At 72.3% G+C, this 57,671-nt stretch carries 47 protein-coding genes and 1 pseudogene; 24 read left to right on the forward strand and 24 right to left on the reverse strand.

Features of this window, described 5'->3' with window-relative positions; all coding sequences use genetic code 11:
- Positions 1-68: 68 nt before the first annotated feature.
- Complete coding sequence (locus ACIGNX_RS01165) at positions 69-434, forward strand: response regulator transcription factor (RefSeq protein ID WP_396534972.1); 366 nt, start codon at positions 69-71, stop codon at positions 432-434.
- Positions 435-452: 18 nt separating this feature from the next.
- Here ACIGNX_RS01165 and ACIGNX_RS01170 read toward each other — a convergent pair whose 3' ends face one another.
- From ACIGNX_RS01170 to ACIGNX_RS01180, 3 genes are read right to left on the reverse strand one after another with little or no spacing between them, the layout of a single operon-like run.
- Positions 453-1,940 carry an ABC1 kinase family protein gene (locus ACIGNX_RS01170; RefSeq protein WP_396534973.1) on the reverse strand — a complete coding sequence of 496 codons (1,488 nt, stop codon included), beginning with the start codon at positions 1,938-1,940 and terminating at the stop codon, positions 453-455.
- The gene (locus tag ACIGNX_RS01175) at positions 1,933-2,301 is read right to left on the reverse strand and encodes a hypothetical protein (RefSeq protein WP_396534975.1); all 369 of its coding nucleotides are present in this window, start codon (positions 2,299-2,301) and stop codon (positions 1,933-1,935) included. The genes ACIGNX_RS01170 and ACIGNX_RS01175 overlap by 8 nt, the downstream gene beginning before the upstream one ends.
- 40 nt (positions 2,302-2,341) lie before the next feature.
- Positions 2,342-2,623, reverse strand: coding sequence for a hypothetical protein (locus ACIGNX_RS01180; protein WP_396534977.1), 282 nt, complete (start codon positions 2,621-2,623; stop codon positions 2,342-2,344).
- 475 nt (positions 2,624-3,098) lie between these two features.
- Between ACIGNX_RS01180 and ACIGNX_RS01185 the strand changes: the two genes are divergently transcribed.
- The 4 genes from ACIGNX_RS01185 to ACIGNX_RS01200 all read left to right on the forward strand — a co-directional run bounded on the left by ACIGNX_RS01185 (position 3,099) and on the right by ACIGNX_RS01200 (position 7,963).
- Positions 3,099-3,575 carry a LuxR C-terminal-related transcriptional regulator gene (locus tag ACIGNX_RS01185; protein WP_396534979.1) on the forward strand — a complete coding sequence of 159 codons (477 nt, stop codon included), beginning with the start codon at positions 3,099-3,101 and terminating at the stop codon, positions 3,573-3,575.
- 105 nt (positions 3,576-3,680) lie between these two features.
- A complete protein-coding gene (locus ACIGNX_RS01190) occupies positions 3,681-4,820 on the forward strand; it encodes an ACP S-malonyltransferase (RefSeq protein ID WP_396534981.1) in 1,140 nt (379 codons plus the stop codon).
- 295 nt (positions 4,821-5,115) lie between these two features.
- Positions 5,116-6,681, forward strand: coding sequence for a GMC oxidoreductase (locus ACIGNX_RS01195; RefSeq protein ID WP_396534983.1), 1,566 nt, complete (start codon positions 5,116-5,118; stop codon positions 6,679-6,681).
- Between the two features lie 217 nt (positions 6,682-6,898).
- Positions 6,899-7,963 (forward strand): SDR family oxidoreductase, encoded by a 1,065-nt coding sequence (locus ACIGNX_RS01200; RefSeq protein ID WP_396534985.1) that lies wholly within the window; start codon positions 6,899-6,901, stop codon positions 7,961-7,963.
- 50 nt (positions 7,964-8,013) lie between these two features.
- Here the strand turns inward: ACIGNX_RS01200 and ACIGNX_RS01205 are convergent, their stop codons facing one another.
- Both ACIGNX_RS01205 and ACIGNX_RS01210 read right to left on the reverse strand, forming a co-directional pair.
- Positions 8,014-10,560, reverse strand: a complete 2,547-nt coding sequence (locus tag ACIGNX_RS01205; protein WP_396534987.1) for a KR domain-containing protein — start codon at positions 10,558-10,560, stop codon at positions 8,014-8,016.
- Between the two features lie 34 nt (positions 10,561-10,594).
- Positions 10,595-12,787: a beta-ketoacyl synthase N-terminal-like domain-containing protein gene (locus tag ACIGNX_RS01210; protein WP_396534989.1), complete on the reverse strand. Its 2,193-nt coding sequence runs from the start codon at positions 12,785-12,787 to the stop codon at positions 10,595-10,597.
- 271 nt (positions 12,788-13,058) lie between these two features.
- Here ACIGNX_RS01210 and ACIGNX_RS01215 point away from each other — a divergent pair, with 271 nt between their 5' ends.
- From ACIGNX_RS01215 to ACIGNX_RS01255, 9 genes are all read left to right on the forward strand, one after another.
- Positions 13,059-13,388: an acyl carrier protein gene (locus ACIGNX_RS01215; protein WP_396534991.1), complete on the forward strand. Its 330-nt coding sequence runs from the start codon at positions 13,059-13,061 to the stop codon at positions 13,386-13,388.
- 37 nt (positions 13,389-13,425) lie between these two features.
- On the forward strand, positions 13,426-15,759 hold the full coding sequence (locus ACIGNX_RS01220) for a beta-ketoacyl synthase N-terminal-like domain-containing protein (protein ID WP_396534993.1): 2,334 nt from the start codon (positions 13,426-13,428) through the stop codon (positions 15,757-15,759).
- Positions 15,760-15,799: 40 nt separating this feature from the next.
- Entirely contained in the window at positions 15,800-17,671 is a 1,872-nt protein-coding gene (locus ACIGNX_RS01225) for an acyl-CoA dehydrogenase (protein WP_396534995.1), read from the forward strand.
- Positions 17,672-17,722: 51 nt separating this feature from the next.
- On the forward strand, positions 17,723-18,979 hold the full coding sequence (locus tag ACIGNX_RS01230; protein WP_396534997.1) for a thioester reductase domain-containing protein: 1,257 nt from the start codon (positions 17,723-17,725) through the stop codon (positions 18,977-18,979).
- A complete protein-coding gene (locus ACIGNX_RS01235) occupies positions 18,976-19,374 on the forward strand; it encodes an acyl carrier protein (protein ID WP_396534999.1) in 399 nt (132 codons plus the stop codon). The genes ACIGNX_RS01230 and ACIGNX_RS01235 overlap by 4 nt, the downstream gene beginning before the upstream one ends.
- Positions 19,375-19,837: 463 nt before the next feature.
- Positions 19,838-20,458: a hypothetical protein gene (locus tag ACIGNX_RS01240; RefSeq protein ID WP_396535001.1), complete on the forward strand. Its 621-nt coding sequence runs from the start codon at positions 19,838-19,840 to the stop codon at positions 20,456-20,458.
- 665 nt (positions 20,459-21,123) lie between these two features.
- The gene (locus ACIGNX_RS01245) at positions 21,124-22,398 is read left to right on the forward strand and encodes a wax ester/triacylglycerol synthase domain-containing protein (RefSeq protein WP_396535003.1); all 1,275 of its coding nucleotides are present in this window, start codon (positions 21,124-21,126) and stop codon (positions 22,396-22,398) included.
- Positions 22,399-22,869: 471 nt separating this feature from the next.
- Positions 22,870-23,382: a hypothetical protein gene (locus ACIGNX_RS01250; RefSeq protein ID WP_396535005.1), complete on the forward strand. Its 513-nt coding sequence runs from the start codon at positions 22,870-22,872 to the stop codon at positions 23,380-23,382.
- 507 nt (positions 23,383-23,889) lie between these two features.
- Entirely contained in the window at positions 23,890-24,153 is a 264-nt protein-coding gene (locus tag ACIGNX_RS01255) for a hypothetical protein (RefSeq protein ID WP_396535007.1), read from the forward strand.
- Between the two features lie 491 nt (positions 24,154-24,644).
- Here ACIGNX_RS01255 and ACIGNX_RS01260 read toward each other — a convergent pair whose 3' ends face one another.
- The 11 genes from ACIGNX_RS01260 to ACIGNX_RS01310 all read right to left on the reverse strand — a co-directional run bounded on the left by ACIGNX_RS01260 (position 24,645) and on the right by ACIGNX_RS01310 (position 40,505).
- Positions 24,645-26,123: a GMC oxidoreductase gene (locus tag ACIGNX_RS01260; protein WP_396535009.1), complete on the reverse strand. Its 1,479-nt coding sequence runs from the start codon at positions 26,121-26,123 to the stop codon at positions 24,645-24,647.
- Positions 26,124-26,354: 231 nt separating this feature from the next.
- Positions 26,355-26,615, reverse strand: coding sequence for a hypothetical protein (locus tag ACIGNX_RS01265; protein WP_396535011.1), 261 nt, complete (start codon positions 26,613-26,615; stop codon positions 26,355-26,357).
- Complete coding sequence (locus tag ACIGNX_RS01270; RefSeq protein WP_396535013.1) at positions 26,612-28,138, reverse strand: acyclic terpene utilization AtuA family protein; 1,527 nt, start codon at positions 28,136-28,138, stop codon at positions 26,612-26,614. Before ACIGNX_RS01270 ends, ACIGNX_RS01265 begins: the two co-directional genes overlap by 4 nt.
- Before the next feature lie 296 nt (positions 28,139-28,434).
- The gene (locus ACIGNX_RS01275) at positions 28,435-29,343 is read right to left on the reverse strand and encodes an alpha/beta fold hydrolase (RefSeq protein ID WP_396535015.1); all 909 of its coding nucleotides are present in this window, start codon (positions 29,341-29,343) and stop codon (positions 28,435-28,437) included.
- 79 nt (positions 29,344-29,422) lie between these two features.
- Entirely contained in the window at positions 29,423-30,013 is a 591-nt protein-coding gene (locus tag ACIGNX_RS01280; protein ID WP_396535017.1) for a maleylpyruvate isomerase family mycothiol-dependent enzyme, read from the reverse strand.
- A 51-nt stretch (positions 30,014-30,064) separates the two neighbouring features.
- Entirely contained in the window at positions 30,065-31,411 is a 1,347-nt protein-coding gene (locus tag ACIGNX_RS01285; protein ID WP_396535019.1) for a wax ester/triacylglycerol synthase domain-containing protein, read from the reverse strand.
- Between the two features lie 98 nt (positions 31,412-31,509).
- Positions 31,510-32,394 carry an SDR family NAD(P)-dependent oxidoreductase gene (locus ACIGNX_RS01290; protein ID WP_396535021.1) on the reverse strand — a complete coding sequence of 295 codons (885 nt, stop codon included), beginning with the start codon at positions 32,392-32,394 and terminating at the stop codon, positions 31,510-31,512.
- Positions 32,391-37,160 (reverse strand): SDR family oxidoreductase, encoded by a 4,770-nt coding sequence (locus ACIGNX_RS01295; protein WP_396535023.1) that lies wholly within the window; start codon positions 37,158-37,160, stop codon positions 32,391-32,393. Before ACIGNX_RS01295 ends, ACIGNX_RS01290 begins: the two co-directional genes overlap by 4 nt.
- On the reverse strand, positions 37,157-38,476 hold the full coding sequence (locus ACIGNX_RS01300) for an acyltransferase domain-containing protein (protein WP_396535025.1): 1,320 nt from the start codon (positions 38,474-38,476) through the stop codon (positions 37,157-37,159). Before ACIGNX_RS01300 ends, ACIGNX_RS01295 begins: the two co-directional genes overlap by 4 nt.
- A 36-nt stretch (positions 38,477-38,512) precedes the next feature.
- Complete coding sequence (locus ACIGNX_RS01305; RefSeq protein WP_396535027.1) at positions 38,513-38,947, reverse strand: carboxymuconolactone decarboxylase family protein; 435 nt, start codon at positions 38,945-38,947, stop codon at positions 38,513-38,515.
- Between the two features lie 1,021 nt (positions 38,948-39,968).
- Positions 39,969-40,505: a hypothetical protein gene (locus ACIGNX_RS01310; RefSeq protein ID WP_396535029.1), complete on the reverse strand. Its 537-nt coding sequence runs from the start codon at positions 40,503-40,505 to the stop codon at positions 39,969-39,971.
- Positions 40,506-41,431: 926 nt separating this feature from the next.
- On the opposite strand from ACIGNX_RS01310, the gene ACIGNX_RS01315 reads away from it, so the two are divergent.
- The 3 genes from ACIGNX_RS01315 (at position 41,432) to ACIGNX_RS01325 (ending at position 43,393) form a co-directional block, all read left to right on the forward strand.
- Positions 41,432-41,974 carry a hypothetical protein gene (locus ACIGNX_RS01315; RefSeq protein ID WP_396535031.1) on the forward strand — a complete coding sequence of 181 codons (543 nt, stop codon included), beginning with the start codon at positions 41,432-41,434 and terminating at the stop codon, positions 41,972-41,974.
- Between the two features lie 99 nt (positions 41,975-42,073).
- A complete protein-coding gene (gene hxlB, locus ACIGNX_RS01320; protein ID WP_396535033.1) occupies positions 42,074-42,637 on the forward strand; it encodes a 6-phospho-3-hexuloisomerase in 564 nt (187 codons plus the stop codon).
- A 15-nt stretch (positions 42,638-42,652) separates the two neighbouring features.
- Positions 42,653-43,393 carry a triose-phosphate isomerase gene (locus ACIGNX_RS01325; protein ID WP_396535035.1) on the forward strand — a complete coding sequence of 247 codons (741 nt, stop codon included), beginning with the start codon at positions 42,653-42,655 and terminating at the stop codon, positions 43,391-43,393.
- 417 nt (positions 43,394-43,810) lie between these two features.
- Here the strand turns inward: ACIGNX_RS01325 and ACIGNX_RS01330 are convergent, their stop codons facing one another.
- Positions 43,811-44,365, reverse strand: a complete 555-nt coding sequence (locus ACIGNX_RS01330; RefSeq protein WP_396535037.1) for a hypothetical protein — start codon at positions 44,363-44,365, stop codon at positions 43,811-43,813.
- Between the two features lie 489 nt (positions 44,366-44,854).
- Here ACIGNX_RS01330 and ACIGNX_RS01335 point away from each other — a divergent pair, with 489 nt between their 5' ends.
- On the forward strand, positions 44,855-45,409 hold the full coding sequence (locus ACIGNX_RS01335; protein ID WP_396535039.1) for a hypothetical protein: 555 nt from the start codon (positions 44,855-44,857) through the stop codon (positions 45,407-45,409).
- A 384-nt stretch (positions 45,410-45,793) separates the two neighbouring features.
- Here ACIGNX_RS01335 and ACIGNX_RS01340 read toward each other — a convergent pair.
- The 7 genes and pseudogenes from ACIGNX_RS01340 to ACIGNX_RS01370 form a co-directional block, all read right to left on the reverse strand.
- Positions 45,794-47,082 (reverse strand): annotated as a pseudogene (locus ACIGNX_RS01340) (IS256 family transposase).
- 74 nt (positions 47,083-47,156) lie between these two features.
- A complete protein-coding gene (locus ACIGNX_RS01345) occupies positions 47,157-47,672 on the reverse strand; it encodes a hypothetical protein (protein WP_396535041.1) in 516 nt (171 codons plus the stop codon).
- A 523-nt stretch (positions 47,673-48,195) separates the two neighbouring features.
- The gene (locus ACIGNX_RS01350; RefSeq protein WP_396535043.1) at positions 48,196-49,239 is read right to left on the reverse strand and encodes a serine hydrolase domain-containing protein; all 1,044 of its coding nucleotides are present in this window, start codon (positions 49,237-49,239) and stop codon (positions 48,196-48,198) included.
- Positions 49,226-50,149 carry a DUF6895 family protein gene (locus tag ACIGNX_RS01355; RefSeq protein ID WP_396535045.1) on the reverse strand — a complete coding sequence of 308 codons (924 nt, stop codon included), beginning with the start codon at positions 50,147-50,149 and terminating at the stop codon, positions 49,226-49,228. Before ACIGNX_RS01355 ends, ACIGNX_RS01350 begins: the two co-directional genes overlap by 14 nt.
- Positions 50,146-50,826, reverse strand: a complete 681-nt coding sequence (locus tag ACIGNX_RS01360; protein ID WP_396535047.1) for a hypothetical protein — start codon at positions 50,824-50,826, stop codon at positions 50,146-50,148. The genes ACIGNX_RS01355 and ACIGNX_RS01360 overlap by 4 nt, the downstream gene beginning before the upstream one ends.
- A gap of 41 nt (positions 50,827-50,867) precedes the next feature.
- Entirely contained in the window at positions 50,868-51,065 is a 198-nt protein-coding gene (locus ACIGNX_RS01365; protein ID WP_396535049.1) for a hypothetical protein, read from the reverse strand.
- A gap of 64 nt (positions 51,066-51,129) precedes the next feature.
- Positions 51,130-51,471, reverse strand: a complete 342-nt coding sequence (locus ACIGNX_RS01370; protein ID WP_396535051.1) for a peptidase inhibitor family I36 protein — start codon at positions 51,469-51,471, stop codon at positions 51,130-51,132.
- A gap of 667 nt (positions 51,472-52,138) precedes the next feature.
- On the opposite strand from ACIGNX_RS01370, the gene ACIGNX_RS01375 reads away from it, so the two are divergent.
- The 6 genes from ACIGNX_RS01375 to ACIGNX_RS01400 all read left to right on the forward strand — a co-directional run bounded on the left by ACIGNX_RS01375 (position 52,139) and on the right by ACIGNX_RS01400 (position 57,408).
- The gene (locus tag ACIGNX_RS01375; protein ID WP_396535053.1) at positions 52,139-52,870 is read left to right on the forward strand and encodes an AMP-binding protein; all 732 of its coding nucleotides are present in this window, start codon (positions 52,139-52,141) and stop codon (positions 52,868-52,870) included.
- A 33-nt stretch (positions 52,871-52,903) separates the two neighbouring features.
- On the forward strand, positions 52,904-53,524 hold the full coding sequence (locus tag ACIGNX_RS01380; RefSeq protein WP_396535055.1) for a HisA/HisF-related TIM barrel protein: 621 nt from the start codon (positions 52,904-52,906) through the stop codon (positions 53,522-53,524).
- 4 nt (positions 53,525-53,528) lie between these two features.
- Positions 53,529-54,494 carry a zinc-dependent alcohol dehydrogenase family protein gene (locus ACIGNX_RS01385; protein ID WP_396535057.1) on the forward strand — a complete coding sequence of 322 codons (966 nt, stop codon included), beginning with the start codon at positions 53,529-53,531 and terminating at the stop codon, positions 54,492-54,494.
- Positions 54,495-54,778: 284 nt separating this feature from the next.
- A complete protein-coding gene (locus ACIGNX_RS01390; RefSeq protein WP_396535059.1) occupies positions 54,779-55,360 on the forward strand; it encodes an AAA family ATPase in 582 nt (193 codons plus the stop codon).
- 318 nt (positions 55,361-55,678) lie between these two features.
- Entirely contained in the window at positions 55,679-56,191 is a 513-nt protein-coding gene (locus ACIGNX_RS01395) for an ArsR/SmtB family transcription factor (RefSeq protein WP_396535061.1), read from the forward strand.
- Positions 56,188-57,408: an MFS transporter gene (locus ACIGNX_RS01400; RefSeq protein WP_396535063.1), complete on the forward strand. Its 1,221-nt coding sequence runs from the start codon at positions 56,188-56,190 to the stop codon at positions 57,406-57,408. Before ACIGNX_RS01395 ends, ACIGNX_RS01400 begins: the two co-directional genes overlap by 4 nt.
- Positions 57,409-57,671 lie beyond the last annotated feature (263 nt).

A 57,671-nucleotide genomic window follows, 5' to 3' on the forward strand; every position in this document is an offset into this window, starting at 1 on the left:
CCGTGGGGCTCGGTTGCCGGGTTATTACTGGAAGCGATGGTTCTACTTCTGTTCGTCAGGTGGTGTGGGTGGTGGCGCTGTACCGGGGTGGATCCGATGACGATGCCGGCGAAGATCTGTCTGTCGAGGAGCTGATCGAGCTCATGCGCACTCAGCAGGAAATATCGCAGACGCTGTTGGAGCGAATCGCGGACGTGTTCAGCACGCGGTCCTCGGAGGGTGCGCACGAGGAGGGTGACTTCTCCCGGTGGAATTTCACCGAGCGAGAGGGGCACGTCGCGCGGCTGCTCGTGGGAGGGCTTTCCAACCGCAGGATCGCCCGCACCCTGGGCATCTCGGAGCGGACGGTGAAGAACCACCTGCACTCGATCTTCTGCAAGCTGGATGTCGGCGACCGCACCCAGGCGGTCATCAGGTTGATCCGGGACAGGTGACCGTCCCCGGTCCGGTCGTCACCGCGCCCGTCGCCACAGCCAGACGCCCGCGGTGCCCGCCAACGCCCCGCAGAGCAGCCTGCCCGGCGTCAGGCGCCTGAGGTCCGGGTTCCGGGAGTTCACCCCGAACGACAGGTCGCGGTTGAACACGTCCCGCAGGATGCCGCGCGCGTGGTCTTGGCTGCCGTTCGTGGCGAGCAGCAGTTCCACGACGCCGCGAGCCAGGTGGGACTCCGACAGCGACTCGCAGGCGAGGTCCACCACGATGTCGGCGAGTTCGTCGCGCAGCACCTCCGCGGCCGACAGCTCCGGTGCCAGGCAGCGGATCGAGCCTTCCGCGTTGGCGAAGGACTTTCCCAGCATCGGCACCACGGGGTTGATCCTGATGCCCCGCTTCGTCGAGTGGCGCAGCACCGTGGTCAGCGTCAGGCCGAAGTTCAGCTCCTCCAGCGACGCGATCGCGGCTCGGGGGACCAGGGCGGACACGTCGCCGGCGAACCCCGTCACGTCCGCCCAAGACATCGGCTTGCCCATCTCCACCCACGCCCGGGCGGCGCCCTCCCCGTCGTTCTGGGCGATGTTGATGAGGGTGAGGGCCAGCTTGAGGCTCAGCGGGCGGTCGATCCTGCCGATCATCCCCCAGTCGATCAGGTAGGCGCCGCGGCCGGGTTCGACGAAGACGTTGCCGGGGTGGGGATCGGCGTGGAAGTGGCGGCCGACGAAGTAGCTGCGGTACATGAACGCCAGCAGGTCGTGCGCCACGGCCAGGCGTTCGTCGTCGTCGTCGAACTCCCGGTGGTCGACGTCGCGGATCGACCGGCCCCCAGCCAGGTCCTGCACCAGCACCCGCGGGGTGGCCGTCACCACCCCGGGCACGGTGATCAGGTCGAACTCCTCGGCCTGCGCCCGGCCCAGCTCCATGTTCGCCGCCTCGGCCGTGAAGTCCAGCTCGTTCCCGACCGACTCGAAGATCAGGTCCAGCATCGCGTGCACGTCGACCACGGCGTTGAACGTGGGTCTGGCCGCGGTCACGACTCGGGCGGCGCGGCGCAGCACGGCCATGTCCGAGCGCACGACCGACCCGATGCCGGGGCGCTGGACCTTCACCGCGACCGGTCTGCCGTCGGTGAGCCGTGCCCGGTACACCTGGGCCAACGACGCCGATCCCAGGGGGTGGTCGGTGTCGATGTGGCGGAACCGGCGCTCCCACGCGTGACCCAGTTCCTCCTCCAGCACCGGTTCGAACTCGGCGAACGGCGCCGCGGGCACCCGGTCGTGCAGCTTGCCCAGCTCCTCGATGGTCGCCTCGGAGACGAAGTCCGGCCGGGTGGACAGCATCTGCCCGACCTTGACGTAGAGCGGACCGAGGTTCTCGAACGCCACCCGGATCGCCCGCGCCCGACGCTGTTGCCGCAGGCTCGGCTCGCCCCCGATCGAGTCGCCGGCTTCCCGGGCGACCAAGCGCGCCAGCGTGGCCGCCAGCAGGCGCGCCCTGCCCTCAGGCACGGCCCGCTGCCCCGCCGCGCCCGTCCGGGGAGCGCAACGGCACCACCACGCCGCCCCGGTCCGCGCTCCGCCGTGCACCCCTGGCCGGTCGCGGCAGGTCCACGCCCGGCAACAACGGCGGGGACAGCCGGGAGTGCCGCTCCGCCACCACGCCGCCGAGCACCTCGGCCAGCACCTCCACCGTGCACTCGTCGCCGTTGCGGCGGTGGGCGCGGAAGGGTCGGCCGGCTCTCAGGTCGTCCAGCAGGTCCCGGACGTCGACCACCAGGTTCGTCCTGGTGTCGACGAGGGTGCCGTCGAGGTCCCGGAGCAGGTCGCGCCGCCTCCGACCGCGGCCCCCCGAGGAGCGGGTCCCGGTCATCGCGTGCCCCCGGCCTCCGCGCCCGCCCGGTACCCGTCGTTCACCTGGTCTTCACCGGCTGGCCGTGCCCGGAGCCGCTCGTACCCAGGTTCCGCACCGCGGCGGACAGCTCCTCCAACCGGGCGCGCAGGTCCTCGATGTCCGCGGTCGTGTCCGGTTCGTCGTCCCGGCGCAGGGCGCGGCGGGTGGTCGAGCGCACGTCGTCCTCGACGTCGCGGCCCCGGGCCAGCACGTCGTCGACGTAGTCCTTGGTGTCGTCGAGGAGGTTGCCCAGGTAGTCGAACAACCCGATGCGCCTGCCCTTGCCCTTGTTCGTGGTCATGCCGGATCTCCTTGGTGGAGTGGTGTCCGAGCCGATTCGGCGATGTCCGGTCCCGGACCGCGCCGCCACCCCGGGTCGAGGTGCGCGCGGCGCGGTCCGGGCCCGCGGGGGACGAGCCGGGACGACGGCACGCCGCCGTGTCCAGTGTCGCCGCGGACCTCCCGCCCGCCAATGGGTCCGTGGCACTAGTACCGAGGTCGCAGGACCCAGGGGCCACCTTCAACACTCTCAACACGACCTGCCGCGACGGCCACCGCTCGGCCGCTCCCCGCGGGTAGCGTGGAACTCCGAGAGGATCACCGCGACCACGGGCCGACGAAGCGGAGCCCGGCGCGGTGCCGTGCCGTCCTCTTGGGACTGACAGGTCGGGCGTCGACCACCCGGACGGCGAAGGCGAGTGCGAACGACGGGTCCGAGCCGTGCCGCGACCGGGCACGTGGTGTTGCCGCACGGCGAACACGACGAGGAGACGACAGTGACGACAACCGGTGCCGACGTGCTCCCCTTGCCGATCGGGAACCCCGGCGGGGAGGGGGACGGCGACGCCGCGAACCTCGTCGAACACGCCTTCCGCTGCCTCCACGAGGCCGCGGAGTCGCTGGCGCTGGCGACCCGCCTCCTGTCCGACCCGGGCGCCGGGCCCGCCTCACCGCGGCCGGTGGCCGGACCACCCGGCGACGACCGCTTCGCCGGCTCGCGGTTGACCGGCCAGGAGCGGCGGGTGCTCACCCTGCTCGCCGCCGGCCTGTCCAACCGGCACATAGGACAGGCGCTCGACATCTCCGACAAGACCGCGAAGAACCACGTGCACACCATCCTGACCAAGCTCAACGCCGGCAGCAGGACCGAAGCCGCTTTCACCGCCCTGCGCGAGCGCCTCGTCGACCCCGAGGAGTGCCTCCGGGCCCGGACGTCGAGCGCGGGCTCGCCGCACCGCGCCACGCCGAACTGACGGTGCGCCCGTAGGGCCCGGCGGTCGCCGGCCTCGTGCCGGCCCTCGGACCTCGCCGCCGCACCCGTTCCCGCCCGCAGCGGTCCGATCCGGGAAGGGACCACGATGACGTCGCGCAACGCCTTCCTCTTCCCGGGCCAGGGCAGCCACCTGCCCGGGTTGTTCCGCGACCTGGCCGACGAACACCCGCTGATCGGAGCGACCCTGGGCGTCGTGGACGAGGTGGCGGCGGAGCTGGGGCGGGAACAGGTCTCGCCGATGCTCCTCGGCCCGGCCTCGGCGTCCCTGCGGGAGCTGGTGGAGCACGACCCGCCCTCCCTGCACCTGGCGGTCTTCGCCGCCTCGGCAGTCGCTTTCCGCCTGCTGACCGAGGACTGCGGCGTGCGGCCGGACGTCCTGTTGGGACACAGCCTCGGTGAGTTGGTGGCGCTGACCGCCGCCGGGGCGCTCACCCTGGACGACGGGGCACGCCTGGTGGGCAGGCGCGACGAGGCCTTGCGGGCGGCCACCGCCCCCGGGGGCGGCCTCGTGGCCCTGGGCTGCGGTGTGCGCCGGGCCGAGCACCTGCTGGGCGCGCTCGGCGAGCGGGACGTCTCCGTCGCGGCGGACAACGGCCCCGGCCAGGTCGTGCTGTCCGGGCCGGATGACGGGCTGCGGCGCCTGGGTGAGTCCGCGAAGGCGCTGGGGATCACGGCGACGCGGCTGCGCATCCCCTACCCGTTCCACAACCGGGTGCTGGCGGGCGCGGCGGACGACTTCGCCGAGCGGGCGGCCGACCTGCCCAAACGCGTGCCGAGCCTGCGCGTCTACTCGTCGTCGCTGGGCCGCTACGTCGAGGGCGCCACCGACGTCGAGCTGGTCGTGCGTGGGCACCTGGTCCGGTGCGTGCGGTTCGCCGACGCGGTGCGGGCGATCCACGCCGACGGTGCGCGGCGGTTCGTGGAGTCGGGCCCGAAGGGCGTCCTGGTGGACCTGGTGGGCGGGATCGTCCCGGGCGTGGCGACCGTCGCGCCCTTCCGCAGGCGCACGAGCCGACGCGCGCTGCTGTCCGATCTGGAGGAGCTGCCGGAACCGCGGGACGACGGCACCCCGGCTGCCGGTCCCCGGCCCGCTCCCGCCACCTCGACGCCGCCACGCACCACTCCGGCGCGGCGCCCGACGCCGCCCACGAGCGGACCGCGATGCTCTCCGGGCGAGTCCAGCCGCCCCGGCAGCGGCTCGGGCCCGAGGCTCTGGCCGCCGTGAACCGGCGGGAAGACACGGAGGAGCGCGCGGGCGTGGTGGCCGCCCACACCGGTCACGTGCGTGTCCCGCGCGGACACCGGTTCGCCACGACCTCGCCCCGCCGGCGGTGGAGCCCGACCACGGTGGTGACCGCCGGCCGGTTTCACCACGTTCAACAGTCCACCGACCGGGAGGGGTGTCGACCCGTCCGGCTCGCTGCTCAGATGGGTGGACGTCGGTGACCGGACCGTGCCCGGAGCGGGAGCCCCGGCTCGACGGGACAGCGGGGGTCGAGAGGGAGAGCGAGGCGCGGCGCGTGGTGGAACGCGATGCGGGCGGGCGGAGGTCGGGCGGGACGCCGTCACCGACCCGCGGGCGGGTGGACCGCGAGGAGCGGCACCGCGTGGTCGTCATCGGCTCCGGGGTGGGTGGCAGCGTCACCGCGTTCCGCCTCGCCCGGGCCGGTGTGGACAACCTGGTGCTGGAACGGGGTCGTCGGTGGCCGATCACGCCGGCGGGGGACACCTTCCCCCGGTGGCCCTCGCCGGACCGGCGCCTGCTCTGGCTGGGCCGTCCGTCGTCGGTGCCGCTGCTCTCCCGCCTGCCCTGGGCGGCGCCCGCCGCGGAGGCGGTCGCGGCCAGGCTGCTCCCGCGCTCCACCGGCTTGCTGGACGTCCTGCCGCACCGGCGCCTGACGGTGTTGTGCGGGGCCGGGGTCGGCGGTGGCACGTTGGTCTACGCCGGGCTGCTGCCGCAACCGCGAGCCGAGGCGTTCCACCGCGCGTTCCCCCCGGAACTCGACTACGGGGAACTCGACCGCGTCCACTACCCGCGCGCCCGCCGCCGGTTGGGTGGGGCCGAGTTCCCCGACGACCTGCTCACCCACCCCCGCTTCCGGTCCGCGGTCCTCTGGCGCACCGCCCTGGTCGAGGCCGGCCTGCCCGTGGAGAAGGCCGTCAGCGCCTTCGACTTCGACGTCGTGCGCGCCGAGCTCGGCGGCAGGGCGCGCGCGGCCGCCACGATCGGGCAGTACATGTTCACCGGGTGCGACAGCGGGGCGAAGATCAGCGTGGATCGCACGTACCTGGCCCGTGCCGAGGCGACCGGCAGGACCGAGGTGCGACCACTGCACGAGGTCACCGGGATCGGTCAAGGCCGTGACGGCCGCTACCGCGTCGCGGTCGATCACCTCGACGTGGGAGGTGCGGTGCTGGAGCGCGTCCGCATCACCTGCGACCGGCTCGTCCTGGCCGCCGGGGGCGTTCACACACCGCGACTCCTGCTCACCGCCAAGGCGACCGGCGCCCTGCCCCGCCTCAACGAGTTCGTCGGGGAGCAGTGGGGCACGAACGCCGACCAGGCGCAGCTGGTGAGGGTCGGGTCGATGCCCGGCGACGGCCCGCACGGCGGGCCGGCCGCCTTCCTCACCCGCGAGCACGGCGGCCTCGTCACGGTGGCGCACGCCGGTGTCGGCGGCCTCGGGAACCGCTGGATGCTCTGCTTCGGCATGGGCGTCCCGGATCGGTTCGGGCGCTGGACCTGGTCGGACGCCACCGCCGAACCCCGCCTCGAGTGGGGTCCGGACGGCGACGCGGGCACCCGGCGGGCCACGACCGGGCTCCTCCGCCGGGTCGTGGAGCACGTGCCCACCGGCGCCACCTTGCACGACCCGTTGGGCACCCACCCCCTGGTCCTGCACCCGCTCGGCGGCGCCGTCCTGGGCAAGGCGACCGACGCTCAAGGTCGCCTGCACGGTTACGAGGGCCTGTACTGCCTGGACGCGGCCCTGATGCCGGGGAACACCGCTGCGGTCAACCCCGCCCTCACCATCGCGGCCGTCGTGGAGCGCTGCCTCGACCGCGTCATCCACGACTTCGCCTGAATCGTGCTGCCGCGGTGAGGTCGCGTACCCACCCGTCGAGGGGTTCTCCGCGACCCCTTTGCCCGAGTCCGGCGGCACGCACACCCGACACGTCCCGGAGGACACAGATGACACCGCTCAACGCCTGCCCCCTCCCAGGACGGGGCAGTCACCCGCTCGGCTCGTTCCGCGACCTCGTCGACCCGGGCGCCGGGCGCGAGTCGACGGGGAACCCCGCATGAGCGGCCCCGGCGCAGGAGCGGGGACGTCGGACGAGTTCGCCGGCAAGGTCGTGCTGGTCACCGGCGGCGGCAAGGGGGTCGGCCGGGCGATCGTGCGGGAGTTCACCGCCCGCGGCGCGCACGTGGTGATCAACTACTTCCACTCCGCCCGGTCGGCGCGCGCGACGCAGCAGGAGGTCGAGGCGGCCGGCGGCTCGTGCGAGCTGATCAGGGGCAGCGTCGCCAAGCCCGACGACGTCACCGCGATGTTCGACGCAGTGCGGCAACGGGCGGGCAGGCTCGACGTGCTGGTCAACAACGCGGCACGCGGGGTCTTGGCGCCGGCGAACACCCTGACGGACGTGACGTGGCAGAAGGTCTTCGACGTCAACGTGCACGGTGCGCGCCGGTGCGCGTGGGCGGCTCTGCCCCTGCTGGCGGAGACCGGCGGGTCGGTGGTGAACGTGTCGTCCATCGGCGCCGGGATGGTCATCGCCAACTACACCGTGGTCGGGGTCAGCAAAGCGGCGCTGGAGGCGCTCAGCCGGTACCTGGCCGTCGAGTTCGCGCCCTACGGCGTCCGGGTGAACGTGGCGTCCTCGGGTTTCCTGGACAGCCCGACGGCCACCCGGTTCCCCGGTAGTGACACGTTGCGCGCCAACAACGTCGTCAGCACGCCGCTCGGACGGCTCGGCACCGAGCAGGAGTTGGCCGGCCTGGTGGCGGTGCTGGCCTCGCCGCGCACGGGCTGGGTCACCGGCCAGGTGGTCCTGGCCGACGGTGGCATCTCGCTCGGGAACGCCCTGTTCCGGCCGGACCCACCGCGGCCGGCGACCGCCCGGCCGCCGCGGCCCCCCGGCCCGGGGGAGAAGATCCCCGCCGCCGACCGCACGCCGTCACGCGGACCACGCACACCCGCACGTCGCCCGGACGCCCGGGGAACGACGAGCACCTCGTCGACGACCCCGCCGGGGGCGATGACCACGCCGCCGGGTCCTTCGGCGAACGGCACCGTCGCGGAAGGGGCACCGCCCGTGGACCCCGCCGGGCCCCGACCTCAAGACGTGACCGGCACACCCTGATCGGGGTCCGATCGGCGGTCCGGACGACCGGACCGCCGTGAGCCGCGGTTTCAGGCCTCGGGGACCCATGCCAGGCCACCCAGGCGCGGGTCCTCCACCGTCACCAGGGCTTCGGCGCCCGGACCGACCGCCAGGCACGTCGCGGCGGCCCTGTTCGAGGCGTTCACGCGGTACAGCGTGATCCCCGTGCCGTACCGCCGATCCAGCCCGAGGTCGTTCAGCCCGGTGTGCAGCGTGACCCGCGAATAGCCCAGCGGCACGCCCAGACCCAGCCGGTGCGGGTGTTCGGGGTCGTGGAGCACCACGCGGGTCAGCGCGTCGATCAGGAGGCTCGGTACCACGTACTCGGCGAGAGCCGCGCGTGCGGCGCGGTCCTCGGCGGTGCCCGGACCGGTGTCGTTGACGGGGCGCAGCCGGGCGGTGGTGACGCTGCCCCAGGGCAGCAGGCGCAGATCGCTCGTGCTGGCGTAGACCCCGCCGAGTTCCACGTACGGGGCAGCCCGGTAGTACGGGTCGAGCACGGGGCGTGCGCCGTCGAGGAACGGCAAGGGACGCCCGGGACCGGTGTGCCCGACCGACGTGCCGGAGGTGGTCAGCAGCACGTCGGCCTCGGCGTGCAGCCGCGGGCCGCCGGGCTGTCGGCCGCCCGGGCGGGTGTGGCGCGAGCGGATCGACGCGGTGACCCGCGCCGTGCCGTCGTGGGACGCCTTCAGCTCCACCTCGATCTCGCACTCCGCCGCCGGCCGCCCCGGTCGGCACCGCAGGAACGAGTGGTAGCGCACGTCCTCGAACGCGGTCACCGTGCCGCCGGGCACGAGCGCGAGCGCCGCCTCGGCCATCATCTCGAGTTCCTGCGCCCCGGCCATCGTCGGGACGCCGCGCACCCGGTGGCCGGCCAGGTAGGCGTCGCGCCCGTCGGGCTCCAGTCGCCTGGTCCAGACGGCTGAGCGCTCGTGCGGTTCGCGGGCCTCGGTCGCGCGACCGTCGAGGTAGAAGCCCGCGCCGGCGGCGGTCGACGTCAGGTCCAGTCCGTCGGTGATGAGTCCCGGCGTCACCCGGTCGTAGGTGGCTCGCTCGGCGGGGCCGAGCAGCGCGACCAGGGCGCGCCCGGGCCCCGGGCTGCCGAGTTCCGCGAAGAAGTGCCCCACCCCCTCGGAGTCGCTGATGCCGGTCAGCCAGCCGCTGCGCCGCATGTGGTTCCCCGCGAGGGGGCGGCTGCTGAAACCGGACTCCTTCCACCAGGTCCAGGCGATGGTGAACTCACGGTCCGGCGACCGGGTGCTCCGGTGGCGGGCGGCGGCCGCGAGGTAGTCGTTCGCGGACGCGTAGTCGACGTCGCCGGGCAGGCCCAGGCTGCCGACCACGGAACCGAAGTTGCACCAGGTGCGCACCCGGTCCCCGAAGGCCGCGCGCAGGTTCTGGTGCCCGCGCACCTTGACGTCGCGGACGTGCCGGAAGTCGGACTGCGCCTTGTGCTCCAGGGAGCGCGGTCGGCTGACGACGGCGGAGAACAGGAGCAGGTCCACCGCGGCGTGGTCGGCGAGCACGGCGGCCGCGGCCTCGCGGACCCGGGTGGGGTCCGTCGCGTCGCAGACCAGGTAGTGGCACCTGTCCGGACCCGTCAGCCGGGAGAGCTCGGCCAGGGAGCGCTTCGCCTCACGCGCGTGCACGAGTGCCTCGAACTGCCTGCCGAGGTCGGCGGGCGAGGCTTGGGGGTCCTCCTGCCGGCGCTTGCGCAGGAACTCCGGCCGCCGGGCGGTGAAGTGCTCGTCGTCGCCCTCGAAGACCTCGGCGGGAAGCGCGTCCAGGTCCGTGGAGCCCATGATGAAGAAGGTCGCGCCGGTGGTGCGGGCCAGTTCGTTCACGATCTGCGTCGTCAACCCGCGCGAGCCGCCGACGGCGACCACGACGCTGTTCTCGTCGAGAACGGGAGGTCGCCCGGCGGACCCGACGGGGGAGAACCGCTCCTCGCTGCGCCGGTTCCCGCGGTAGAGCGCGTGGGGGAAGCGCCGCCCGCACCGGTACTCCACCGCCAACTGGTCCAACGCGGTGGTCAGGTCCGCGGCGTCCGTGAGCACGCCGAAGACCTGCGCCCGGTCCGTCTCCCACGCCGCGCACTTCAGCAGTCCGGTGAACAGCCCCGTCACGGGACGGGCGGGGCTCCCCACACCCGCGCCGAAGGCGTCGAGCAGCACGACGCCGAGAGTGCCCTCCTCGCGCAACGCGCCGATCATCCGCTGCGCGGCGAGGAAAGCGACCTCGTGCAGCGCCACCAGCGCTTCCGGCAGGTCGTCGCCCCCTTCCCGCGCGTCACCGGCGGAGGCGACCACCCGGATGTGCCGCAGGCCGGGTGGGAGCAGCGCCGCGAAGGCGTCGCGGTCCCACACGGGACCCGACTCGGGAAGGGGCAGCACGAAGGAGTGCTCGTCGGTCAGGCGGGTGCGGAGCTCGCCGGCCAAGTCCCGGGTCGTGGTGAGGACGAGGGTGCGGGGCGGCAAGGGGGGCAACGCCGCCCGCACCGGTGCGGGAGGGACGGTGATCTCGCGGACGGCGTGTCGGCGCGTGACCGGCGGCGGTGTGGAGGGGATCGTCGTCACCTGGCAACCTCTCTGCGCGCGGTGCGGGTGCTCTTCAGGCGTGCGACAGGCTCCGCAGGAGTGCGATGGCGTCGTCCGCCGCGAGGTAGGACGGTTGGTCGCGGGGTGGCTCGGAGACCGGGTCGAGCTGATCGGGCAAGGCGGCCAGCGGGGTGAGACCGCGCGCGTCCGCGACGTCCTGCGTCGTCAGGACCAGGAGGAAGGCCGCCTCGCCGAGCTGCCGCCCGGCCAGGTCCTGGGCCCAGTCCGAGGCGTTCGCGCTCACGGCGAGGACGAGGGCGAAGTCGAGGACACCCGTCGTCAGGTAGGAGGACGCCAGGGAGAGCGCCCGCGGCAGGGCGCCGCGCGCCGAGTCGACGGTGAGGCTGAGCCCGCTGAGGTGGAACAGCGAGGTGAGGCGCGAGGCGATGACGTTCGTCATGTACCCCGGCAGGGCGCCCGCCGTGATCGGGTCGGTGTCGCCCCGCGCCTGGGCCAGCACGCGGTCGAGCAGGTCCGCGTCCGCGCCCTGCCCCCGGAACCGCAGTTCGCCCGCCAGGCGGGCGAGCCGCCCGTGGTGGACGCGTTGGGCGTAATCGACCATCGTCCGCGGCAGCCCGGTGTGCGCCACGAGGGCGCCGGTGCGTGATTCGGAGCCCTGCCAAGGGGTTCCGTGGTCTTCCCGCAGCCGCAGTCCGCAGGAGAGCGCGAGGAGGTGTGCCCGGTCCAGCGTGCGCAGCGTCCGCGGTGGGATGACGACGGCGTCACCGTTCGGCCGCACGTCGTCCTGGTCGAAGGTGCGAGCGGGTGCGGGAGCGCCGGATCGCAACCAGTCGCCCACCTCGCGCCGGCCGGCCAGGCCGGGCAGCCGGGCGGTCCAGTCGAGGAGCACCGCGCGGCCCGGCGGGACCGGTGCGGCGCCTCCCGCCGCGGCCCGGAGCGGCTCGTCGCTCACGAGCAGGTGCGCGCTGATCCCTCCGAACCCCGAGGCGGCGACGCTCACGTTGCGAGCCCGGTCCTCCCGCCGGGCCAGCGGGACCGGCACGGTGTTGACGTACAGGCGCCGGTCGACCACGCCCGCCAGCTTGGGCGGCACCCGGGTGAACCGGCGTTGCGCGGGGATCACCCCGTGCCGCAGCGCGAGGAGGGCGTGCACGATCGAGACGGCCCCCGACGCCCAGCCCGTGTGCCCGACGAGCGACTTGTTGGACGACAGCGGTACCGGCTCGGAGCCCGCCGTCGCCGCCACGGCCTCCAACTCGGCCGCGTCCCCGGCCCGCGTGGCCGTGCCGTGCCCGAGGAACCAGTCGACGGCGTCGGTGTCCGTGCCCGCCGCCTCCCGTGCCTGGCGGATGGCCCGCTCCTGGCTCTCGGGATCGGACGCGGCGACCGTGACCTGCCGGACCGTGGAGGCGGCGCCGAACCCGGTGATCACGCCCCAGACGGGATCACCGCAGCGTTCGGCGTCCGCCAGGCGCTTCAGCGTGACGACAGCGGCCCCGTCCGACAGCAGCGTGCCGTCCGCGGCCTGGTCGAACGCGCGCACGTCGCCCGTCCTGCTCAGGCCGCCGAGCTTGCTGAAGGCGACTTGGAGGAGCGGGCCGACGGTGAGCAGCCCTCCGCACAAGGCCAGGTCGCGAGTTCCCGCGCGCAGCGCGCGGACGCCGATGTCGACGCTGAACAGGGAGGAGGCGCAGGCGGCGTCGACGGTGGTGACGGAGCCGCCGACGAGGCCGGTCATGGCTTCCCCGCACACGCCGTCGGGCTGTCGGCCGGCGGCGTCGCGGCGGCAGCCGGGCCACGCGGCCGCGAGCAGTGCGCGGACCCGGCCCGCGTCGGGACCCGCTCGTCGGGCGAGCGCGGCCGTGACGGCGATCTCCTCCAACTCCCCGGAGCCGCACACCGACGCCCCCAGGAACAACTCGGTCCGGTCCGGCGCGGGCAGGCGCACGCCGTCGAGCGCTTGGCGAAGGGCCGAACGCAGCAGCAGCACACCCTTGTCCGCCTCTTCCGGCGAGCCCCACCCGGCTGGTGCGCGGGCGGAGCCGAACACGGTCGTGTACATCCGGTCGCCCTGCCCCAGGTCGCGCACGGCCGCGTCCGACCCGAAATCCTCGACGTCGAACCGATCACCGAGCGCACCGAACGCGGGCCGATCGTCGGTCAGCAGCCGCCAGAACCCCTCGATGCCGTCGGCGCCGGGAACGACCACCCCCACGCCGGTCACGGCCACTGGAACATCGGGCATTCCCCGTCCCCTCCTCCGCGGCCGCTCCCCGGGCACCGGCACTGGGTGCTGCTGCCGGTCATTTCAGCCGGGCGCTCCCCAGTATGGGTGCGCAGACCGCGCCTGATGAATAGGGATTACGGCCGGGACTGTTCGGTTCGGGTTCTTCCGCCCTGGTTCCTGCGATTCATTGCAGGCGGGGCGCCGGCGCACGGACAGTGGCTCGTACATCGCTGTGGCAGCCCCGTGGCGCCACTCGACGACGGCCGGTACCAGCGATCGGAGTCTCAACATGAGTGAGGAAAATGGCGCTCCCGGGGGAACGGGTGCGGAGCCCGCGGCGCCCGACCTCTCGGCGGGGATGCCGACGACCGAGCAAGTGGTCGCGGATCTGCGCGAGTTCTACGCCGCCACGCTGGAATACCCCGCGGAAATGGTCGCTCCCGATGCCGACATCGAGTCCGACCTGGGTGTGGACTCCATGCAGCAGTCCGAACTCCTCATCCGCGTGGTGGCGCGCTACGGCTTGGAGCCGGAGGAGGTCAACGCCGGCTTCTACCTGACGCTCACGGACGTCGCCGACTACCTGATCGGCCGGCTCAAGAGCGCCGAACACGCGTGAACCGCCCGTGATCGGCTCGACAGGGAGGACCGGAGCAGTGGCACTCGACGACGTCGCCGTCGTGGGCATGGGAGTCGTCGCGCCCGGGGTGGACGGCCCCCACGACCTCTGGGAGCTCCTGCTCGACGGCGCCCCCGTCTTCGGTCGGGACGAGGACCGCTGCCCCGCGGCGTCGTTCGGCGCCGAACACCTCGACCCACCCGCGGAGGACACCTCGGACCACCTCGTCGCGGGGTGGATCGGAGCACCGCCCGGGACCGCCCCCGGCCCCGCGCACGTCGAGGAATGGCTGCGGCGAGCCGCACGGCAGGCGCTGCGGGGACCCGTCCTCCCCGAGGGCGGGCGCTTCCTGACCGTCACGGGGTTCATCTGCGAGGGGGACCAGCGCCTCGACGAGGCCCTCGTGGTCGAACAGGCCCGAGACCTGCTCGCGGTGGCCGGCCTCCCGGGCGACACCGTCGCCGCCCGCTACCCGTACGCCGGGTCCCTGGACGAGCGCCTCCCGTACCGGTGCGCGCAACGGGCCTTGTCCGGACTGCTGCCCGGCACCGTCACCCACCTGGGCGTCGACACGGCGTGTTCCTCGGCGCTCTACGCGATCGAGCTGGGGGCGCGAGCCGTCCGGTCGGGGTCCTGCGACGTCGCCCTGTGCGGCGGCGTGTACGCGATCACCCCGCGCTACCAGGTGCTGTTCTCCGCGATGAAGGGGCTGAGTCCCACCGCCCGGTTGCGGGCACTGGGACCCGGGGCCGACGGCACGTTGTTCAGCGACGCCGCGGCGGTGGTGGCGCTCAAGCGCCACGACCTCGCGCTGGCCGACGGCGACCACGTGTTCGGCGTGCTCAGGGGAATCGGGCTCTCGTCCAACGGCAGGGGGAAGGCGGCGAACGCGTCCGATCCCCGCTGGCAGCGAGCAGCGGTCGAACGGGCGCTCGGCGCGGCCGGGTGCTCCATCTCCGACGTGGACTGGGCGGTCGCCCACGCCACCGGGACGGCGGCGGGGGACAGGGCCGAACTCGACGCGTTGGAGCGGTGCGTGGCGGAGTCGGCCCACCCGGAGGGGCCGGGGCTGCGGGTGACCGCGAACAAGCACCTGGTCGGTCACACCGGTCCGGCCGCCGGCGCCCTCTCGTTGCAGCACGCCCTCCTCGGGCTCGAGCACGACCTGATCCCGGGGTTGCGCGGTGACTCGCTCTACCCCGAACCGCCGGGCGGAACGGGGGAACGAGCGGTCGACCGACCGCCCTCCCGCAAGGGGCTCGTGATCCCCGCGGACCACCTCGCCTGGCCCGCCGAGCCCGGTCACCGGCGCACCGCGGCGGTCCTGGCCTTCGGGTTCGGCGGCACCAACGCCTGCCTGCTGGTGTCCGACCCCCCTCCGGCGCCCCGCGCCGACAAGACCACCCGCGCCACCGCCCGCGGCACGGCGTCGACCGGCGCCCCGGTCGCCGTCACCCGGTGGGCCACCGTGCTGCCCGACCAACCGGGCGCCGCGGTCGTCAACGCCTGGCTGGCCGGCCTCAGCCACCAGCCACCACCCGCCCGCTTCGGCCCGGACCGCCCCGTGCCGATCACCCTCGCCCTGCCCGGACCCGCCCGGCGCGCGGCCGACCTGAGCCAGGTGCTGACCGCCGCGTGCGCCGAGGCGCTCGTGGGGGACGTGCCACGCGACGTGCTCGACGAGACCGCCCTGGTGCTCGCGATGCCCGGGCCGACCCGGGCTTCGGTCGAGCACGCGCTGCGGTGCTACTCGCGCGACCTCGTCGTGAACGGCGCCCGAACGCCTTCGCCACCGACCGACGCGCTTCGCGCCCTCGTGGCGGACGTGCGGGAGCGGACGGCGCCCACCTCCGCGTTCTCCGTCACCGGGATGATGGCGAACGTCAGCGCCGGCCGGGCCTCGAACCACATCGACTCGCACGGCCCGAACGTCCGGGTGGAGTGCGGGCTGGACTCCGCGCTGGCCGCGCTGCACGTCGCACACGGCTACGTGGCCGACGGGGTGGCCCCGGCGGCCCTCGTCATCGGGATCCCCGCCGCGGCCGGGACCCCGGTGGCACGAGCGCTGGGAGCTCCGGTCGGCAGTGCCGACGGCGCCTTCGGCATCGCCCTGATGCGCCCCGACGTGGCCCGGGAGCAGGGGCGCGAGGTGCTCGCGCTCCTCGGGGCGCCGGAGGGGCCGGGCACCGCGTCACCCGACCCCGGCGACGAGCCGTTGCCCGCGCCGTACGTAATGGCGCAGGAGCGCTACCCGGGGTGCGCGGCGATCCTCACCCTGCTCCAGAGCCTGGTCCTGGGGACGAGCCGCTCCCTGACCCGGCTGGAGGACTCCCCGCTGCCCGCCCTGCACGTCCACACCCCCCGTCGATGAGCCGCGGGCGACCCCCGTCCCGTGTGGAAGGCGACGCAACATGACCCGGCACACCACCGCACCCGCCGCTCCCACGACCGACCACGGGCCTCCGGCGGCGGCCCCGCGCGACGCACTCGGCACCCTGTTCACCCCGGACGACCTCGCCGGGCTCCACGAACGCATGCGCGCGGCGTGCGAACACCCCCTGTTCCACTGGCACCCCGGGCTCACCGCCGCCCAGCGCGGCGAACTCGCCTACCGCCGCCTGCGGCACCTCGACGCCGCCGGACCCGGCGCCGAGACCCTGCTCGCACAGCCGTTGCAGCTCTTCGCCCTCCAGGAGTGGGCCGCGCTCACGGACGGGGCGGTGCTGTCGCTCGCCGCGATCCACTACAACCTGTGCCTGGGCACGATCCTCGACCACGGGGGCGCCGACCGAGAGGACCTGCGCCCCGTCGTGGACGAACTCGCCACCATGCGGACGTTCGGCGTCTTCCTCGCCACCGAGCTGGGTTACGGCAACAACGTCGTCGCGCTGGAGACCGAAGCCACGTACGACCCCGACAGCGGCACCTTCGACCTGCACACCCCGACGCCACGAGCCGTCAAGTACATGCCCAACACCGCCCTGCCGCTGCCCAAGACCGGAGTCGTGCTGGCCCGGCTCCGCTCGGGGGGACGGAGCCACGGCGTCTTCCCGTTCCTCGTGCGGATACGCGGCGAGGCCGGACGGCTGCTGCCGGGAATCCGGGTCTGGTCGCTCCCGGAGAAGCCGGGGCTGGACCTGGACAACGCCATCACCCGGTTCGACCACGTGCGGCTCCCCTTCGAGTCCCTGCTCACGGGACCGCACTCGGTCCTCGAACGCGACGGCACCTTCCGGTCGAGCACCAGTTCCCACGGCCGTTTCGCGGACGCCATCCACCGCGTGCTGCCCGGGAAGCTGGGGCTGGCCGGGGGCCACCTGGCCGCGGCCAGGGCCGCCCTCACCCTCGCCTTCCACTACAGCCACCAGCGCCTGACCTCCGGACGCGTCGGGGGCGTGCCGCTGTACGCCTACCGCAGCCACCGGTCCGCGTTGCTCACCGAACTCGTCCGCACGTACGCCGCGTCCCTGCTCCTGGACGAGGTGCGCCGCGACTTCGCCTCGTCGACGACGAGGAGCGACCTCGTGCTGGAACAGCGCGTCGCACTGACCAAGGCGATGGCGACCTGGTCGGCGGCCGGCACCATCGACGTCTGCCGCGAACGGTGCGGCGCCCAGGGGTTGTTCGCGGTGAACCGGATAGCGGAGTACCTCGGGACCGGCATGGTCGCCATCACCTCGGAGGGCGACAACGCGGTCGTCGCGAGCAAGGCGGCACAGCAACTGGTCATGGGGATCGGCGGCCCCGCGCCCGGGGAGGCGGTCGACGCCGCGGCCGACCGCGGGGACGGTGTCCTGGGCAGGTGCGGGAGCCTGCTGCTCGCCCGTGAGCAGCGCCTCACCCAGGACTGCCGCGCGGCCGTGGCCGACAACCCGGGCCGTTCGCCCTTCGAGGCGTGGAACGCGGTCGGTGACGCGTTGATCGCGATAGCGGACGCCCACTCGGTCCGCTGCGCACACGAGGCGGTGCGGCGGGCGGCCGTCCGGGTCGGGCAGCGCGAAGCGGCGGGGGCGCTGGAACGGGTCGCCGACCTGTACGCGCTGCTGGCCATCGACGAGCACTGCGGGTTCTACCTCACCGAGGGCCTCGTCTCCCTCGAAGAGGCCCGTGCGCTGCCCGGGCTCCTGGCCGAGGCGCAGGACGCGCTCACGCCGATCGCACAAGAACTGGTGGAAGCCTTCGGCATCCCACGAACCGTTCTGAACGCCCCGATCGGTGCGCCCAACTACGTGGCTGCCCACGACCCCTCGTTCGGCATCTCGGGGATCGAGCCATCCAAGTGACCACCCGCTCGCGTTCAGGACACTCGACCCCAGGAAGGTTGGGACCGCCGCATGTCGCTGGAACAGCACAGCACCGACGATCGCGGACGGGCGGACGTCGAGTCGACTGTCTCGCGGGACGCGACGCTGGCGGCGGACGTCGACGTCCGGGGCTTGGCGGACGACGTCCCCGAGAGGTCGCGGGCGGTCCTCCTGACCGGTGCGACCGGTTACCTGGGCGGTTTCCTGCTGGCAGATTTGCTGAGCGGCACCGACGCGCAGGTCCACTGCCTGGTCAGGGCCGATTCCCCGGGCGAGGCCCGCACCCGGCTCCGGGGCGTGCTGGCCAGGCGCGGCATCGGCGGGCACCGGGCGGAACGCGTTCGGGTGGTCCACGGCAGCCTCACCAAGCGCCGCCTGGGGTTGACCGACGACGCCCACCGCGAGCTGGCCCGCGGCATCGACGCGATCTACCACTGCGGTGCGTGGGTGAACCTGATCGCCGGCTACCCGACCCTGCGGGGCGGCAACGTGGGTGGCACCCTGGAGGTCCTGCGCCTCGCGACTCGCCTGCGCAAGAAGACCGTCCACCACGTCTCGACGGTGGGTGTTCTCATCCAGGCGTACGAGGACGGAGCCGGCCCTCTCCCGGAGGACCGCCCGTTGCCCCCGCCGGGCGGCGTGGGCTACTTCCAGAGCAAGTGGGTCGCCGAGCGCCTCGTGCACCAGGCCGCCGAACGCGGTGTGCCGGTGACCGTCCACCGCCCGGGCGTGGTCCTGGCCGACAGCGCCACGGGTCTGGGCAGCGCGTCGGACTGGTTCATGCGCCTCACCGCCGTCAGCGTTCGCGCCGGCTGCTCTCCCGCGTACGACTTCCCGCTGTCCGTCGCCCCCGCCGACTTCACCAGCCGGAGCATCGTCGAGCTGTCCCGCAGGCCACGAGCGGACGAGCGCGTCTTCCACAACTTCCTCCCAAGGCCGATGTCGCTTGACGAGTACTTCCGGGTCGTGGACTCCTGCGGCTACCGCGTGCCGTCCGTCCCGCACGCGCAGTGGCTCGCCGCGGTCAAGGGCCTGCGGGGCGTCGACCGGGCGACGGTGAGGATCGCCGAATCGTTGCCCCAAATCCTGTTGCGCCCGCGCAACGGCAACCCGACCTATCCGACCTCCGACGCGACGGCGGCCGCCCTCGGATCGAGCGTCACACCGCCGTCACTCGACCGGGCCTACTTCACCCGCATGCTCGCCGACCTCGCACGACAGGGGAACTGCTCCCGGTCAAGCGGGCCGCTGCCGGGTGATGCCGCCCGACCTGGAGATCACCGATGACCGCACGCCCGGCCGCCGGGCACGGGGCCGTCACCCGGCGCACCACCGAACCGGCACCGCGGGCGCACGACCGAGACCGGCACGACCGAAGAGGCGAACGAACCCGTCGCAAGGGGCACCGCATCGTGAAGTTCACCCTGGATGACCTCAACCGAATCATCGAAACCCACATCGACATCGACGGGCGGGTCACCGAGGACGCCCTCGACATCCCGTACGCCGAGCTGGGCATGGATTCCCTCGGCCTCGTCGAACTGGCCGAACGCATCAACATCGCCCACCACGTGCCCGTGCCGCTCGACATCATCGAGGAGATGCGGACCCCGCGCCTGACCGTCGACTACGTCAACGAGCACCTCGGTGGAGGAGGGGCCGAAGCGAGCGGTGAGCGCTGAGGCGGGCTGCGGCCGGGTGGTCACCCTCGGGAAGACGATGAAGAAAACGCACAACGCCACTCGCCCGCGTGCGGACCAGCCGAATGCCCGGATCACCCCTGGTTCTTCGACAGCTTCTTCTTCGAGGTCGCCGGGTAGGGACCACGCGAGTCCGACAGGTACATCGCGCGACCGCGAGGGCGCGCGGTGTCCGGTGCATCGAAGGACGCTCCGTTTCGGTCGGGGTTCTGGGCAGGGCCATCGCCGCGGGGCCGGGGCGATGGCTTGTGCGGGCACGAGACCGGCCTTGGACACCGGGATGCTTCTGCCCGGACGACACGCGACAGCGAACCGGGGTCCTCGTTCCTGACCGACACCGCCGCGCGGTCGGTCCACTTCCACCACAGCGGGCGGCGAACCTGTCGATCTTCCCGCAGGGGTTGCCCACATGGACCCTGTCGCGGGCCCCGCCACAAGCGCATCGTTGGGCATCTGTCGCGTGCTCGCGCTCAACCCGGAGTTCGAGCACGACCCGGACCGGAGGTCGATGATGATCACAACGTTGCGTGCCGTCGCCGCCACGCTGGTGACGGTTGGTTCCACTCTGGCGCTGGTGGTGTCGGGACCGGCCGCTCCGGCCTCGGCCGGGGTGCTGGACGTGACCTGCACCCCGCCCAGCAGCAACGGCATCAGCTACAGCCCGCCGTTGACCCGGTCCCCGCAGGACGTGACCATCGACGTCACGACCCAGTACGGGCCGTGCGTGTCAGCGGGCAACCCGGCCCTGACCTCCGGCCACCGCACCATCTCCCTGACCCAGCCGGGGTTCAGCTGCCTGGAACTGCTCAACAGCGGGCCCGTCACCTTCACCATCACCTGGAACACCGGTCAGACCTCGACCGTCTCCGCGAACTACTCCGCCACCGTCGTGGGCGCCGCCCTGGTGGACGTCCGCACCGGCACGGTCACCTCCGGACTGTTCACCGGCAGCACCGTCGTGCAGACCACCACCGGCCCGGCCACCGACGTCCTGCTGTGCACCGCCGGCCTGGGCACGGTCTCCGGCATCTACTCCTCCGTGAGCCTGGAAATCACCTCGGTGTGACCTACCGGCCTGATTCGACGGTGGCGCCCGACCAGGCCACGGCGTCCGGCCGCACAGCGCCCAAGCCGCGCTTTCGGCCGGTGCCACGCTGGTCGCCGACGTGCCGAAGGGCCATTGACCCGTGCCGGCGATCAACCAACGGGTGCGGCAGTGGTCGTTGGCGCAGTGGACCGACTTTGTGCTGCACGCCCGCTGTCGACGTCCGGTGCGCCGGACTGCCAGGTCCCCGTGAACACCGGGGACGCTGCGTCGCCTTGAGACACGGTTGGGAGAAGGCGGGTTCGGCGGGTCGGGCCGGCCGGTCGGCACCGGTAACCCGGCGTACGGGACCCGGGGACCGTTGTCCTGGGATGAGGGGACCGGCCGGGTCCCCGTCGCCGAAGGAGGTCCGCCCGCGCTCGGCGAGGTCGGCCACCTGTTCCCGGTTCGACTGGCTGAGCACGACCACGTCCGGCTCGACGGCGGCGACGGTGTCGGCGATACCCGTCCGGCCGCCGGCACCTGGCTGCCGCCCAGCCGGTCCGCGCGGGCACCGATCAGGCTGACGGGCGGGAGGTCCCTTCGGGCAACACCGGCGATCGATCGCGCACGGATGGTGTCGGCCGCGTTGAGGGGCGGGAGTGCGGTGTCGACGATCCTCCGGAGGGCAACGGAAGGGCGTCGCCATGCGCAGTGATCGTGCACCGGGTACCGCGGCCGATTTCCTGGCCACCTCCTTCGCCGGGCTCGGGCGGTTCGCGCCCGACCCGACCGACCTGGTCATCGGGCTGGTCTTCCGGGCGGCCGGGCCGTGCCCCCCGGTGGACGCCGTGCGGCAGCGCGTCGCGTCACGCCTGGACCGGCTGTCGCCGTTGACCGAGCGGCTGGTGGTGGGTGAGGGGGTGCGGTGGGAGCCGGACCCCGACTTCGACCTCGCCCACCACGTCCGGGAGCTGCCCCGCCAGGACGGTGTCGCGCCGGCCCGGGCGGTGTTCGCCGGCTCGTTCGACCCCGCCAGGCCGCCGTGGGGGCTGTGGATCTCGGACAACGGGTCGGGCACGTGGGACGCGTACTACCTGGTGCACCACGCGCGGCAGGACGCGGGTGCGGCGGCGCGCACGGTGGTGGCGCTGCTGGGAGACGACGAGCCCGCGCCGTGGCGCCGGACCGTCCGCCGCCGGTCGTGGCTGCACGGGTGGCCGGGTGCGGTGTCGCTGCTGCCGGACCTGCTGCGGACCCGCCGGGCCGCCGAACCGGCCCCGCGGTGGCCGGTGGGGGAGGGGCGGGTGCTGTCGTGGGCGGCGGTGCCCGTCGGTGCTCTCAAGCAGGTCGCGAAGCGCACCGGGGCCACGGTCAACCAGGTGCACCTGGCGGCGCTGGCCGACGCGCTGGCCGGGTGGCTGCCGGAGGTGCCGCGCCGGCAGGTCTGCCTGCCCGTGGAGACCCGGCGCACCGGTGAGCCGCACGACGACTTCGCCAACCGGATCGGTCTGGTGCGCGTGGCCCTGCCGTGCGGCGCCGGCACCCCGGGCGGGAGGCTGCACGACGTGGTGGCCTCGGTGAGCCGCGCCCGGACCGCCCGCCACCGCCGTGCCTGGCGCGACGTGTCCGACAACGCTTCCGCCCGGGTCGCCGGCCGGGTCCTGGCGCTGACCACCGACCCCGCGCAGGTGGGGGTGACGGTGTCGAGCATCCGGATCGCGGGACCCCTGGACCTGATGGGCGCGCGGGTCCTCGACGTGACCGCGATCCCGTGGCTGCCGCCCGGCCACACCTGCTTCGCGCTGCTGGTCGGCTACGGCGACGAGGTGCGGCTGTCCGTCCTCGCACCCGAGGGCGCACCCGACCCGTCGGACCTGACCCGGTCGTGGGTGCAGGCCGTCCACGCTCTTGCCGGTCCCGATGAAGCGACCGCTGTGGTGGCGTCGAACATGTCCGATGCGGATGATGCCCGGTCGTGAGGAGGTCGAGCCGGCGGTGCCGCGCCGAACCAGCGACCCGGTCGTCAGCGGGTGCCGGACCGGCTGCGGCCGTGAGGCGTCCTGTTCGTGCCGCGCACCGGGATCCAACCGGAACCCCCGCCGCGTGAGCCGGGGTTCGGCGCGGGTACGAGCTGGTGACGGAGGCCGCGCGACGGGAACGAGGCCGGCGTCCGGTCACGGCCGCACGAGTTGCCGCTCGCGGAGCCCACTCGGCGGACGGCACGGATCGGGACCGCGCCGTGGTCGACGCGTCGCACGCCCGGCGACCACTTGGTCCCGGCACTTCGGCCGAGAGCTTTACGACGTGTGCGCGCCCGCCGCGTAGTCCTTGCGTACCGGCAAGTTCACCTTTCCGGATCGGTTCGTCCCTCCTCGGGGACCCATGGTGCCCACGAGGGGGCCGCCGGCATCGTTGACGGGGAAGTCCCACCACACCGAGGAGATCCCCTGATGCGCCACCTCACCGCCCTGCTCTCCGCCCTCGCCTTGGCCGCCCCGCCCGCCGTCGTCGCCGGGGTGGCCCCCGCGCACGCTGCGGACAACCCGATGGTCGTCTGCGAGGACGCCAACAACGAGGTCGACGTCGACTTCACCGGCAACACCGCGCAGGTGAGAACCTCCATCTACCACGGCTGCGCGTCCCTGGAGATCCCCACCATCGTCTACGGTCGGGTCCAACCCGCCTCGGGCACCGCCACCGGGAGCCAGTCCAACGTCTCCATCGCCGTCCCCGACTGGACGATCCGCTACTACGACGCGAGCGACAACTGGGTCGCCACCACCCGCGTCGACATCACCGCCACCTACCTCGGCCCCCTGGCCAACGTCATGGCCGGCACCGTGCTGTCCACCAACCCCGACGTGCAGATCGCCGTCGGCACCGCCGGCCGCGCCTGCACCACGCCCACCCACTGCACCTACTACAACACCGCCGCTTACGCGGCACCTGCCGTCGCCTACTGATGACCGGCACCATCCTCGCCCGCCCCTGAACGAGTGGCGACCGGCTCCCGGACAGGCTGACGCGGCCTCGCCGGCCCGGTGCGCAGCCCTCACGCCCACCACAGCGCTCGCGCACGCGGCGGCGTGAGGAGAACGCGCTCGCCCGAAGCGGTTCCAACACCCCTCGGGTACCGGCGCCAGGCAGGACCGCTGTGGCAAGGCACCCTCTGTGGACCAGCGAGCCGTTCGTCGCGATGGTGGGAAACCGTTCGTCGCGGGAGGCGGAGCGGGGTCAGGCCGGCCGGGTGTCCTGCAAGACCTGTCACGGCGCAACGCGACCGCCCATTCGCGCCCAGGCGACGCTGGTACGGCCACCGGTGCGCCGGTGACGCCCGGATGGCCGCTCGAGCGGTACCGCAGAACGGCCGAACACCTGGCAGGTCCATTCGGTACGAGCAATTCCGCCGCACGACGCGGAGACTCGCCCATGCGTCGTGCCCGCACCCTGTTGGCGTCGAGGCACTGGAGGTGAGGTGCGTCGCGACCGCCGCCACGCCGTCGACGGCCACCTCACCGCAACCGCGGGTCGCCACCGTCTCCTGCGGCTCTGGCCACGTCGCCAGCCGTGAGGTCACCGGTCCGAGCGTCCAGGTCAACCGCGCCGACAACGGCGCACCGGTCCAAGGGCTGCTCTTCACCTCCTACACCGACTTCGTCGGCACCGCCGCCGTCGTCGCCGGCAACGGCCAGTACGCCCCCTCCAGCGCCCACGGCAGCGCGGGGTACGCCTGAGGCAGCTCCGTCGCAGGTGACACCCAAAAGGCGTCGGAACGCGCCGCGGCGGGGTGGACGTCCTCCTCGGACAGTCAGGGGTGCTCACCCGCTGCGACGCGGACATCACCGGCACGTGCCCCGTGGCGTGTGCGCGAGACACCGGCGAGCGCGCCCGGTAGCAGGAGCCACGTGCGCGCCGGTCCGCCTCGCACGCTGTGGAGCGCCTCCGGTTCACCGAGCGGCCTGGGAGAAGGCGCGGTTCGCGTCACCGGAGCAGGTGGTCGCGCGGGTCCGGGCGACGCACGAGGAGGCCACGGAAGCGCAGGCGCTCCGCCGGCTCCGAGAACACCGGAAGGGCTCACGTCGAGGAGCCGTTGAGCGGCAAGGGGTGACGCCCCGGGAGCCGGTTCCCGCACCGGCTCCCGGATCGGGTGAGCGGTGACGCCGCGCGCCGCGCGCGGGGATGCCGTGCGGTGACACCCGGGTCGTCGGTCGGGACCCCCTGGCGATCACCGGGTTCGGGTGAAGTCGGTGATGATGTGGTCGAGGCACCGTTCGACGACGGCCGCGATGGTCAGCGCCGGGTTGACGGCGCCCGTGGAACCGGGCATCAGGGCCCCGTCCAGGCAGTACAGGCCGCTGTGACCGAGCAGCCTGCCGTAGGCGTCGGTGCTCCTGCCCAGCACGGCACCCCCGACGGCGTGCGCGACGATCGGGTGGTGCGGTGGGTCCGGCGTCACCGGGCGCCCGCCGGGCACGTACCGCGCGACGTGGCGGACGATGTCGTCGACCGCTCGTCGGGAGGTGGCGTCGAACTCGGCCCTCCAGATCAACTTCGTCTTGCCGTCCGCCGTCATCGTCCACTGCCCGAAGCGGTCGGGGATCCCCATCCCCAGACAGGTGAGGAGCCGCGGACCCACGGGGAAGGGCATGGGCGAGTGCATCACGCCGGCCGTGCCGTCGGAGTTGCGGACGAGGACCGCCGGCGGCCCACCCTGGGGCGCGCCGACCGGCACCGGGGACGTCCTGATCATGGTCAGGTGATCACCGTTGGACCCCCAGCCCTTCCCGATGGACTCGTGCAGCCGGGGGAGGGCACCGGTCTCGCGTGCGGTGAGCAGCATCCGCGGTGTGTGGACCCCGGCCGCGAAGATCAGCCTGTCACACACGAACACCAGGCGCTCGACGGCCGTCCCGTCCTCCTCCAGGCGCTCGGCGATCACCCGGTAGAGGCCCGTGCGGTCCCGGGACACGTGGGTGGCCCGGTGCAGCGCCTGCACCGTCGTCTTGCCGGACGCCTCGGCCCGGGCGAGGTACGTGCGGTCCACGCTCATCTTGGCGCCGCTGTTGCAGCCGGTGAAGTGGTACTGGCCGATCACCGCCGAGGCCCTTCGGGCGCCGTCGAGTTCACCCCGGACGGTGTCGAAGTCGAAGTTGCCCACGATGGTCTCGGTCGGCAACCCCGACCTGGCCGCCGCCAGGCTCCACAGGCGGTTCGATCGATAGGGCTCCCGGGCGAGCAGGTCGTCGGGGAACGGCTCGGCCACCAGGCGCTCGCGTGCCCGGGGGTAGTAGACGCGGTCGAACTCGTCGTAATCCAGCTCGGGGGGGAACAGCCGTTGGAAGACGTCCCGGCGGGGCTGGGCGAGCACACCGCCGTAGACGAGCGTCCCGCCGCCGACCCCCGCCCCGCTGAGGATCACGACACCGTCCTGGGCGTTCACCTCCAGCAGCCCGGTCGAGCGGGGCAGCGCCGCCGAGAGCGCGCGACGGACCAAGGACAGCAGGGGGCCTCCTGCCGCGGGCAGGGGGGTGGAATCGTCGTCCAACCACACCAACCGGCTGTCCGGTGAGGGGAAGGCGGGGAAGGTGTCACCGGCAGGGGTGACGGGCCAGCGCCGCCCCCGCTCCAGGACCACGTTCTCCACGCCTGCCTCCGCGAGGCGGAAGGCCGCGATGCTCCCGCCCACCCCGGAACCGATGATCACGACGGCGTGCCGTTCCTCCCGTTCGGCCCGCGTACCACCGTCCGGTGCGGGTGGTGCGGCCGGTGTGCCGTGTGCCGGGGTTCGATCGTCCGGGTTGTCGTCGTGCACGGGAGTCCTCCCTGGTGTTCGCGCGGCCACTGGGCGATGTGGGTTTCGGAGTCGACGCGGACGAAGGCCGGCGGGCACTGCTCCACCAGCGATGACGGACCTCGGCGTGGCGCGGTCCCGCGATCAGGGTCGCGGCAGCAGCGACGTCGGAACGTCGACGTGACGTGCCCGCAGGAACTCGCCCAGCGACTTCCCGAGCTGGTCCGGTGCCAGTCCGGCGGAGCTGCTGGGTGCGAGGTAACCCCGCAGGACGAAGCAGAGACCGCGCAGGTTCGGCAGTTCGTAGCGTTCCGCGGTGGACGCACCGGGGCTCGCGAGCAGTTCGGCGAGCCGGTCGTTGGTGAGGAAGGACAGCAGCCAGGGGTAGGCGTCGTCGTGGCTCACCCAGACGCCGAGGTTGGCGTTCCCCGCCTTGTCCCCGGCCCGCACGTGCACGACGTCCCCGAGGGGACGCCGGGTGGTGGGGCCGAAGAACGCCAGGTCGGCCGGTGGTGTGCCGGCGCCGACCGGCTGTCCTCCGTAGGGACGTGCCCCGGACGGTGGGGGATGTCCACGACCCGGCCGTCGGGCAGGTGCGCCCGGTGCCGCAGGCTGTCCTGGCGGAGCAGGCCGGGCCAGTAGTCGACCCGGGCCTGCACGTCGGGGAAGATGTCGGTGACCTCCATGTAGAAGCCGGGGAAGCTCCCCAGCCAGAAGGAGTTGAGCTGGCTGAGGAATCCCTCGACGCCCGCCGCGGTGGCCCCGGCGACGGTCACCTTCACCGGGACGGTGGCCTGCCACTGGTCGGCCGGGTCGTCCACGGCCCGACCGCAGGCGAACAGCCGCAGCTCCGCCACGTCGTTCTCCCGGGCGGCGATCTCGGCCTGTCGCCGGAGCAACGCCACCTTGTCCTCGATCTGCAGTCCCGTCGGGAAGTACCACATCGATCCGCGATAACCGGTGTGCAGGTGGACTCCCACCCGGGTGGTCTCGACGGGCGCGCTGCCCTTCGCGCCGGTCACGCGCACGCGGTCCGGTCCTTCCCGGGTGACCGTCACGGAGTCGACGTGCCAGGTGACGTCGGGGTTGAGGTACCGGGGGCCTTGGATCTCGTAGAGGAGCTGGGCGGTGACCGTGTCGACGGTCACGGCGCCGCCCTCGCCCGCCCTCTTGGTGATGACGCAGTCGCCGTTGTCGGCGATCTCGGCGATGGGGAACCCCGGGACGGTGTTGTCGGGCACGGTGGTGAAGCCGGAGAAGTTGCCACCGGTGGCCTGTGGGCCGCACTCGATGACGTGCCCGGCGGCGACGGCGCCGGCGATCTTGTCCAGCTCGTCCCGTTCCCACCCGTGCCACCAGGCGGCCACACCGCTGATCAGGGAGGCGTCGGCGACACGGCCCGTGATGACGATGTCGGCACCGGCGTCCAGCGCCGCCTTGACCCCCCAGGCGCCCAGGTAGGCGTCGGCCGCCAGCGGGCGCCGTCCGTCGGCGCCCAGGGATTCGCCGGTGTCGGTGTTGACCAGTTGCCCTTCGGTGACCAGCCGGTCGACGTCCTCGAACACGTCGTCGCCGGTGACGGTGGCGACGCGGAGGTCCGTACCACCCGCCCGCACCGCCTGACGGATCTCCTCCGCCAGTCCTTGAGGGTTGTGCACGCCCGCGTTGGTCACGACCTTGAGGTTCTTGTCGGCCAGCACGGGCAGCTCGGGCAGCAGTTGTGCCGCGAACATCGGGGCGAAGAACCGGCGGTTCTCCTCGGGGTCGTCCAGGAAGCGGGCTGCCACCACCGACTCCACGAACTCGGTCATCGAGTCGCCCACCAGCACGTCGACGGGTTCCCCGTGAACGGCGTCGTGGAAAGCGGAAAACCTGTCGCCCATGCTGCCGGAGAAGCCGGCGACGCGAACCGGTCGGCGCGGGGACATCGGGTACCTCCTTGGTCGGGTCGGTCGGCGGTGCGGGGCTCACGCCAGGCGTACGACCCGGCGTGGGTTCCGCGGCTGGGAGGTGGCAGTCGGCGGGGGGCGCGGGCCGGTGACCGCACGCCCGGCGAGCGACCGGCCGGACGTGCCGGCGGGCGTGGCCTTCCGCACCAGCCGACCGCTCTCCGCCGGTGATCGGATCGGCTGGTCCGTCGCCGCAGCCGGCCCCACGTCCGGGTGCCTCGGCCGCTGAGCACGTCCCGGGCGTCGGAACGCCCCGTCGTCCCGGATGTCACCGTTCACGGGAGTCCTCCCGCGTCGGCATTCGCGCGGTCGCTCGGCGGTGCGGGTTCCAGGTCGTCGCGGACGAACGAGCTGAGCGCGTCGACGAACTCCTGGGGGCTGTCCAGGTAGGGGACGTGCCCTGCCCCCGCCAGCGCGGTGAAGCGGCCCGCCGGGAGTCGGCGCGCCGCCGCCCGGCCCTGCCACACGGGGACCAACTGGTCCCAGCCACCCCAGATCACCAGGGTCGGCACTGCGATCTCGTGCAGGCGGTCGACCACGAGGATGTCGTCGCGCTGGCCGGTGATGCCGCCGCACTCGCGGAACACCTCGATCGATGTCCGCAGCACCTGTCGTGACTGGGCCAGCTTGAACTGGGCCACCCAGGTCCTCACCGGGATCCGCCAGGGCTGCCGCAACAGCAGGTTGCTCGCGAGGACGAAGGCGGCCGGGCCACCGGGGAAGGAGACGACGGCGGATACCGCATCGGCCGCGCGCTCGGACAGCAGGGACAGCGCGATGGCGACCGGGTGGACCGCCCGCCCGAGACCGGAAGCGTCGACGAGCACCAGCCTGGTGACGGCGGATGGGTTCGCCAGGGCCAGTTCAGCGGCCACGAGCCCACCGAAGGAGTGGCCCACCGCGATCACGGTGTCCACTCCCACCACGTCGAGGAAGGCCGTGACGAACGAGGCCATCGTGGCGGGGTGCACGTCCGGTCCCGGGCTGGTGCCGCCCAGGCCCGGCAGTGCCAGCACGATGGCCCGGTGGGTCAGGGCGAGCTCGGTCATCACCGGGAACCAGTCCTGGGGGTCCATCGCGATCCCCGGGATCAGCAGGACCACCGGTCCTTCTCCGACTTCGTAGAAGAGGGTGGAGAGCCCCTTCACCACAACGCGCCGCTTGATCGGCTCCTGGTCGTTCATGCGATTCCTCCTCGGGCCGTGGGACGGTCGCCGATCTCGGCGCTGCCGCGACTTCCGCGAACAGGGCGTAGTGGCGCGATCAGGTGAAGACGAGTTCGTCGGTCACCGAATCCCGCCCGGCGAGCCACATCCCGAGGGCCTCCCTGGTGCCGAGGACCTCCCGGGCGCGCGGCAGGCGGATCCCGAGCTCGGGATGTCCGTCCGTGGGCACTACCCGGTACCGCAGGACCCTCAGGTTGGTCCGCAGGCTCAGCAACGCCCCCTCGCGGAGGATGAACGTGGGCACGGTGGCGGGGAGGTCCCGGCGCAACCCCAGGCCCCGCACGATGTCCTGGTGGTGGACCGCGAGGTCCCCGAGCGTGATCACCGCACCGATCCGGCTGGACAGGGACGGCCGGTCCGCCCAGGTCCGGGCGCGGGCCATCAGCCGGCTGCGCGGCAGCCGGCGTGCCCTCTCCACCTGTTCCCGGTTGGCGGCGTGCAGGAACGGGCCGTGCGGGAGGTATGAGGCCGCGAAGTCGTCCACGGCGAGGAGGTGCCCGAGGACGTCCCGCGGGGACCACCCCGCGCACAGCGTGCGACCGGATTCGAACGCGTCGTCGGGCAGCCGGTCCAGGGTGGCGACCAGTCGGCGCCTCTCCGCGCGCAACTCCCGTTCCAGGGGCAGCATCACTGCTCCGGCCTCCTGTCGGTTCGGCGGTCCGGCGGGACCTCGGGCGGATCACTCGGTGACCAGTTCCCGGAGACCCTGCTCCAGGCAGTGGTGGAAGAGGCCGGTGTCCGTGACGGCGGCCGGGTCGAGGTTCGTCCCGATCGAGCACGTCCCGTCGTGCGAGGCCATCGAGATGTTGGCCGCGGCGCCACCCCGGGGAGCCCAGGCCACCGCGTTCGCCACGTGGGCGCCCGCGGCGAAGGTGGTGCGGGAGAACCCGGGAACGCTGGTGACGACCAGGTCGACCACGTTCCGCAGCACGGGGGGCAGGAACAACCGGTGGACCGGACCGGGGACCCACGTGCCGAGGTCGGCCAGGGTGGTGTACACGCCGCGGACCAGGGCGCCACGGGCCTCGGTGATCGCCGCGTGCACGGCGGCCGTGCGCGCCGCGGCGGGCATGTCGCCGATCGGTCCCGCGATGCGCACCGAAGCGACGATGTTGCCCGCACCGGTCTCGAAGGGCTCCCGGATGTTCACCGGCACCAGGGTCGGCACGCTCCGGTGGCTGATCCCGTGGTGGGCGTGGTAGCGGTGCAACGCCGCCAGCACCGCCGAGATGTAGGCGGAGGTCACGGAGGCGCCGGCGGCCTTGCCCGCGGCCTTGAGGTCCGCCAGGGGGACCGTGACCACGCCGCAGCGCATCGCGGCGCTGCGCCCGCGCAGGAGCGGCGACCGCGCGACCGGCTGGAGCAGTTGCGCGGCGGCCCGGCCGGCGAGGCGGACCCGGTCCCCGGTCGCGCGCGGTGTCGTCAGCCACCGCGCGGTCTCCCGCAGCAGCGTCCTCGTGCCGTCGCTGACGCCGTGGGCCGCCGAGGACAACGGGGGGCGCGCGGCGGTGACCGGTCGTCGGGCGGTGTCCTCGTCCGGCGGCCGGGACCGGCTGGGGGCGTCGGTCGGCGCGGCGTCGGGGAGCAGCTTGCCCATCACCGAGACGATGGTGACCGCGTCACCGATGCTGTGGTGCCACTTGAGGAGGATCGCGGCCCGGTCCTGGTGGTAGCCCTCGACGAGCGTGGCCTCCCAGGGCGGGTGGAGGGGGTCGAAGTCGGCACCGTTGCGCCACTCGACCAGTTCGAGGAGGTCGCGGTCGCCGGCCGGCTCCGGGAGGCGCATCCGGTGGACGTGCCGGGTGAGGCGGAAGTGCGGGTCGGGCACCCACGCGGGGGTTCCGGCTCGTACCGGTGTGTCGACCACCCGGTGGGTGAGCCGGGGGAGCTTCCTCACGACCCACCGGCAGCCGTCGAGGAACGTGGTCCAGTCCGGCGTCCGGTCGAGGTACCAGAGCCAGGTGACGTGCGGACGGGTCATGGGGTTGGTCCCCATGCGCCAGAACAGCGTGTCCGTGCCGTTCATCGGTCCGGGTGAGGACCACCCGGCTATCGCCCGGGTTCCGTGCATGATCACCCCTCCGGGAGCGGTGTCGCGTGTGCCGCGTTGCTGGGACGGACGTGTCATGGCAGACCCACCAGTTCTTCCGACCGCTCCCACACGGCGCGTTGCAGGCCGGTCCGGAAGCGGTGCGGGGAAGGGGGCACGAGCGCCGCGCCGGGTGTGGTGGAGTAGAAGCCCCCGCTGCGGCCGGCGAAGTGCGGGTCACCGGCGAGCCGCAGGGCGTGCTCGGCGGCCTGGCGGGCGTTGCGCACGAAGGGCGTCCGTTCCGCGAGGGAGAACAGCCGAGTGCCCATCGGCAGGTTGCGGGCGAGCCCGGTGGACACCAGGCCGGGGCAGAACGCGTTGGCGGTGATGCCACGGGAACCCCACCTGCGCGCGATCTCCTGCGTGACGAGCACGTTCAGCAGCTTCGACCGGGCGTAGACGCCCAGGGAGCCGATCGGACCGTACGAGCCGGGTTCGGCGAAGGTGCCGGGATCGAGGTGCAGCACGCTCCGGTGCGACTCGGAAGCGACCATCACGATGCGCGAGGGCGCCGCCCGCTCCAACAGGTCCGCGAGGAGGTTGGTGAGGAGGAAGGGGCCCAGGTGGTTGGTGGCGATCATCCGGTCGAACCCGTCGGCGCTCACCTCGGGCCGGAGGTCGTGGATGCCCGCGTTGTTGACCAGGACGTCGAGGCGCGGCAGGTGCCGGTGGACCTCGTCGGCCACCCGGCGCACGTCCCGCAGGACCGAGAGGTCCGCCACGAGCATCCGGACCGCGGCGGACGGGCTCTCGCGGTGCAGCTCGGCCAGCGTCGCCTCACCCCGGGCGCGGTCGCGGCAGATGAAGAGCACGTGCGCGCCCGCCGCGACGAGTCCCCGGGCGATCTCCTTGCCGATGCCCGAGGTGGCGCCGGTGACGACGCAGTACGCGCCGGCCAGGGCCTCTGTCGGCGCGGTCATGTCGCCATCCCCACGAGTTCGACACCGGACATCTCCAGCAGGAGCCCGCCGGCCGGCGTGACGGCCCGGTACACGCCGTCCGCACCGACCGACACCACCAGCTCGTGCCCGTGGCGGAGCAGCAGGTCGTGGTCGTTGGCACCCCGGGTGTGCAGGTCGACGCGCGACACCGAGCGGGGCACGAACAAGGGGCGGTCGCGCGCACCGGCGGGACGCAGGGCGGACGTCCTCAGCGCGGCGCACATCAACAGCGCGGGTGTCGTCATCGTTCGCAGTCCGGGGTACCCGGCCAGTTCCGGGGTCCAGGTGCCGCGCGCGAAGGGGCCGTCCACGGAGCAGCGCGAGAGGTTGCGGAAAGGGCCGCGCAGCGACACCGGGGCCTCCGGCACGGCGTAAGGGTCGAGGGCGGGCCGGGGATCGATCGGGACGGGTGGGTTCCACGGAGGGCCCTCCGGCAGGGGGCCGCTGGACAACAGCACCTCCGTCTCGAAGTGGCGGAGTCCCCCGGGCCGCATCCGACCGTCCGGTCCCAGGGTGTCGGAGTGGATGCCCACCGCCACCGTCGTCCGGAGCTCCCGGCCGGACCGGTGCCGCGCCAACCGCGCCCTGACGCGCAGGGGGGCGGGCCTGCTCCGGGTGAACGGGCGGATGAAGGTGTCGAACCGGGCGTCCCGGAACCCGGTGGTGACCGCACCCGGGACCAGTGCTTCCGCGGCCTGCGCGGCGATGTCCAGGATGAACGTCGCGGGCACCGTGGGTTTGCCGCTGACCAGGTGGTCGTAGAGGTGGGGTTCTCCGTCCGGGACCATGAGGTACTCCCACTCCCCGCTGCCGCCGGGGTCTCGCGGCGACGACCGCCAGGACGGCCGCAGGCGGCTCGCGGGGCCCGCGGGTGGCTCGTCGCGCACCAGGCCGGGGAAGTGGCGCCGCAGTCGGTCGCGTTCCGTGTCCCCCAGGTAGACCGACGTGCCCCCGGCCCGCGGCGCGGCCGCGACTTCGGCGAGGAACTGCGCGGTGCCCTCGGCCGTCGACATGGGGGTGAACCGCGCCTGGCGCGAGACGTGCTCCTGGTACAGGGCGTCGGACCCCATACCGGTCTGGCGCCACATCGTGAAGCCGACGGTGATCTCGTCGCGACCCGCGGCCGTTTCCGCGGTGGCCTCCAAGTACGCGTTGCCCGCGGCGTAGTCCGTGTCACCGGGGGAGCCGGCCGATCCCGAGTACGAGCCGATGTTGCACCACAGGGCCGGTTGCGCCGGGCCGAGGGCCGACCTGACGTGGAGGTGGCCGAGCACCTTGGTGTCCCGCACCGCGCGGAACACCTCGAGCCGCTTCTTCTCCAGCAGGGTGGAGGCGACCTGGCCCGCGGCGTGGAGGACGAAGTCGACCCGCCCTTCGGCGCCCAGCACCCGTCCGACCGCTTCCCGGGTGGAGCGCTCGTCCCGTACGTCACAGGCGAGGTAGTGCACCCGGTCCTCGCCGAACAGGTCCTTGAGCGCCCGGAGCCTGGTGCGCAGCCCGTGCTGCTTCAGCAGGGCGTCCGCGCGGACGACCACCGACTTCGGGGCCAGGTCCGGGAAGCGTTCGCGAAGTCGGCGGATGAGGTCGGCGCGGGTGCCCGGGAGCCGCTCGTCCCCGATGCCGTCGAGTTCCGAGGGCAGGGCCTCCTCGGTGCGGCCGAGGACCCACAGCTTGGGCCGTGCGTGTCCGGCCAGGGCACCGAGCAGGGCTTGGACGATGTCGCCCGCCCCTCCGGTGATCAGCCCGACGGACCCGTCGGTCAGCGGCAGGCCCGGGGGCGGTGCCGGGGTCGTGAGGTGGACCGGGTGCAGCGCCTCGGTCCACCGCCTTCCCTGGAGGTAGGAGACGGCAGGGGGCGGGAGCGGGCGGGCGACGCGTTCCCGCGCCGCGCGGGCGAGCAGGTCGGGTGTGACGGGCTCGTCGGTGGTGACCGTGAAAGCGGCCGTGCCCGGGCGTTCCCAGCGCAGGCTCTTGACGAACCCGTCGAAGAGCGAGGCGGTCGGGTGCATCGTCCGGTCACCCGGCGCTCCGCTCAGCAGGACGGCCAGCGAGCTCTCCGGCTGCCACCGCGACCAGAGGCGCTGGGTGACCAGGAAGACCGCGTCGTGCAGGGCGAGGGCGCGTGGCACGGAGAGGGCCGACAGGTCTCCCAGCACCGTCAGGTCGGGTGCCGCCGAATCGACTGCGGTGAGCATCCTGTCCACCGAGTCCGGGGACGGGGGGCGACCGACGTCGTTCGGCAGGTCGAGGACGAGCGAGTCGCTGTCGCGGAGGTCGTCGTGGACCGCGGCGCCGACGTCCGGGGAGGCCAGGAGCACGACGCCCCGGCGGGGCAGGGACGGTGGCCGCGGGGTGCCGGTCCCGCTGTCGGGGGGCGCGGCCTCGGCCGAGAGCCGCCTCCGGTAGCGGCGGGTCAGGCGCTCGGTCCCCGGCTCCCGCGGCACCGGGCGCGCCTCCTCGGCCGCCTCGGCCAACAGGGCCGTGTCCTGGTGCACGGCGGGCAGCCGCACGGGCAGGTCCTTGCGCTCCACGGCACGCAGGAGGGCCAGGGCGTGGTCGGCCGCCAGGTAACTGCGGTCCTCCGCCGCCGGTGACCGCTCCCGGGAGGCGGCGCCGAAGGACAACCGGGCGAGGACCGGCAGCTCACGCTCGGCGGCGGTGTGGCTCGTCGTCACGGCGAGCAGGAAGGCGCCCTCGCCCAGGGGCGCCGGCCCGAGCCCCGCCAGGACGGCGTTCTCGGTGCTCCCGTTGCCGTTGACGGCGACGATCAGCGCCAGGTCCAGCTCACCGGTCCTGAGGTAGCGGTCGGCCACCCGGAGCGCGGCGAGCGTCCCGTCCCTCCCGGCGTCGACCGCCAGGCACGGACCGTGGAGGTCGTAGCGGGCCGCGATGCGGGAGGCGATGACGTTCGGCAGCGCGCCCGCCTGCGAGTCCTCGGTCGTCGCCGGGAACCGCTGACGGGATTCCGCCAGCTCCCGCGCCACCCGGGAGAAGGCCGGGTCGGCGCTGTGCCGGTCCAGCAGCCAGGTCGCGTCGTCGGCGTAGCAGCGCACGGCTGTCCCCACCAGTGCGCGTGGCACCCCCGTGTGCGCGGCGATGACTCCCGTCGTCTCCCGAACGTCCGCCCACAGCTCACCGTGCTCCGCGGCGAAACGCGCCGCGACCTGCAGCGCCATCAGCTGGCAGGGATCGACGACCGGGATCGTGCGCTGTGACAACCGGACGTCGGCGGGGTTCGGCCCGGGGTAGGGCCGGGGGAAGCCGGCTCCCGGGGGAGCCGCCGCGCCGCGCAACCAGTCGCGGACCGAGGTGGTGGACGGTTCCCCGGGCAGGTGGGCCGACCAGGCGACCAGCACCAGGTGCCCGGCGTCCGCCTTGACCGGCGGACCGGAGCGCGGGCCGCCGGCGTCGAGGCGATCGGCGACCAGCAGGTGCGCGTTGGTCCCCCCGAAGCCGAAGGCCGACACCCCGACGGTGCGGTGCCCGTCCGGCCTGGCCGGGAAGCGCACGGCTTCGCGCGGCACCCGCACCCGCGCACCACTCGTCCCGCTCTCCGGCTCCTCCGCGCCGAGCTGCCCGGGTATCCAGCCGTGGCGCAGGGCCAGCAGGGCGTGCATCAGGGAGAGGACACCGGCGGTCCAACCGGTGTGGCCGAACACCGGTTTGTTGCTGCTGCACCACTGACCGGGTGAACCGAGCGACGTGAGGACCTGCGACTCGACGCCGTCACCCGTCGGGGTACCGGTCCCGTGCGCGACGACCCAGTCGACCTGTTCCGCCCGCACGCCGTTGACCGTCCGAGCCCGCTGGATGGCGCGTTCCTGACCGGCGGGGTTCGGCGCCGAGATCGACTTGCCGCGGCCGTCCGCGGCACCGCCGAAGCCGAGGAGCACACCGTGGACGGTGTCGCCGTCCTCGCGCGCCCTCCGCAGGGTCTTCAGCGCCACGAGCCCGGCGCCGTCGCTGAACAACGTCCCGTCCGAGGCGCCCGTGAACGCCCGGACGCGGCCGCGCGGGGAGAGCCCGCTGAGCTTGGCGAACATGACGGCCATGGTCGGGTCCACGACGTTGACGCCACCGCAGTAGGCGATCTCGCACTCACCCGCGAGGAGGGCCTTGGAGCCCAGGTCGACGGCGTAGAGGGACGACGCGCACGCGGTGTCGACCACGAGCGCCTCGGTCACCCGTTCCGCGAGTCCGGTGAAGGCGCCGCGCACCACGGCGTCGAGGCCGGCAGCCCTGTCGAGGGGCACCGAGTGCCGGTAGTGCTCGAGCAAGGCCGCTCGCACCCTCCCGCCTTGCTCGTCGTCCGGCGCCGACCGGGCGAGGAGTTCGACCAGCACCGACTCCACGAGGCTCTGGCTGCCACCCGGCCATGCCCCGACGTACGCCCCGCACCGGTAACCGGGTTCGACCCGGACCCCGGACCGCGCTTGGAGAACCGTGTGCCGCAGCCAACGCGCCGCGTCGTCGCGGCCGGGACCGGCGCCTCCCCCCGCTCCCCCCGGAGCGGGGTGGGGCCGGAAGTCGTGCAGGTAGCCGGCGCGGCGGGCATAGGTCTTGTCCGGCTCCTGCCGATCCGGGGACCAGAACCGCCCCAGCTCGAAGCGGTCCCCGGGTTCGCTGAAGACGTCGTGCCCGCCGTTGACCGTCCGCCACAGCTCACCGGGGCTGGACGCCCCGGGCACCGCGACGCCCATGCCCACCACCGCGACCACGTCGTCGGCCTCGCTCGGCACGGTCATCGGCGCTGCTCCTCGACCAACTCGGCGATCTTCTCCAGCGTGGTCGCGCGCACCCTCCGCTCGGCCGGCGGCTCGGCCAGCCCGTAGCGCACCCGGACCCGCTCGAACAGCGCGAGTTGCTTGGCGGAGTCGACGCCCAGGTCGGCCTCGAGGTCGATGTCGGAGGAGAGCATCTCCACCGGGAAGCCCAGGTCCTCGGCGTACATGCCGGCCAGTTCGGTGAGCACGTCGGTGCGCTCGGGCGGCGGGGCCTGTTCGGGCGGCGACACCACGCGCGGTGACTCTTGTGCGTCGCGTACGACGGTCTCGTCCCGGTCGGGCCGGGCGGGGAGCGGAGTCCGGCCAACCGGCAACCCCGCGTCGTCGAGGGCGGTGGTGATGCTCTCCACATCACCGCGGCTGGGCAGCAGCGGGAGTGCGCGCGCGGACGCGGGCAGCGAGGACCCGACGATGCCGGTGAGCGCCTGGCGAGCACCGACCTCGACGAACGTCGTCGTGCCCGAGCGGAACAAGGAGAGCAGCGCGTCGTAGAAGCGCACCGGTGCCACCATGTTCCGGACGACCACCTCGCGCACGTCCGCGACGGTGCGAACGTACCGGCCCAGCACCGGGGAGAACACCGGCACGCGGGGCTCCGCCAGCCGCACGTCTTCCGTCGAGTCGCGGAAGATGTCGGCGGCGACGTGCAGCAGCGCGTTGTGGAAGGCGTACTTGGCCCGCAGCCGGGTAGCGCGGAAACCCAGGCCGGTCGCGACGTTCTCCGCCGCCCTCAGGGACGCCAGCGGGCCGGAGACGACCGTCTGCCCCGGCCCGTTGTCGATCGCCAGGCGAAGGCCGGGATCGTCGAGCAGGCCCACGAGGTGCTCGGCGCGCCACGCGGGCACGTCCAGGGCGAGGAGCCCGCCCTCGGCCGGATCGGCCCGGCTGAAGGCTTTCGTCCGGGTGCACGCCATGCGGGTGACGTCGGCGGTGGACACCGCCGCCGCGGCAGACAGCGCCGCGAACTCGCCGAAGCTGTGTCCGACCAGGACGTCGGCCCGGAGCCCGAGTCCGGAGAAGATCTCGAAACCGGCCGCGTTGATGGCGTAGATCGCCAGGTCCAGTTGGTCGCTGTTCGTGGTGAGGAGTTCGTCCAGCGAGGCCGCGTCGCGTTCCAGGACCAGCGGTGCCACGGGGTCGAAGCCGTGCTCGGCGGCTACCGCGTCGATCGTCTCGAGCACTTCGACGGCCTTCGGGAAGTGCCGTGCCCGGTCGGCGAGGACCCCGGGCAGGTAAGCCCCTTGGCCGGGGAACAGCACAGCCAAGCGTGAAGTCATGAGTGCGCCTTCTCTGGGGAGTACGGGGATGTCGAACTACTGCTCTTCGTGCTGGAGGAGTCCTCGATCGGCGTAGAAGGCCTTGGCGACGGCGAGGGCGTTCAACGCCCTGGGGAACCCGGCGTACGCGCTGACGTGGGCGAACAACGCGACGACCGAGGAGGGCGGGATGCCGATCCGGTGCGCGATCGCGAGGTGGAGGTCCAGTTCCTTCCCGGTGTCACCGAGGACGGCGAGGACCGTCAAGGTCACCAGCTCCCGGTCGCGGTGGCCCAGGCCCGGCTCGTGGTGCAGCGTGCCGAAGACCGTCTCGACGACCAGGCGCGCGGTGCTCCCGCTGATCGGTTCCAGGTCGGCGAGGAACTCCCGCACGGCTTCGTGGCCCGCCAACTCGTTCGCCGTCTCCAGGCCGCGTTCGTACCTTCCTCCCTCGTTCCGGTGGTGGGTCGCGAGCGGGTCTTCTGCTGTCATGGTCAGTCATTTCGTCAGGTGAGGTGGACTTCGAGGGTGGGAGGAGGTGAACGGGGCTTCCGGCGGTGTCAGCGCATTTCGGGCAGTGTCGTGGTTATGGCGAAAAAGATTTTGAGAATTGGTGGCGGCGCTCACCGCGTGCTCTTCGAAGGCCTGCCGTGGCGCCATCGCCGCGAGTCGGCGACATTGCGCGTTCGGTGTGGCGCCAAGGGCTCGTGGAGCGGCGTTTTCGCCGGTCCGCCCGATCGGGCTTGCCCCTCATCGCCCTGATCGAGTGCCGTGTCAGCGGTATCGGTTGGGCGTCCGGCGAGCTGAAAGGCCTGTTCTCCGATCGGATCTTTCGGAGGGGCGTGGTGCCACCGGTTCAAACGTAAGTGATCCTCGGGAGTCGCTCAAGCGTATTCACTCGTTTGTTGCACTGATGCGTATCCGGTCGCTCGACAAGTCCAGGTGTGGGGCGGTGAGAATGTCGTCGGCTCCGGCCGCGAGGAATATTCCTCACGGTGCTGCGATGGTGATCGACCGCCGCGTGGTCGTGGTGTACCGGCCCGCTGTCAGATGGCGGACGGGGCATCTCGGAGATTCGAGGGGTGAGGAGGCGATCACGGCGACGTTGGAGCAGGTCCCGCGCAACGCGGGCCACCGGTCGCGGGGGCCTCGATGGCCGAACGCACCGGGACGGGCGCGTCGACCCCCGGCCGGGCCTGGCGCTCCTCCGGTCTCAAGCTCCACCGCGCGGGAACGTACAAACGTCGTCGGCCTCCACCGCAACCCGCCTCGGCGGGCGGTGGAGCCTGCTCGGCGCGTTGAACGTCCCCGGCGGGAGGGTCATGGGTCGGCTGCGCAGCCAACACCGTGCCACGGAATAGCGGCGCAGCCGCTGTTCCACGTCCATTCACTCCGGCCGGCTCATCCCCGAGTCGACCAGGTCGAGCGCTGGTCCGGCCTCCTGCACCACCGGGTGATCACCGGGTGGTGCACACCGCGTTCCCACCGGTCGGTTCGGACCGCTTGGTCCGGGTCAGAGTGAGGTGATCTCCAGTGAGACCGTGGAGTAGACGCTGGAGACGGTGCCCAGGCCCAGGGTGCACAGGGTGATGTCGGTGGCGGGCGCGGTCAGCGTCTGGGCGACCGTGTCACCGCTGAACAGGCCAGAGGTGACGGTGCCGGTGAAGACCTGGTTGAAGGTGGCGCCGGCGATGGTGGTGATCGCGTTGCCATTGATGGTGGAACTCTGACCGGTGTTCCAGGTGATGACGAGGGTGCCGGCCCTGGAGCCGAGCAGGTTCAGGCAGGATGTGACGGCGTTGCCCTGGAAACTGCGTGAGCCGGAGGTGAGGCCGGGCAGGCTGGCGGAGACGCAGGGCCCGTACTGGGTGGAGGCGGTCACCCTGGTGGCCTGGTTCGTGGCCGTCAACGGCGGGTTGTAGGTTGCGACGTCGCTGCTGGGTGGGGTGCAGGTCACGTCGAGCACCCCGGCCGAAGCGGTCGGGGTGAGCAGCGCGGAGGTCAGCAGGACGGGGAGCGCGACCGCGAGGGCGCGCAGTGTCTTCGGCATCGGAGGACGCTCCGTTTCGGGCGTTGCCACGTGGAGTTGGGGCAGGGTCGTCGCTGGGGGTGGGGAGAAGGCTTGCACCGGTGCGACGCCCGCACTGGACACCCAGGATGCTCCCATCCGGACAACACGCGACAGCGCCATATGGGCGACCCGACGTGAGATCGCGGAACCAAGGAGCACCAACAAGATCTTGGGTTTCGCGGTGGCTGCTCACCGGTGGAGCCGGACCATCCCATGCCACGGTGGTCAACTACGTCGACCGGCACAACGGCGGTCCGGAGAGCCGATCCGGCGTGTCCCGCGCCAGGCGGGCGTGCGGAATACCCTTTCCCTGCCGCACCGCGAAGGGCGCGCCACCGCTTCGGCGCGATCGGCACGCGACGATCGGTCGAAGACGCGGTCCTGGCTGCCCTGGGGGAAATCGCGGGTTCGCGGTGCGCGGAAGACCGTGTTCCTGGTGCGGCGCAACGGGATGACGGCGGCGCGTGCGCGGTGGAGCGGCTGATACGTGCGGCGGGCGTTACGGGCGTCGTGCGCGGCCGTGCTCAAGGCGTCACCGTTCCGGTCGAGGACGGGGCGCGACGCCGGGCGCCCGCGGAGAACCGGCGTGATCCCGTCGATGGCCCGAACGCTCTATGGGCGGGGAACTCCGCCCGCTTCTCGACGTGCTCGGGCACCGTCACCTCCACCACATCCCTGCTGCTGGTTGACGCGCTGGAGATGGTGCTGTGGGGCCGCGGAGCGGTCATCCCAGTCCGGCCATCGCGGGCAGTGGCACTGCCGCCTCCCCGGTGACTTCGCGTGGTTGCACATATGGACACTGTCGCGGGCCATCCGAAAAGAGCATCGTGGGTGTCTGTCGCGTACTCGCACCCAATCCGAGGTCCGAGCACGACCCGGACCGGAGGTCGATGATGTTCGAACCGTTGCGTGCAGCCACCGCCACGCTGGTGACGGTCACCTCTGCCCTGACGCTGGTGGTATCAGGCCCGGCCGCTCCGGCCTCGGCCGGTGTGCTGGACGTGACCTGCATCCCGCCCAGCAGCCAGAGCGCCACCTACACCCCGCCGTTGACCGCGACTTCGCAGAACGTCACGGTCAGCGTCACGACGCAGTACGGGCCGTGCGCGTCGCTGAGCAACCCGGCCATCACCTCCGGCTCCCGCACCCGCACCCTGTCTTCCCCGGGGTTGTCCTGCCTGGACCTCTTGGGCAGCGGCTCCACCACCTTCACCATCACCTGGAACACCGGCCAAACGTCGACCGTCGCCTCGAACTTCACCGCCACGACGGTGGGTGCGGCCCTGGTGGTCACCGACACCGGCACGGTCACCTCCGGTCTGTTCACCGGCAGCACCGTCGTCCAGACGCTCACCGGCCCGGCAGCCGACGTCCTGTTGTGCACCGCGGGCTTGGGGACGGTCTCCGGCATCTACGCCGCCGCCACCCTGGAAATCACCTCCCCCTGAGCCCACTGCCCGAGGAGCCGACACCGCGTCCGTCGAGTGAAGTGAGGGATTGTTGTGGTCGACCAGAGAACGCCACCCGAGCCGCCCGAGGAACTCCCCGTGGGCGCGGACGGGATCTTCGCCAGTGCGCGACGGGTGGTAATGAGAGAGATCGAGGCGTCGTTGACCCAGGTCGAGGAGAAACAGGCGCGTTCGCTCGTCGAGGCGATCACCGGTCGCCGGCGGGTCTTCCTGCTGGGGGCGGGACGGTCGAAGCTGGCCGTCGACGGGTTCGCGATGCGACTGACCCACCTGGGGTTGACCGCGCACGTCGTCGCGGACATGACCACGCCGGCAATCGGCCCCGACGACCTGTTGATCGTGTGCAGCGGCTCGGGTGAGACACCGGGTGTCCTCGCGATCACGCGGCAGGCCGTCCAGGACGGCGCGGGGGTGGCAGTGGTCACCGCGACGCCGGACTCGACGCTCGCCGGCTACGCCGACCTCGTCGTGGGCCTGCGCGAGTACGGCGAGGACCACGAACCGTCGGCGTCGACCCAGTTCGTGGGCACGCTGTTCGAGCAGTCCGCGTTCGTCTTCTTCGACTGCCTGGTCATGGTCCTGCAGCGAACGTTCGGAGCGACCGCCGAAGACATGTTCGCGCGCCACACCAACCTGGAGTGAGCCGAGGAGGGCGAAATGGGATTGTCGTCACCGATCACCTGCACCAACACGAAGGCCGACCTCACCGGGAAGCAGCTGTTGCACTGGCTCGACCACGTGATCCTCCCGCACGCCGACGCGCTGGCACGACTGTCGTTCTTCGCCTGCGTGCCGCACCCCCTGGTGGTACCCGTGAGGGAGCACCTGCGTGGCAGTGGTCTCGCGGCAGGGGCGCAGGACTGCGCCCCGACGGACGACGCGGTCACCGGCGAGGTCAGCGCGGAGCTGCTCGTCGAACTGGGGTGCCGCTACGTGATGCTCGGTCACGCCGACCGTCGGCGCGTGTTCGGCGAGAACGACGTCCTCGTGGCCAGGAAAGCCGAAGCGGCCGCGGCGGCGGGCCTGACCCCGCTGGTGTGCGTCGGCGAGCACGACCACCTGCCCGCCGGCACGGCCGCCCGCCACGTGGCGGCACAGGTGCGCACCGCGACCGGCCGACTCGGCCACGACAACCCGGTCGTGATCCTGTACGAGCCGACCTGGGCGATCGGTTCGGACCAGGGTGCGGACCCGGACCACGCGGCGGCCGTCTTGCACGCGTTACGGGCCGCGACGACCGACCTCGACGCGCGCTTCCTCTACGGCGGCGCGGTCGTCCCGGGCACCTACACCGCGCTGCGCTCGGCCGGCGACTGGGATGGCGTCGCCATCGGTCGCGTCGCGAGGGATCCCGGCATGCTCGCCGAGGCCACGGCCGAACTCCTGGCCCGGCGGTGAACCGGCGCGCCGAGCGGATCCGCGGGCAGACCAGCCGCGGCCGATGCGCGGGACGCAGGCCGCGTTAGCTGGTGGCCACCCGTCGACAACAACCGCGCTGCGATCCAGCAGGCGGGCCGCGCCCGTGCCGGTGACGCGCTCGGCGTTGCCTCGTAATGATCTGTCCACATTGTCTGTCGCGTTCGGACTATTGTGAGGTGCCCGACGTGAAGGCGGACGAGATTGCCGCGTGGTAGCCGTGCGTGTTGTCATCGTGACCGGAATCCGGCACACCCGCCTCGGCGAGTCCGGTGGTGGTGCGAGGCAGTGCGGACCGAGGTCTTCCAGGCACGCTCTCACGCCCGCGCCGACCCAGCTCGAGGATCGAGTCCGGGTCGGCCGCGGCACCGGTGACAAGGCCGTTCGGGCGTCGGCGGCTCAGACCGAGGTGATCTCCAGGGTCACGGTGGAGTAGATGCTGGAGACCGTTCCCAGGCCGGCGGTGCACAGCAGGACGTCGGTGGCCGGGCCGGTGAGGACCTGGACGACGGTGCTGCCCGCGAACAGGCCGGAGGTGACCGTGCCGGTGTCGGTGACCACCAGGGCGGTGCCCACCGTGGTCGAGGTGAAGTTGGAGGAGATGGTCGAGGTCTGCCCGGTGTTCCAGGTGATGGTGTACGTGGCGGGTCCGCCGTTCAGCAGGTCGAGGCAGCTCCGCCCCGGGATGATCAAGGTGCGGGTGCGCGTGCCGGAGGTGATGGCCGGGTTGCTCAACGACACGCAGGGCCCGTACTGCGTCGAGGAGCTGACGGTGACGGTCTGCGGGGTCGTGCTCAGCGGCGGGGCGTAGGTGTCGTTCTGGCTGCTGGGCGCGGAGCAGGTCACGTCCAGCACTCCGGCCGATGCCGGAGGGGTCGGGCCCAGCACCAGGAGCGCCACGGCGGAGGCGGTCGTCATCACGGTGGCCGTGGCGGTGCGCAAGGAATCGATCATCGTTGACCTTCCAAGGGGAGCGGTACCCCGGATGGGACGGGAGCACGGGGTCACTGTCCAGGATGCTCTGATCTGAAGGCTAACGACAGGACCACACGGGTTGTCACGTGGATGCGTCCGACCCCCGTCGCATCACCTCGGCTCACCGGTCGGTTTGGCAGTGGTGGCGCCGATGTCCGTTGATGCTCTTGGAAAGCCGTCCGCGCAGGTGCTGCCGGAGTGCCCGGTGCGTGGCTCCGGCCATCTCGGCCCGAGGCCGAGCCGCCGTGCCGAAAAGTTCCCGCCGCCGGTCCCTTGTGCGACACGGCCATGCCGAACGGTCCGTGCCGGTCTACATGGGAGGGTCCCGCACGGATATCCGATCGAGCCGACATTCTTGCGTAGTCGCCCGTTCGGTTCTGTCGCTGCTCGCCTCAAGGGAGCACTCTGGTGGTCGGCGCGTGCTCGCGCCCACAGGGGGACCGGGCGCCACCCTGAATGGAGAACGTGATGATCAAATCGTTGCGCATCGCCGCGGCCGTTCTGATGACGGTCGTCAGCACCTCGGCGCTGCTCGTCCTCGGTCCACCGGGGACGGCTTCGGCCGGGGTGCTGGACGTGACCTGCACCCCGCCCGGCAGCGAGACCACCACCTACACCCCGCCGCTGACGACGGCACCGCAGGCCGTCACCATCAGCTCCTCGACGCAGTACGGGCCCTGCGCGTCGCTGAGCAACCCGGCCATCACCTCCGGCACCCGCTCCCGCACCACCAGCGACCCCGAGCAGACCTGCCTGGACCTGCTGGACACCGGCTCCTCTACCTACACCATCACCTGGAACACCGGGCAGACCACGACCATCTCCGCCAACCGCACCGCCACCGTCGTGGGTGCCGCCCTGGTCATCACCTTCACCGGCACGGTCACCTCCGGTCTGTTCACCGGCAGCACGGTCGTCCAGACGAACACCGGCCCCAGCGCCGACGTGCTGCTGTGCACCGCCGGGTTGGGCACGGTTCCCGGCATCTACGCCGTCGTGACCCTGGAGATCACCTCGGTGTGACCCACGCAGTGGACCCGGGCCATGGTGGCGTCCGGCCGCGAAACGCCCAACCCCGCGCTTCCAACAGCACCCGGCTGGTCGCCGATGTCGTGGATCGGACACCCGAGCGGCAGGTCGGCGGGCGCGAGGCGGGGCGCGGTGGTCCGGTGCGCACCGTCGGGCCGACAGGTCGCGAGGCGTCATCGGCCCGTGCCAGGAGTTGCTGCGCTCCACCACCCAGTGCCCAGACCGGAGCCGTGTGGTGTGCCACCGTCGGGTGATGAACGGCCCGATCTCTCGCTGCCGCAGTGCATCGCGGCGCGGATCGCTGTCATGGACGCGGTCGGTGAACAGGCTGTCCGGACGGGGGTCTGTCCAGTTGTCGGTGTAAGTCGGGTTGAAGGGTTACTTGCGTCCGGCGGCCAGGCGGCCGTCGAAGGCGATCTCGAAGGCGTTGAGCGCGGGCTTCCAGCGGATCGTCCAGCGTTTGCGGCCGGTGCCGGTCGGGTCCAGGCTCATCACGGCGAGGTGGACGCACTTGAGTGCGGCCTGCTCGTTGGGGAAGTGGCCCCCGGCCTTGACCGCGCGGCGGATGCGGGCGTTGACGCTCTCGATGGCGTTGGTCGAGCAGATCACCCGCCGGATCTCGACGTCGAAGGCGAGGAAGGGCATGAACTCGGCCCAGGCGTTGTCCCACAACCGCACAATCGCCGGATAACGGGCGCCCCACTCCTGGGCGAACTCGGCGAACCGCTCGCGCGCCGCGGCCTCGGTCGGAGCGGTGTAGACCGGCTTGAGAGCCTTGGCGATGGCGTCCCAGTGCTGTCGGCCGGCGTAGCGGAAGCTGTTGCGCAGCAGGTGCACGATGCAGGTCTGCACGATCGTGCGCGGCCAGACCGTGGTCACCGCGTCGGGCAGCCCGGTCAACCCGTCGCAGACCAGTATGAGCACGTCGGCCACGCCGTGGTTGCGCAGCTCCGTCAGGACATGCAGCCAGTACTTCGTGCCCTTGCCGCCGTCCCCGGCCCCCAGGCCGAGGATGTCGCGGTGGCCCTCGCAGGTCACGGCCATCGCCATGTAGATCGGCCGGTTGGCGACCTGGCCGTCGCGGATCTTGACGTGGATGGCGTCGACGAACACCACCGGGTAGACCGGATCGAGTGGCCGGTTCTGCCACTCGACCATGCCTTCCACGGCCTTGTCGGTGATCGTGGAGATCGTCTGGCGCGATACCTCGGCGCCGTAGACCTCGGCCAGGTGCGCGCTGATCTCCCCGGTGGTCAGGCCCTTGGCCGACAGCGAGATGACCATCTCGTCCACGCCGGTCAGCCGCCGTTGCCGCTTGGCCACGATCCGCGGCTCGAACTCGGCGTTGCGGTCACGCGGCACGTCGATCTCCACCGGCCCCACGTCGGTGAGCACGGTCTTGGACCGGGTGCCGTTGCGCGGGTCGCCCGTGCCCCGCCCGGCCGGGTCGTGCTTGCCATAGTCCAGGTGGTCGGTGATCTCGCCTTCCAGGCCGACTCCAGCAGCCGCTTGGTCAGCTGCTGCAGCACCCCACCCTCACCGGTCAGCTTGAGCCCACCGGCACGGGCCCGGTTGACCAACTGCTCGTCCAAGCCGTCCAAGGCCATCGCGGCGGTCTCGGGCCTGGCGTCCTCAGCGTGCTCCACGCCGGACATCATCTCCGTCATCCGATGCTCATCCTTGATCAGGACTTACACCGACGTTTGTACAATCCCAGAGCCGACAACTGAACAGACCCGACTCAGTAGTAGTAGGGGTAAACCGCTACGGCAGAGTTGTAGTAGGTGCAGTGGGTGGGTGTGGTGCAGGCGCGGGTGGCGGTGCCGGCGGTGACTTGCACCAGCGGGTTGCTGGACAGCATCGTGGCGGTCATGACGTTGGCCAGGGGACCGAGGTAGGTGGCGGTGGTGTCGACGTGGGTGGTGGCGATCCAGTTGTCGCTCGCGTCGTAGTAGCGGATGGTCCAGTCGGGGACGGTGATGGAGGCGGTGGACTGGCTTCCGGTGGCGGTGCCGGAGGCGGGTTGGACCCGGCCGTAGACGATGGTGGGCGCGTCCACCGACACGCAACCGTGGTAGATCGAGGTTTTGACCTGGGCCGTGTTCGTGGCGAAGTCGGCCTCGATGACGTTGTTGGCGTCCTCGCAGACGACGGTCGGCTCGTCCGCGGCGTGCGCGGGAGTGGTCCCGGTGGCCAGGGCCGCGGGCAGGGCGGCCAGGGCGAAGGCGGAGAGCAAGGCGGTGAATCGGCGGTGCATCGGGATCTCCTTGGGGTGGTGTGGATTTCGTCAACGATCCCAACGTGCGCCTGTGGGCACCAGAGGTCGGTGGGGAGGGGCGCAGTGCTCCGGACGGGTGGTTCTGCCGGTGCGGATGGCCCGCCCGTGCACGGCGCAAGCCTGTCGGCAGCGAAGCCGCGACCGTGCGGTGAGGCGGCGGCGCGCCCTTGGCTCACCGAGCGGAGTCGCACCCGGTGAGCTTTCCCCGGTAGCCCCGAGTCCTTTCCGGACATGGTCCGGTGTGGCCTGAAGGGATTCGTCCGCGGCGCCGCCGAAGGAGTGCTCCGACTCCGGCCCGCCGGCTCGGCGTGCATCCGGAGGTGTTGCGGAACTGGATCCGGGGTGGACGAAGCCGACCGCGGTGGCCGTGGTGGCCGACCCACCGCGGCGGGTCCGAGAAGCTGCGCGGCCTCCGCGAAGAGCACGTGCACCTCAAGCCCCATCATGCCCGGAACAACTACCAGACGCCCTGATCACCGCCTTACCGGATGCCTAGGGGGCATCACTGTGACATGAGGCGGCGGAGCAGGAGGTATGCGGTGTTGACCAGTGCCGGTGGCCGCGGGAGGAGGCTGCGCCGGGTGTTGGCGAGGAGGGCGACGGCGGTGCGGGCGGTGGGGCTGAAGCCCACGAAGGCGGTGAAGCCCATGGTGGCGCCCCCGTGAAACAGCACGCTGTGCCCGTCGGCAGTCGTGCGCCGGTTCCAGATCAGGCACACCTGGTCAGCCGGCTGGTGTCTCCCACCGGACTCGACGTGCGGTACGTGGGTGGCGCGCAGTGCGGTGTCCAGGGGCGTCGTGCGGGGATCGAGGTGGGCTCGCAGGTAGCGCAGGAGGTCCGCTGCGTTCGAGCGGAGCGTTCCGGCGCCGGCGAAGGCCTGCATGGAACACGGCACCACGGGCGTGGAGCGGAAGTGGCCGATGGCGCTTCGCGGTGGCGGGGCCGGGTGGTCCGGCAGGGTCTCCAGCATCCCCAAGGGGTGGCAGACCCGTCGGATGAGCAGGGTCTTGCAGTCGGTTCCGGCAGCGTTGGCCAGTAGTTGCCCGAGGAGCGCGACACCGAGGTTGGAGTAGTGGTACCTGCTTCCAGGTGGTGTCCGCGGCCGCAGCCTGCTCGTGGTGCGGTAGAGGTCTGAAGTGGTGTAGTGGGCGAACACGTTGCTGGTGCGAGCTCGGGTGGTTTGCCAGAGCACTCGCGCCGGGGTGTGGGGGACCCCGCCGGTGTGGGTTGCCAGGTGGCGCAGCGTGATCGCGCGGGCTCGTGCGTCGCGCGGGATGGCGTGCGGGGGCAGGTAGGTGGTGATGGGGTCGTCGAGGCGGACTTCACCCGTATCGACCATGTGGGCCAGCAGCACGGCGGTGAACGTCTTCGTGATCGAGCCGATCTCGAACAGCAGGTGTGGGCCGTCAGCCGGCTCGGTGGCGCCACCGCGGTAGGCCGTGTGCTCTTGGCCGTGGCGTACCGCCGCGATGATCACATCGGGGGCCGAGCAGGTGAGCAGCGCGGCGTGGACCTGGGCGGCCAAGTCCGGGTCAGCACGGCTCATGAACACCGCCTTCGATGTCGCGGGACAAGGCCAGGGTGCCCGCCAGCACCGCGACCACGGTGCTGTGGTAGTGATCGACGAAGTCCTCGCGCGCGGTTTGGGGCGCGGGACTGCCGCCGCGGGGCATGAGTCCGTCCGGGCGTTGGGCATCGGCGTAGCGCTGCCAGATCCGCGGGGGGACGTGGGGTTGTGGCAGGCACAGGTCGACGATGAGCAGTTCACCGAGCAGGTCCCAGTCCTCCGCCTCCGCCCAGACCTCGCACCAGACCGGGAGCCACGAGTCGAGGTAGTCGCGCAGGGGTGGAGGCATGGCCTGCGGGGCGCGGCCCAAGTCCGTGAGGTGGAAGACCGCGTGCGTCACCGCGTACGCGGCCGTGGTGTCGATCGTCCACGGCTCCGGGGTTCGCCCGAGCCACGTCCGCGCGGCGACCCGCGTGGGCTCGTCGTACGGGGCGAACCCGGCGTCGCGCCAGGCGCGCAGCACGGCCAGCTCGCGCGTCGGCATCAGCTCCTGAGCTGCCGGGGATCGTGTTCCCCGCACGTGCCGCAGCAGACCGTCCAGACCGCGGTGGCGTCGCCCGGTGGCGGCGAAAACCGAGTAGAACTCCAGGGGGTAGGTGGCGGCAGGCTCTTGGATTTGCACCCGGTACAGCACCTCGCCGTGCCGCAGCCACCGCCAGGAGCACTCCAGCAGCTCGCGGCACGCCCGGATCTGCCGGGTGCCCGCGACTCCCTCGCGAAGCACGAACGAAGCCGCGAGGGCGAGTTCGACCAAGGGCTTGAGCACGGTGTCCACGTCCCACTCGACCTCGGGGATGTCGGTGGGCGCGGAGAAGAACTCCCGACTCCCGGCCAGCCAATCGGTGGCGGTGGAAGCCACCCGGTGGACGACGGCTTGGGGTGTGCTCATCGCTCCCCCTCCCGCAGGAGCACACGGGCAACGGCGAGGTGCAGCCTGGCGTGCGCGTCGTGACCGTCCCACAGCTGCACCCGCTCCAGCGCCGAATCGAGGTTCAACCCCGGCAGCGGCGGCACGGCCGCCAGCCACCGTGCGAGCCGCGCGGCGGTGAACCAGTCCTGCCGCAGGATCGCCTGGGTCAGTCCCCGGGCGAGGTCGAGCCGTCCCGTGGCGACTTGGGCGTGCAGCGGGTTGGGCAGCCTCGGCAGCACCAGGAACGCCAGTTCCGCCATGCGAGCCGACCACACCGGCCAGTCCCGGCCTCCCTCGTGGGCGGCCAGGGCACCGGGTCGGTCGGAGAGCGGCAACCGGGGACCGCCCACCAGGAACGACGCCTGGTCCAGCGCCCACCGCCGAAGACCGTGGAGCGGGGTTTCCCGGTCGCCCGGCCTGTCACCGAACAACCGCGCCGCGGTGAGGAGCACCTCGCCGTCGGCGGAGGTGAAAGGCAGTCGGTTGACCACGAAAGGCGCCAACGCGTCCGCACCGAGCACCCACACGGCTGCCAGGCCGGCCGTGCGGTGCGCCCCGTGACCGATGTGGTCGCTCAAGGAGAACGCGTGGTCCGCGCCGCTGAGGGCGCGGACCACGTCGTCGGCCAGGTGCTGCACCGCGGAGCTGAACCGCACCAGCGGTGGTCCTCCACCGGTGTCAGGCGTCCCGGCTCCGGTCACCGGACTCGCTTGGTCTCTCGCGTCGGCTCCTTCGGGTTGGGGGCCGAAACGATGATGATGTGCGCGGAGGGGCGGGTCCGCGGCGGCGGCGCCGTCACCCGCCCCGACGCGCGGATCAGTTCGGCCACTGCCAGCCTGTCCTCCGCCGAGACGACATCCGGTGCCGGACCGGCCAGGACGTGGACATGTGCCATGACGACCTCCTCACGTGGTCGACCCCGTGACGGGGGCGACCGATCACAGGGACTCCGCTTCGGTTCACGGGGTGATCTGGACGAAGAGCACGCTGTACACCGGCACGAGGGTCGTGTTGACCTGCTGGCCGATCCCCGGGGCGGAGACGGGCAGCCCCGTGCAGTCCGGTCCCGTCCACAAGGTCGCCACGTAGGCGGTGTCATTGCGCGCGGACAACTTCGGCCCGGACAAGTCGTAGCACTGGCCCACGTTCGGGTCCGTGATGGTACGAACCTGGCCTTGCAGGTTGGGCTGCTCGAAGGCGCAGAACGAGGGAACGCTCTGGCAGCCCTGCGCCGCGCCGGCCTGCGGGGCCGCCACGGCGAGCAACGCCGGGACCACCACCGCAACCGCGGCAGCCGCCATACCGCTGCCAATCCTATTAGGCATGAATCCTCCTTCAGCCGGCGGAGTGCAAGACGCGAGGGCAGATCGAACCCGTCGTGCTCGACGCGAATTGCCGCAACCCTGCGATGGGTCGATACGACACCATCTTCTGATCACTGCGGCCTGCACTTGAAAACCCTGCGGCTTTCTCCGGGGTATTCGACACCCGTGCAGCGGCACTGTCAACGGCGGGCCCGATATTCACCCGAGCGGACGCACGGGTTCGCCCGGCAATGGATCGTCAGTTGACCGGAAATTGATCGTCTTGCCGTGGATCGATCAGTCGCGGTCGAGGACCGCAGGCAGGTCGGGGAAGGCGTTCGGGGTCTCCGAACGCTTGGTAGGTGCCTGGTGGCGCACCTGCCGGTGGGACGGCCGTGACGACCCGGCGGCCCGCACGGGACAGCCCGGTTCCGCCGAACCGATCGGCTCCGGAATGCTTCGGGTCGACCACGCGGGATCGACCCGCCCAAAGGGACCATTGCCGCCGTCAACGAGACGGGAATAAATTTCCACGAGTACCGCCGGCTTCTTCCGTCGAAGATCTCCAGTAGTCGCCAGCCGTTCCGCGAGCGCAACCGGGCCGTATCCGGGCGCGATGAGAGGTTCTACCGTGGGAATGCGAGAGTCGCGGCGGACAGGGCACGTGGACCGGGTTCGGGCCTGGAACGCGACGGCCACCGATTATCCGCGGGACGCGCTCGTCCACGAGTTGTTCACCGAGCAGGCCCGCGCGACCCCCGATGCGGTCGCGCTGTCACCTCAGGACGGTGACGACCTGGACTACCGCGAGGTCCACCGTCGCATGGAGGACTTCGCCGCGTTGCTCGCGGCCAGAGGAGTCCGGACCGGCGATTCCGTCGCGGTGGCACTGGAACGCTCGGTGGACGCCTGCGTGGCCATCCTCGCCATCCTGCGCACGGGCGCGCGGTGGGTCCCCGTCGCCCCGGACGACCCTCCCGCGCGGATCTCGACCATCTTGGCCGACGCGGACTGCACGGCGGTGGTCACCGCGGCGGCCCACGGGGACGCGTTGCCCGGCGAGATCACCGCGGGGTCCCCCACGGACACCGTGGACGCCGGGCCACCGCCGATGCCGGAACCGACCGCGCGGGACCCCGCCTACGTCATGTTCACGTCCGGGTCGACCGGTATGCCCATAGGGGTCGTGGTGCCGCACCGCGGGATCGTGCGGCTGGTGCGGAACACGGGCCTTCTCGCGTTCGGGCCCGACGACGTCGTGTGCGCGACGGTCAACCCGACCTTCGACATGTCCGTGTTCGAGCTGTTCGGAGCGTTGTTGAACGGCGCACGCCTGGTGATCCCGATCCGGGAGACCGTCCTGTCCGCAGCGGTGCGGGAGACCTTGCGGCGATAACCGCGAAACGCACCACCGATCGAGGAGTCCACCATGACAGCGCACACCGCGGCAGCCGATCTCGCGGACCAGGCCGACGACGCGATGCGGGTCATCGCCGGCGCGGCGCCGCTGGTCGAGGTCCTGGTGTCACTGCACGACGGTCGCATCCCCTCCGTCGAGGAGTGCGGGCGCCCGCTGGACGCCGGGGCGGCCGCGGTGTCGGTCAGCACGAGCGTGGTCACCGACCCGGAGACCGGCGGGGACGCCGTCGCGCGCTTCGGGCCCGACCGGGTCGTGGGCACGGTCAACGCCCGGTACCGTTCCGCCGGGCAGGACGGCTGGACGGTCTACGTCGAAGGCGGCGAGAAGGCGACCGGGATCGACGTCGTCTCGTTCGAGCGAACCGTGACCGGACTCGGGTGCGGGGTGGTGATCGCCAACTGCGTCGACCGGGAAGGCACCGGGCGCGGCTTCGACCACACCCTCACCCGCGCCTTGGTCGAGGCCACCGGGCTTCCCGTGGTCGCTTCCGGCGGCAGCCGGACCGTGGAAGACCTCTACCAGGGCATCGCGGAAGGCGGCGCGTCCTGCGTGCTGGCCAACAAGATGTTCCACTCCGGCAGCGTCGCGATCGAAGGCGTCCGCCACGTCTCCCTGCCTGACGGGCGGTGACCCGGTGCGCAGCGTCGTGTTCTCCCAACACGGGCCCGCGTCCCGCGTCGTCGCGCTGGAGGACCGGCCCCGGCCTCGACCCGGCGCCGGCGAGGTGCTGGTGAGGGTCCGCGCCCGTCCGGTCAACCCGTCCGACGAGCTGTTCATCGAGGGGCGCTACGGTCGCCGTCCCACTCTGCCCGCCGTGCCGGGGTTCGAAGGCGTGGGCACCGTCGAGGAGACGACGACCGGCCGTCTCGACGTCGGCCAACGCGTAGCCCTGTCCTCCCGGGGCACCTGGCAGGAGTACGTCGCGGTGCCGGACACCGACGTCATCCCGGTACCCGACGGGCTGGCGGACCCGGTGGCCTGCCAACTCACCATCAACCCCCTCACCGCGCTCCTGCTGACCCGGCAACTCGCGCTGCGCGGCGGGGACTGGCTGCTGATCACCGCGGCCGGGTCCGCGCTGTCCCGCATGATCCTGCACCTGGCGCACCGCGATCACGTCCGGTGCGTCTGCGTCGTCCGCAGCGGCGGCCACGACGACCTGGTCCGCGCCGGAGCGGCTGCCGTGGTCGACACCACCACCGACGACCTGGTCGGCCGCGTGCGCGACTTGACCGATGGGCAAGGCGTCCACGCGGTGCTCGACGCCGTCGGCGGGGAACCCGGCAGCACCGCCCTCCGTTGCCTCCGCGACGGTGGCCGGGCCGTCGCGCTCGGCATGTTCGACGGCGGCATGATCACCGTCGATCCCCGTGCCCTGTTGTTCGGCGACGTGACCGTCCGCGGCTTCTGGCTGCCGCACCAGCTCTCCCTGCAGACCGCCGAGGTCCGCGCCGAGCTGACCGAACGCGCCCTCGACCTGCTGGGCACAGCCGACTTCGCCGCACCCGTCGCCGCCACCTACGACCTGGCCGACGTCATCACCGCACTGGACCACGTCCACCGACCCGGCCGCCGGGGCAAGGTGATCCTCACCGGTTGATCCGGACGGTCCGCGTCAGGGCGCTCACCCGCGTGCGGAGAGGACCGGCTCGACTCGGCGCACCTGACGATGATCCGTGTTCCTGCCCCGCGGGGGAGGTGAGGTGATGTCGGGTGGACCCGCATCGTCACCTCACGTGGTCACCGGGAAGTACGATTCCGGCTTCCACCACGGCGCAGCGGATCCCGTCACACATCGGTCCACCTGCGTGTGGTCGCCGGGGTTCGGCAGGCGTGCGATGGCTATCGTGGGCGTCATCGCGATGGGTGGCCAGGGGGTGTGCGGTGATCGTGTGGATCAACGGGGCGTTCGGTGCCGGGAAGACCACGCTGGCGGAGGAACTGCATGAGCGGTTGCCGGATGCGCTGGCCTTCGACCCGGAGTACGTGGGCTTCCTGCTGCGCCGGTGGGTGCCCGGCCCGGTGGCCGACTTCCAGGACATCCCGTTGTGGCGCAAGCTCACCGCCGAGTTCGCGATCGGGTTGTGCCGTGAGTACCGACGGCCGCTGATCGTGCCGATGACGCTGGTCGACACCGATTACCGAGACGAGATCCTGGAGCTGGTCAGCCAGGCCGGCGTGGACCTGCTGCACGTGTTCCTCGACGTCCCGTCGGACGAGTTGCGGCGCAGGATCGAAAGCCAGGTGCTGGTGCCCGACGACCCGGAGCGCGACGCGCGGGCACGGGAGTTCCGGCTCGGCAACATCGCCCGTTGCGTGGCCGCGAGCTCCGAGCTGCCGTCGGGGACGCTGGTGCTGCGGGGCGATCTGCTGACTCCCGGACAACTTGCCGACGAGGTGCTGGGAGCCACCACAACACGCGGGTGGAACGAGCCCGTTGGCCAGAGTGGACGTGGTGGCGGCTGAACGAGCCGTTGTCGAGAAGACTGCTGTCCCCTCCTTGGTTGCGCACCGCTGGTCCCTGGCCATGGCTTTGGCAGGCAGGTGATCGAGCAGGTCAGGCTGAGGATGGCCTGGTGGACCTCGGCCCGTCGTTCGGTGCGGGCGCGGACCAGACGGCGGTGCTCGTCGTGGTCGCGACCTCAGCCACAAGTGAAGCCGGCACGCCGGCTCATCCCGGACTGATCACTCGGTGAACGGCCTCGCCGAGCACGACCTCGGATCGCGGTCACGCGCACCCGCGTCAGCGTTACCCCCAAACAGTTCTTCGGTAGTCTGCGCCGCATGCCCGAGGAGTTCCGGAACCTCCGCGCGTTGGCACACCCGCTGGGGCTGCGCATCCTGTCGTTGTTGGCCGGCAGCGCGATGAGCGCCGCCGAGGTGGCGCGCGAGATCGGCGGGACGCAGGCCAACGTCAGCTACCACCTGCGCACGTTGCGCGAAGCGGGGTTGGTGGAGGTCGTCGACGAGGTGCGGGTGCGCGGCGGAATGGCCAAGCGGTACCGGCACGAGCCCTCCAGCGGCGAGCGGTTCGCCGAGCGCGACGTCGAGCAGGAGCGGGTGTGCGCCGCGGCGTTGGGCGAGGAGTTGCGCAGGCGCGGCGAGCACCGGCGGAACGGGCCGCCCAGCACCACCACCGACGCTGAGTTGTGGGTCGAAGAGCAGGTCCGGGACGCCGCCGTGGCGAAGGCCAGGGAGCTGGGCGTCCTGCGCCACGGTGCCGCGCGGGCGCCAAGGACGCCGGGCACGATCGGGGTGAGCGCCACCGTGTCGCTGTTCGCGATGGCCGACCGATGAGCACAGGGGTCTTCTCGCCGCTGCGGATCAGCGCGTTCCGCTGGTTGGTGGCCGGACGCAGCTGCACCCAGTTGGCCAACGCCATCGCGCCGATCGTGCTGGCCTTCGCGGTGCTGGACATGACGGGCAGCCTGATCGACCTGGGGATCGTGGTCGGCGCCCGGTCGCTGACCCTGGTGCTGCTGGCGGTGTTCGGCGGAGTGCTGGCCGACCGGCTGCGCCGGTCCGTCCTGCTGCAGGGGACGGCGTCGGCCGCCGCGGTGACCCAGCTGGTGATCGCCGCCGTGGTCCTGGCCGGTGTCCCGTCGGTGCCGCTGCTGATCCTGCTGAGCGTGTGCAACGGCGCGGTCGCGGCGATCTCACTGCCCGCCACGGCGGCCCTGACGCCCCAGACCGTGCCGGCGGAGATGCTCACGCAGGCCAACGCGGTGGCCCGGATCGGCGCCAACACCGGCCGGTTCACCGGCGCGGCGGTGGGAGGCCTGCTCGTGGCCGGCGTGGGGCCGGGTTGGGGCCTGGCGGGCAACGGCGTGGTGTTCGTGCTGGCGGCGCTGGCGTACGGCGGCGTCCGCTCGGGTCGTGTGCCGCGGCCGGAGAGCGCGGGTGTGCTGGCCGACCTGCGCAACGGGTGGCGGGCGTTCACCGAGCACACCTGGGTGTGGGTGATCGTGCTCCAGTTCATGGTGGTCAACGCCGTGGTGGCCGGTGGGTTGTTCGTCATCGGGCCCGCCGTCGCCGACGCGACCATCGGCCGCACGGCGTGGGGGTTCGTGATCGCCGCCCAGACCGCGGGTCTGCTGGTCGGCGGCCTGGTCGTCGCGCGGTGGCGACCGCGTCGGGCACTGGCGGTGGGCGTGCTGGTGGTGCTGATCGACGTGGTGCCGCTGCTGGTCCTCGCGAAACTGCCGCTGCTCGTTCCGCTGCTGGTGGCGATGTTCCTGGTGGGCGTGTCCAATGAGGTGTTCGTCGTCGCGTGGGACGTGTCGCTCCAGGAGAACGTGCCGGAGGACAAGCTGGCCCGGGTCTACTCCTACGACATGCTCGGCTCGTTCATCGCGCTGCCCATCGGTGAAGTCGCCGCGGGTCCGCTGGCAACGGCCTGGGGCGTCGACACCGCCCTGGTCGCCATGAGCGCCCTGCTCGTCGTCGCCACGCTCGGCGCCCTGTGCAGCGAACAGGTGCGAAACCTGACCCGCGAGCAACCCACGCCGTTGTAGCGGGCGCCAGGGGCAGTACAGCCGGCGAACGATTGTGACGAGGTCGGTCTGCGGATCGGGTGGCCAGGCCGGTGTCCGAACCTGCCGGGAGAGTGGGCGATCGCGCGCGGCCGCCGCGGTGGGTGCCGTGCACGCCGGTGCGGCCGGGTGGTGGGTGCCGACGCCCAGCCGAGTGTGCTCGTCGGGAAGCAGTCGGTGGCAGCACCGCGAGGGGTGCCCGGTCATCGGAGGGAGCCGCGGCCGAACCCGACCGGCCGGTCGTC

This window comes from Actinosynnema sp. NPDC053489, assembly GCF_044544865.1.
GTDB lineage: Bacteria > Actinomycetota > Actinomycetes > Mycobacteriales > Pseudonocardiaceae > Actinosynnema.

Coding starts and splice junctions, on each gene's coding strand:
- ACIGNX_RS01235 (WP_396534999.1), top strand. CDS start 18,976: ATGACCGCACGCCCGGCCGCCGGGCACGGGGCCGTCACCCGGCGCACC.
- ACIGNX_RS01275 (WP_396535015.1), bottom strand. CDS start 29,343: ATGAACGACCAGGAGCCGATCAAGCGGCGCGTTGTGGTGAAGGGGCTC.
- ACIGNX_RS01300 (WP_396535025.1), bottom strand. CDS start 38,476: ATGACTTCACGCTTGGCTGTGCTGTTCCCCGGCCAAGGGGCTTACCTG.
- ACIGNX_RS01325 (WP_396535035.1), top strand. CDS start 42,653: ATGGGATTGTCGTCACCGATCACCTGCACCAACACGAAGGCCGACCTC.
- ACIGNX_RS01310 (WP_396535029.1), bottom strand. CDS start 40,505: ATGCCGAAGACACTGCGCGCCCTCGCGGTCGCGCTCCCCGTCCTGCTG.
- ACIGNX_RS01365 (WP_396535049.1), bottom strand. CDS start 51,065: ATGGCACATGTCCACGTCCTGGCCGGTCCGGCACCGGATGTCGTCTCG.
- ACIGNX_RS01400 (WP_396535063.1), top strand. CDS start 56,188: ATGAGCACAGGGGTCTTCTCGCCGCTGCGGATCAGCGCGTTCCGCTGG.
- ACIGNX_RS01305 (WP_396535027.1), bottom strand. CDS start 38,947: ATGACAGCAGAAGACCCGCTCGCGACCCACCACCGGAACGAGGGAGGA.
- ACIGNX_RS01250 (WP_396535005.1), top strand. CDS start 22,870: ATGCGCCACCTCACCGCCCTGCTCTCCGCCCTCGCCTTGGCCGCCCCG.
- ACIGNX_RS01285 (WP_396535019.1), bottom strand. CDS start 31,411: ATGAACGGCACGGACACGCTGTTCTGGCGCATGGGGACCAACCCCATG.
- ACIGNX_RS01335 (WP_396535039.1), top strand. CDS start 44,855: ATGATCAAATCGTTGCGCATCGCCGCGGCCGTTCTGATGACGGTCGTC.
- ACIGNX_RS01350 (WP_396535043.1), bottom strand. CDS start 49,239: ATGAGCCGTGCTGACCCGGACTTGGCCGCCCAGGTCCACGCCGCGCTG.
- ACIGNX_RS01230 (WP_396534997.1), top strand. CDS start 17,723: ATGTCGCTGGAACAGCACAGCACCGACGATCGCGGACGGGCGGACGTC.
- ACIGNX_RS01180 (WP_396534977.1), bottom strand. CDS start 2,623: ATGACCACGAACAAGGGCAAGGGCAGGCGCATCGGGTTGTTCGACTAC.
- ACIGNX_RS01210 (WP_396534989.1), bottom strand. CDS start 12,787: ATGCCCGATGTTCCAGTGGCCGTGACCGGCGTGGGGGTGGTCGTTCCC.
- ACIGNX_RS01370 (WP_396535051.1), bottom strand. CDS start 51,471: ATGGCGGCTGCCGCGGTTGCGGTGGTGGTCCCGGCGTTGCTCGCCGTG.
- ACIGNX_RS01345 (WP_396535041.1), bottom strand. CDS start 47,672: ATGCACCGCCGATTCACCGCCTTGCTCTCCGCCTTCGCCCTGGCCGCC.
- ACIGNX_RS01245 (WP_396535003.1), top strand. CDS start 21,124: ATGCGCAGTGATCGTGCACCGGGTACCGCGGCCGATTTCCTGGCCACC.
- ACIGNX_RS01380 (WP_396535055.1), top strand. CDS start 52,904: ATGACAGCGCACACCGCGGCAGCCGATCTCGCGGACCAGGCCGACGAC.
- ACIGNX_RS01290 (WP_396535021.1), bottom strand. CDS start 32,394: ATGACCGCGCCGACAGAGGCCCTGGCCGGCGCGTACTGCGTCGTCACC.
- ACIGNX_RS01225 (WP_396534995.1), top strand. CDS start 15,800: ATGACCCGGCACACCACCGCACCCGCCGCTCCCACGACCGACCACGGG.
- ACIGNX_RS01355 (WP_396535045.1), bottom strand. CDS start 50,149: ATGAGCACACCCCAAGCCGTCGTCCACCGGGTGGCTTCCACCGCCACC.
- ACIGNX_RS01330 (WP_396535037.1), bottom strand. CDS start 44,365: ATGATCGATTCCTTGCGCACCGCCACGGCCACCGTGATGACGACCGCC.
- ACIGNX_RS01175 (WP_396534975.1), bottom strand. CDS start 2,301: ATGACCGGGACCCGCTCCTCGGGGGGCCGCGGTCGGAGGCGGCGCGAC.
- ACIGNX_RS01280 (WP_396535017.1), bottom strand. CDS start 30,013: ATGCTGCCCCTGGAACGGGAGTTGCGCGCGGAGAGGCGCCGACTGGTC.
- ACIGNX_RS01270 (WP_396535013.1), bottom strand. CDS start 28,138: ATGTCCCCGCGCCGACCGGTTCGCGTCGCCGGCTTCTCCGGCAGCATG.
- ACIGNX_RS01295 (WP_396535023.1), bottom strand. CDS start 37,160: ATGACCGTGCCGAGCGAGGCCGACGACGTGGTCGCGGTGGTGGGCATG.
- ACIGNX_RS01395 (WP_396535061.1), top strand. CDS start 55,679: ATGCCCGAGGAGTTCCGGAACCTCCGCGCGTTGGCACACCCGCTGGGG.
- ACIGNX_RS01190 (WP_396534981.1), top strand. CDS start 3,681: ATGACGTCGCGCAACGCCTTCCTCTTCCCGGGCCAGGGCAGCCACCTG.
- ACIGNX_RS01200 (WP_396534985.1), top strand. CDS start 6,899: ATGAGCGGCCCCGGCGCAGGAGCGGGGACGTCGGACGAGTTCGCCGGC.
- ACIGNX_RS01215 (WP_396534991.1), top strand. CDS start 13,059: ATGAGTGAGGAAAATGGCGCTCCCGGGGGAACGGGTGCGGAGCCCGCG.